This window comes from Streptomyces scopuliridis, assembly GCF_042790125.1.
In the GTDB taxonomy this organism is placed as follows: domain Bacteria; phylum Actinomycetota; class Actinomycetes; order Streptomycetales; family Streptomycetaceae; genus Streptomyces; species Streptomyces scopuliridis_A.
This window is the reverse complement of record NZ_JBHTZS010000041.1, coordinates 1-54,846: the sequence shown is the minus strand read 5'-3', so window position 1 is coordinate 54,846 and position 54,846 is coordinate 1. Positions and strand designations below refer to the sequence as shown.

The following is a 54,846-nucleotide window of genomic DNA, read 5'->3' as shown; positions in this document are numbered from 1 at the left end:
CAGGTCCGGGTTCCGTCCGACCACGGTGCGTACGACCAGGGCGGCCAGGTCGTCCGGGCGTGTTCCGGCCAGCGCGCCACCGTACCGGCCGAACGGCGTGCGCACCGCGTCGTACAGGAACACCTCACTCATCACCGGCCTCCAGCGCGTCGAGGACCTGCTGGGTGATCGCGTACGCGCGGTTGGCGGCGGGCACACCGCAGTAGATGGCGCTGTGCATGATCACCTCGCCGATCTCGGCCTCGGTGAGGCCGTTGGTACGGGCGGCGCGCACGTGCATCGCGAACTCCTCCCAGTGCCCGAGCGCGAGCAGCGCGGTGAGCGTGGCGACGCTGCGGGCGCGGTGGTCCAGGCCGGGGCGGGTCCAGACGCTGCCCCAGGCGTAGCGGGTGATCAGCGCCTGGAAGTCCGCGGTGAGCGCGGTCTTGCCCGCTTCGGCTCGGTCGACGTGCGCGTTGCCGAGCACCTGGCGACGCACCCGCATTCCGGTGTCGTAGGGGTTGGTCATGGGAGCTCCCAGGTGTCGGAGGTGAGCAACGCGGCCACGGCGGCCGGGCGTTCGGCGGGCGGCAGGTGTCCGCAGCCGTCGAGGACGCGCAGCGCCGCGCCCGGCGCGATCGCGGCGGTACGGGCTGCCGGTGAGGGTGGGACCACGACGTCGTGTTCGCCGGGCGCGACGAGCAACGGGACCACGCTCCGGTGCAGTTGGCCGCGCAGGTCGAATGCGGCGAGGGCTTCGCAGGCCAGGGCGTAGGACTCGCGGTCGGTCTCAATGAGCGAGCGCACCAGGCGCTCGGCCGTGTCCGGGTCGCGTTCGGTGAAGCCGGGGGCGAACCAGCGCCGCCTGGAACCGGGGACCAGCGCGCTCGTCCCGTCGCGGCGAACCAGATCAGCGCGTTCGTGCCACGCCGCCGTGTCGCCGATCCGGGCCGCGGCGGCGATGCACACCACCCGGTCGAACACTCCGGGCGTGAGCGCCAGCTCCAGGGCGACCGCGCCGCCCAGCGACACACCGGCGTACCAGGCGCGACGGTCGCCGTCCCACAGCCCGGCGGTCCCCCGCCGCACCGCCGCCGCGAGCCCGCCGACGGTGAACGGCGCCGTGGCCGGCGCGCTGCGTCCATGGCCCGGGAGATCCCACCCGATGACGTCGAAGTGGCCGGACAGCAGCGTGGCGGTGGTGCCCCACAGCGCGGCGACCGAGGTGCCGAGGGAGGGGCCGACAACCAGCGGGGCTCCCCTGCCGGGGCTGCCTGCCAGGCGCGTGAAGGTCAGGCGGGGGGCCTCAGTCATGGTCCGCCCCTGCCGTCCGGAACCGGGCCAGAACGGTGTCGACGAACGCACCCGAGGCACCCAGATAGCCGGCCGGATCACCCGGTGTGCCGCGTTCGGCGAGCAGCAGGCCGGAGGCGGCGCGGGCGCGGGCGGTCATCGTCCTGGCGTCCACCTCCAGGCCCGCGGTGAGCTCGGCGGTCTGCGACGCGGCGGTGACCGTCAGTTCAAGCAGCCGGCGCAGCGCGGGCCACTCGCTGTGCCAGGCGCCGTCGGGCCGCTCGTCCAGCGTCAGTCCCGCGGCGAGCCTGAGCTGGGCCTCCAGCTGCGGGGCCTGGAGCGCGGCGCCGCGCACCAGCACGGCCAGCACCGGGTTGCGTTTGTGCGGCATGGTCGAGGAGCCGCCCCGGCCCGCGACGGCGCCCTCGCGGACCTCGGCGATCTCGGGCCGGGACAGGACGGCGACATCCGAGGCGATCACCCCCGTCGTCGCGCAGACGCCCGCGAGGGCCGCGCCGATCCGGGTGACCGGGGTACGGGTGGTGTGCCAGGGGAGGCCGGGCCAGACCAGGCCGAGCCGGTCGGCGAACGCGCGAGCCGCCGCGACCGGGTCGGCGCCGGTCTCGGCCACCAGGGCCAGGGTGCCCGCGGCACCGCCGCACTGGACCGGCAGCCCGCGCAGCGCGTGCTCGACGTCGTCGTGGGCATCGAGTACCCCGGACAGCCACTGCGCGGCCTTGAGCCCGAAGGTGACCGGCACGGCGTACTGGGTGAGCGTGCGGCCCGCCATCACGGTGCCGCGGTGCCGCCCGGCCAGCGCGGCCAAGGCGCGGGCGGTGTGGCCCAGATCGTCCCGGACACGGTTCAAGGTGTTCCGGGCGATCAGTACCAGCGCGGTGTCGAGCACATCCTGGCTGGTCAGTCCGCGGTGGATCATGCGGGCCAGCCGGTCGTCGGGGACGGCGTCGCGCAGCGCGCCGACCAGCGGTACCACGGGGTTCCCCGCGTCCTCGGCGCCTGTGCGCAGTCGGTCGAGATCGACCGGCCAGCCGCGGACGGCCCGGTCGAGCGCGGCGGCGTCCGCGGCGTCCAGAGCCCCGGCGGCTGCCAGCGCGTGCGGCCACGCGGCCTCGACGGCGAGCATCGCGGCCACCAGCGCCGCGTCGTCGGCCAGCCCGGCGGCCCGGTGCGCGCCCGGGGACAGCAGGCTCATCGCGGGCCGTGCCCGGGGAAGTGCAGGAAGACCGTCTCGCGGTCGCCCTGGAGGCGGATGTCGAAGCGGAGGGATCCATCGTCCTCGCGTGCGGCCAGCAGGGTCGTGCGCCGGGCGGGCTCCACCGAGTCCAGGAACGGGTCCGCGGCGGTGCCGGGCAGGTAGGCGCGGGTGAACAGCCGGTTGAGCAGGCCGCGGGCGAACACCACGACGGAGAAGAACGGCGCGCTCCCCGGTCCTGCCGGTCCCGGTTCGCAGGTGGTGAACGAGTAGCGGCCGACGCTGTCGGTGGCCGCGCGTCCCCAGCCGGTGAACGCCGTCCCGTCGCGGCGGAGCGAGCCCTCCGCACGCGGCACCCGGCCCCCGCCGTCGGCCTGGCGGATCTCCACCAGCGCTTCCGGGACCGGCGTGCCGGCGCCGTCGTACACCGTGCCGTGCAGCCGGATCGCTCCCGGGGTCGCGGGCGGCACGAGTTCGTTGCCGCGCGGGTAGGGCAGCGCGTAGTGGAAGAACGGGCCGACGGTCTGGCCGGGCGTGGGCGGCAGTGGCTCAGCCATGGTCGCGCTCCATCGGAGTGGCGTGGCTGCCGGTGAGCACGATGTCCCAGCGGTAGCCGGTGGCCCACTCGTGCTGGGTCAGGTCGTGGTCGTAGGCGGCGACGAGGCGCTCGCGCGCGGCCTCGTCGGTGATCGACTGGTAGATCGGGTCGAACGCGAACAACGGATCGCCCGCGAAGTACATCTGGGTGACCATCCGTTGGGTGAACTCGGTGCCGAACACCGAGAAGTGGATGTGCGCCGGGCGCCACGCGTTGTGGTGGTTGCGCCACGGGTACGGGCCGGGCTTGATCGTCGTGAAGCGGTACCACCCCTCGTCGTCGGTGAGGCACCGGCCCAGCCCGGTGAAGTGCGGGTCGAGCGGCGCGGGGTGCCGGTCGCGTTTGTGCACATAGCGGCCTGCCGCGTTGGACTGCCAGATCTCCACCAACTGGTGCCGCACCGGCTTGCCCCAGCCGTCGAGGACCCGCCCGGTGACGATGAGCCGTTCGCCGATCGGCTCGCCGCCGTCCTGGATCGTCAGGTCGGCCTCCAGCGGATCGACGTCGCTGTGACCGAAGGCGGGGGCCACCAGCTCGGCGCCCTCGGGGTCGGCGAGCCACAACGCTCTGGTCGGGTGCCTTAGCACCGAACTGCGGTACGGCGCGAAGTCCAGCCGCGGCTGCGTCTGCGCCGGCGTCGTCGCACGGTGCAGCCGTGCGATCTGATCGCTCACGGTGGTCTGCGTCTCCTGTGACGCCTCGCTCGTGCTCATGGCCCACATCGTGGGCCTTCCGGGTGAGGGCGAGCGAGCCTATGCTTCCGCTGAGCGGAAGGAGCCTGATGGCTGGGAACACGTCGAGCCCCGGAGTCTCGGTGGTGTCGCGGGCATTGTCGCTGCTGTACGCCTTCGATGACCGCCACCGCAGGCTCACCCTGGCCGATCTGGCCCGGCGCGCGGACCTGCCCCTGACGACAGCGCACCGGCTGGCCGGCGAACTCGTCATGGGCGGGGCGCTGCTGCGCAGGGCGTCCGGGGAGTACGTCGTGGGCCGTCGGATCTGGGACGTCGGCCTGCTCGCGCCCGTACAGACCGAGCTGCGGCAGGTCGCCTCGCCGTTCCTGAACGACATCCACGCGGCCACGCTGGCGACCGTGCACCTGGCCGTCCGGGACAGGACGTACGTCCTCTATGTCGAACGGCTCTCCGGCCGGGCATCGGTCCCGGTGGTCAGCACGGTCGGCACCCGGCTGCCGATGCACGCGACCGGTGTCGGCAAGGTGCTGCTGGCCCACGCGCCGGAACAGGTGCGCGACCGGGTGCTGGCGAACCTGACCCGGATCACGCCGTACACGATCACCCAACCCGCCCGGCTGCGTGAGCAGTTGGCGCGGGTGGCGCGGGACGGCTACGCGCGTACCGTCGAGGAGATGTCGCTCGGCGCCTGCTCCCTGGCCGTGCCGGTCGTCGCGCCGGCCCTGTCCGGCGACGCCGCGGTAGTGGCCGCGCTCGGAGTCGTCGTGCCGAACTTCCGCCGCGACAAGGCGCGCCTGGTCGCGGCCCTCCAGGTGGCCGCCCAGGGCATCGGGCGGAGCCTCGGTTCCCACGCGCCCGACTGACCTTCCGCTCAGCGGAAGAGAACCGTTGGGGTCGCCTGTGACAGCTGTCACGCTCACGGACACCCGAACGGAGGCCCCCATGCCAACAGCGAAATCGACCCCGCGCACCGGGCAACAGCGACCAGGCAACCGCTGGCCGGTCCTGCTGTGCTGGATCGCCGTCGCCCTCGACGGCTTCGACCTCGTCGTGCTCGGCGCGGTCATCCCCACGATCGCCAAGTCCCAAGCCCTCGGCTTCACTTCCGCCTCACTGACCACCGCCGCGACCATCGGCCTGGTCGGCGTCGGCATCGGCGCCATCGCGATCGGCCCCCTCACCGACCGCTACGGACGCAGGCGCTGCCTGATCGGCTGCATCGCCGCGTTCTCCCTGTTCACGCTGGCCATCGCCGTCGCACCGAACGTGGCGACCTTCGTGCTGCTGCGCTTCCTCGCCGGGCTCGGTCTCGGCGCCTGTCTGCCGACCGCTCTGGCCTTCATGTCCGAGCACGCGGGCGCCGGCCGCGGCGGCACGGCGGTCACCCGCATGATGACCGGCTATCACGTCGGTGCCGTGCTCACCGCGCTGGCGGCCCTGTGGGTGATCCCGAACCTGGGCTGGCAGTGGATGTTCGCGCTCGGCGGGATCCTCGGTCTGGTCAGCCTGCCGCTGATGTGGGCGAAGCTGCCCGAGTCCGAGACGTACCTGCGCGTCGCACAAGGGCAGGCCGAACCGGCACGGAGTAGCGACGTGGTGCGGGGCGACTACCGCCGGATCAGTCTCGGCATCTGGGCCGCCTCGTTCATGGGCCTGCTGCTGGTCTACGGTCTCAACACCTGGCTGCCCACGATCATGGGCCAGGCGGGCTACTCCCTGACCAGCGGACTCACCCTGCTGCTTGTGCTCAACGTGGGCGCGGTCATCGGCTTGCTCGTCGCCGGATCGATCGCCGACCTGCGCGGCACCAAAGCGACCGTGCTCGCCTGGTTCGGGCTCGCCGGGATCTTCCTCGCGCTCCTCAGCATCAGGACCGGCAGCTCGCTCCTGGTGCACGCCGCCGTACTCGCCGCGGGTGTCTTCGTCTTCAGCGCGCAGGTTCTCGTCTACGCCTTCGTCGGACACCTCTACCCGCCCGCGATCCGCGGCACCGCGCTGGGCATGTCCGCCGGTGTCGGCCGGGCGGGCGCGATCGTCGGGCCCTACCTCGGTGGGCAATTGGTCGCGATGGGCGTGGCCTACCCGTGGGGGTTCTACGTCTTCGCCCTGGCCGCCGCGATCGCCGTACTCGCCCTGGCGACGGTGCCGCCGACGCCCGCCCGGGACCACTCGGGAGTGCTGGGCTCAACACCGTGAGCGAGCGCGAGCCCCGCAAGTCCGGTCTGTGCAAGTCCGGTCTGTGCAAGTCCGGTCTGCGCAAGTCGGGTCTGTCCGACGGGCAGTGAGGGCTGATCGAGCCGTTGACCGCGGTGTGCACGTCCTCGCTGCTCGATGGATGGGCCTGCCTACGGCGCCGCACCGCGAACGACGCACGAACCGCCGCCCTGGGAGTCGCTGTGTGAGGGTTCCCAGACCGAGCAGTCGTGAGCGAAGAGCACACGTCGTGGGTCGAATTCGGCAAGCCGCTCCAACCAGTGCTCATAGGCAGGAAGCGGCTGTTCAACGCCGTGCAGTGCGGCCTGGCGGGCCAGCTGGCCCGACCCGAACTGGGAGGCGAAGTCGTGTGCCTGGCCGGCGAGGATCACGGTGCCGTCGTCCTGCCGAAGGACCAGCGACTGATGCCCTTGGGTGTGCCCGGGTGTCGGGATGATCCAGACGCCCGGCCAGATCTCGGTCTCACCAGCGAGTTCCTCGTAGGCCGCGCCGGGGAAGTCGACAAGCTCGTCGATGGTGTAGCCGCCCCGGCGGGCGGTGGCCAGCTCGGCTTCCTGGACCAGGATCGGTTTGCCGGCCAGGAGAGGATTCCCGCCGCAGTGGTCGAAGTGGAGGTGGCAGTTCACGACCAGAGAGATGTCGCCGAGGGTGACTCCAGCCGCCGACAGCGCCTCTTGCAGCGCACGGCGTCGGGGTCGGTAGTGCGCTTCGGTCTCGGGATCGGCGCTGCCGATGCCGGTGTCGAAGAGGATCAGTCCCTGGTCGCGTTGCACCAGATAGGCGAGCACGGGTTCAACTCGCGGTTCCGGGCCGCCTGTTTCCGAAGCCGGCCGGATGAAGTACCCGAGGTCGAGTCGACGCACCGCAGTGTTCTTCCCCATGCGGCCATCCTGACAGGCCACGGTGTGAGTCGGTACCCGTCCTCACCGAACCGGCCGCCGCCGTCGGCCGAATGCCGCCGCCCGGCCACCCGACCGCGGCGACGGCCCCCTCGGCGGGCGGGGGCGTGTTGTGCCGGCCGCCCGGCTCAGTGCAGGGCGCTCTTCTGCCGCCACTCGGTCCAGGACAGATTCCACTCGCCGAATCCGTTGGGCAGCGCGACCGTTCCCTTGGTGTCCCGGCCCTTGATCTCGAACGGGTCGCCCGGCCGTACCTGCCCGTAGAGCCAGGCGGCGTTCGCGTCGCTCATGCCTATGCAGCCGGAACTGCGGTTGGCCTTGCCGAGGTACTGGGCGTTCCAGGGTGCGGCGTGCGCGTACGTCCCCGACCAGGTCAGCCGCATCGAGTAGTCGACCATCTTGTTGTAGGCGTCGCCGAGGCCGACAGTCTCGGAGTTCATGTTGATCGTGCCTTCCTTGGCCATCAGCACCGTGGTACCGCGCCAGGAGCGCTTGTCGCCGCCGGGTGTGCCGCCGGACACCGGGATACGCCGGACGGCCTTGCCGTCGCGTGTCAGTGTGAGCCGGTGGTTGTCGAGGTCGACCTCGACGACCTGCCGTGTGCCGACGGTGAAGTTGGTGGTGTAGTCGCGTACGAACCAGCCGCCGTCCGCGCCCGAGTCGGTGCCGTTCAGCTCGGCGTTCAAGGTGACGCGCGTGCCGGGCTTCCAGCACGACCTGGGCCGCCAGTCCACCCGGTCCTTCCCCGACCAGTCACGCATCCACCCCCAGGAGCCCTCGGTGCCGTTCGAGGTGCTGACCTTGAGGCGCTTCTCGACCGCGGCCCGGTTCTTGACGGGGTTGTCGAAGACGAAGGAGATCGGCTGGGCGACGCCGACCGTGGTGCCGGCTCCCGGCCGCCAGTCGACCTTGTTGACCTTGTCCGCCTCGGCGGTGGCGAAGGAGGCGCGGGCCGTGCCGGCGGTGCCGCCCCTGGTCCGGGTCGCCGCCGTGACCTTGTACGCGGTGCCCGGCGCGGCATTGCGGTCGGAGGTCCAGGCCGCGCCGTCCGCCGATATCCTGCCGCGCAGTGCGCGGCCTTCGGCATCCGTGACCTTTACCGAGGTGAGGCTCCCGCCGGACGCGGTGACCGAGACCGGCCGGCCCGCGGGGGCCCGCTGTCCCTTCGGTGTGACGGAGACGGTGACGGGCCCTTCGTCGGACGCCTTGGCGTCCCCGGACGCGGGCGGGGACGAGGGCGCGGAGCAGGCGGCGAGTGGCGCGAGCAGAGCGGCGGCGACAGCGGCCCGCAGCCGGGTGCGGGCACCGATGTATACGCGGGACAACAGAACCTCCATAGCTGGGCAAGGAGCCGGAACAGAGCGGCTGTCGCGACTCTAGAGCCGGAAAATCCCTGGTGAGCGCGGTGTGCGCAGTGTGACGGCGACTGATGAGGAACGGTCATGGTCCGGTCACATTCGCCGCGCGGGACGGTCATGGGCGGCTGTGAGCATCCTCGGCGTCCCCGCGACAGCGCGGGGAGGAAGAGAGGCCCACACTGTGTCAGCGCTGCTCGTGCCGCCCGGCCGCGGTCGGGAACAACAGAACCGGCCCCTTCGCCTGGCGCCCGTCACTGCCGAGACCTACCGCGCCTTCCTCGCCTCCGCCACCGGTGCGGCCCTCGGAGCCGGGTTCCTGCAGTGTCCGTCCTGGGCGGACGTCAAGGAGGGCTGGCGCGCCCGGCTGCTCGGCTGGGGACCCGCCCCGGAGGCCGGTGAGCTGACCGGGGTCGCCCTCGTCCTGCTCCGGCAGTTCCCCGGTACCCGCAAGTACTTCGCCTACCTTCCCGAAGGGCCCGTCGCCGACTGGGCGGCCTCCGGCATCGATGGCTGGCTCACTCCCGTGCTGGAACACCTGCGCGCCGCGGGTGCCTTCGCCGTACGCATCGGCCCTTCACCCGCGTACCGACGCTGGGACGCCGCCCTCCTCAAGTCGGTCACCGGCTCCGGCGTACGGCTGGCCGACATCCTCGCCGGCGAGGTCGACCCGCTCGGCACCGCGGTCGCCGAGCGGCTGCGCGCCCGCGGCTGGCACCGCTGCGGCGGCGACGGGGACGGGGACGCCCAGCCCCGTCATGTCTTTCAGGTGCCGCTCGCCGGGCGTACCGGCGACGGCCTGTGGTCGGGGCTCAATCAGGAGTGGCGGCGCAATGTCCGCCGCGCCCAGAAGGAGGGGGTGGAGGTGGTGGTGGGCAGCGCCGCCGAGCTGCCCGAGTTCTACCGGCTGCTGCGGATCACCGAGGAGCGCGACGGCTTCCGGCTCGGGCGCTCGCTCGCCTACTACGAGCGTCAGTACGCGGCGCTCAACGCCGAGGAGCCGGGCCGGATGAAGCTGTACCTCGCCTGTTACGACGGGGAGATCCTCGCGGCCCACACCATGATCACAGTGGGACGCCGGGTCTGGTACCAGACCGGCGCCTCGGCCGACCACCGGCGCGAGGTGCGGCCCTCCAACGCCCTTCCGTGGCGCATGCTGCTCGACGCCCACGCACTCGGCGCCGATGTGTACGACATGCGCGGGGTACCCTCCACACTCGACCCCGACGAACGCGCGTACGGACTGCTGCGCTGGAAGCTCGGCACCGGCGGGCAGGTAGTCGAGACGCTGGGGGAATGGGAGAAACCCTTGGACGGCACCGCCAACCACACGCTGTACCGCGCCTTCCAGGCGTATCTGGCCCGCCGATGACGGCGTCGGCGCGGCCGGGCGCGGAGCGCGGTGGGTCCGGTCCCACCGACGCGGCGGCAGAGGACGGGGATGCCTTCGGCCACCCGGCAGTGGTGGTTCCCGGTTCTCCCATGGGCGGGCATCCCATGGTGCCGCGGCAGGTTCCGTACGACGGACAACCGGCGGGCACCGGGCCTGGGGCCGCGGAACTCGGCGTGCGCGACCCGGGTGCGGGCGGCGACAGTGGCCCAGGGGTGGGCGGCGACAGCCGACCGCACACCGAGCACGGCGCGCACGCATCGGCCGCGGCCCCTGAGCGGACCGCCCACGGCAGCCCGGAGCAGCACGCCGCCGCACCCGGCGACGAGACCGGGCCCCGTCCGACCGCCGAGCGGGAGCCCAGCGCCGGCCGCCGGTCGTCCTCCGTGCTGCGCGGCAGTGCCGTCATGGCCGCCGGGTCCCTCGTGTCCCGTGCCACCGGATTCGCCCGGTCCGCCGTGGTCGCCGCGGCCATCGGCGTCGGGCTGACCGCCGACGGCTACGCGGTCGGCAACTCCCTCCCCACGATCGTCTACGTGCTGCTCCTCGGCGGTGCGCTGAACGCGGTCTTCGTACCCGAGCTGGTCAAGGCGGCCAAGGAGCACGCGGACGGTGGCGCCGCCTACACCGAGCGGCTCCTCACCGCCTGCGTCGTCGCCCTGCTGGCGATCACCGCGGCCGCCGTGTGGGCGGCGCCCGCGATCGTCGACGCGTACACCGACTACTCGGGCGACCAGGCCGCCATGACGATCGCGTTCGCCCGCTACTGCCTGCCGCAGATCTTCTTCCTCGGAGTCTTCACCCTGCTGGGGCAGGTACTCAACGCACGTGGCCGGTTCGGCGCGATGATGTGGACCCCCGTCCTCAACAACGTCGTCGTCATCGCCGTCTTCGGGCTCTATCTGGCCGTGGGCACGGGCGCGGGCGACGCGGGCACCCTCAGCGCGGCCGAGACCGCGCTGCTCGGCTGGGGTACGACCGCCGGGATCGCCGTCCAGGCGCTCGCCCTGGTCCCCGCGCTGCGTGCCGCCGGGTTCCGCTGGCGGCCCCGCTTCGACTGGCGCGGCAGCGGGCTGACCCGCCCGCTGCGCTCGGCCGGGTGGCTGGTGCTGCTGGTGCTCGCCAACCAGGCCGCCTACTGGGTCACGACCCGGCTGGCCACGACCGCCGGTCTCGCGGGCGGCCCCGGCTTCAGCGCGTACAACAACGCCTACGTCCTGTGGGTCGTACCGCACGGAATCATCACGGTCTCCCTGGTCACCGCCGTGATGCCGAGGATGAGCGGGGCCGCCGCCGACGCGGACACCGCGGCCGTACGGCGTGACGTCTCCCACGCCCTGCGCGCCAGCGCCGCCGCCATCGTCCCCGCCGCCTGCATGCTGTTCGCCCTCGCCCAGCCGGTGATGGCGCTCGTCTTCGGGTACGGCAGGACCGACGCGGGCGACACCGCCGCCATGGCGGGCATCTTGATGGCCTTCGCCCCCGGGCTCGTCGCCATGTCCGGCCAGTACGTCCTGTCCCGCACCTTCTACGCCTTCTCCGACACCCGCACACCCTTCCTGCTCAACCTGGTGATCGTGGGTCTCAACGCGGGCCTGTCGACGGCCGCGTACCTGCTGCTTCCGGCCGACTGGGCCGTGACGGGAATGGCCGCGGCCTACTCGCTGGCGCTGTGCGTGGGCTGGGCGGTGACGGGTCGGGTGCTGAGCCGCCGGCTCGCCGTCGCCCGGCCGTTGCGGTCGTCCGTCGTCGGCGCCCATGTCCGGCTGCTACTGGCGGCGGTACCCGCCGCGCTGCTCGGCCGCCTGGCCGCCGACGGCGCCGCACCGGCCGGAGCACTCGCCGCCACGGCCGCCGGCGCGGTCGTCATCGTCCTCACCTTCGCCCTGCTCGCCCGCCCCTTGCGGCTCACCGAACTGACCACGCTGCTCGCCGGTGCACGCCGGCGGATAGCCCGACGCTGACCACCGACCAGGGAGATACCGATGCCCCGCGTGCTCCTCATCGAGGACGACCCGTCCGTACGCGAAGGGGTCGAACTCGGTCTGCGCCGCCGCGGCCACGACGTCCGGTCCACCGCCACGGGCGAGGCCGGCCTCGCCGCGCTGAGCGAGTTCCGCCCCGATCTGCTGCTACTGGATCTGATGCTGCCCGGAATGAACGGCGTCCAGGTGTGCAGGCGCGTGCGCGAGAACAGTCAGCTGCCGATCATCATGCTCACCGCACGCGGCGACGACTTCGACGTGATCGTGGGCCTGGAGGCCGGGGCCGACGACTACATCATCAAACCCGCGCGCACCGAAGTCATCGAGGCCCGGATCCTGGCCGTGCTGCGCCGTATCGACGACTCCGGCCAGGGCCGACCGGCCACGGAGGTCCACGGTGAACTCACCATCGACCGGGCGGGACTGACCGTCACCAAGTCCGGGCAGCGCCTCGCGCTCGCACCCTCCGAACTCAGACTGCTGCTCCATCTGTCCGCCGCGCCGGAGCAGGTGTTCAGCAGACAGCAACTGCTGGAACACGTCTGGGAGCACAGCTACCACGCCGACGCGCGCCTGGTCGACGCCTGTGTCAGACGGCTGCGCGGCAAGATCGAAGACGGGGCGGGCTCCCCCCGCTACATCCAGACCCTGCGGGGCTTCGGCTACCGCTTCGGACCGCTATGAGCAACGGATCACGTCTTCGCCGCGTGCACGACGCCGAGGAAGAAAACACCACGCGGCGGGGACGCCCGATGCGGATGGTGGCGTTCGGACTGCGTACCCGGCTCATACTCGCGTTCCTGCTGATCGCCGCCGTCAGCGCCGGCACCACCGCGGCACTGACCTACCGCGAGGCCCGCAGCGCACTGCTGGAAACCACCCAGAACACCGCGGTCTCGTCGTTCCGCGACCAGATCGAGCAGACCAGTTTCCAACTGCCTGTGCGGCCCGACGAACTCAGAACGGTCCTGCACGGCATCGCCAGGAAGAGCAATCCCCGCCCCTGGGTGGTCTTCGCCGAGTACGGCTCGGTCCGCCTCTCCTCCGGCACGAACCCCGTTTCCACCGTGATCACCCCCGAACTGCGCCGCGCCGCCCGCGCCGGCTCGCAGGGCACCTTCGAGCGGGTCGTCAAGGACGGCGAGCCCTATCTGGCCATCGCCATGCCCACCGTCGTCGAGGTCGGCCCCGACGGGGCGCTGCCCACCGGGCTCATCCTGTACGCGGTCATGCGGATGACGGACGAGAAGACCAACGTCGACGCGCTCCTCACGGCGGCCCGCGACGGCGCCCTGCCCGGACTCGCCGCGGCTCTCGTGCCCGCCCTGCTCACCGCGCGCAGCGTGCTGCGCCCGGTGCGCGAACTACGACGGGCCGCCCGGAGCATCGGCAGAGGCCGGCTCGACACCCGGATCCAGGTCCGGGGCAGCGACGAACTGGCCGAACTGGCCGATACGTTCAACGACTCCGCGCGCGAACTCGAACGCACCGTGCACAAACTGCGGGAGGCGGAGGCGCGCTCCCGCCGCTTCGCCTCCGACGTCTCGCACGAACTGCGCACACCGCTCGCCGGAATGCTCGCCGTCACCGAAGTCCTCGACGAGGACGCGGAGCAGCTGGACCCCGACACGGCCCAGGCGGTCCGGCTCGTCAGCGCCGAAACCGGGAAACTCGCCGTGCTCGTCGAGGACCTCATGGAGATCTCCCGCTTCGACGCCCGTGCCGCCGAGCTGCACACCGACGAGGTCGATCCCGCCGAGGCCATCCGCAAGACCCTGCAGAACCGGCACTGGACCGATGGCCGGGTGGTCACCGCGTTGCCCGACGGCCTCCGCGCCCGGCTCGACCCCCGCCGTTTCGACGTCGTCATCGCCAATCTGGTCGGCAACGCGCTGCGTCACGGTGGCGCCCCCGTCACCGTACGGCTGCGGACCGAGGAACGTTCGGACGGCGGCCCCCTGCTGATCACCGAGGTCCTCGACAGCGGGCCGGGCATCAGCCCCGAGGCGCTTCCGCATATCTTCGACCGCTTCTACAAGGCCGACGCGGCCCGAACCCGCTCGCCGGGAAGCGGGTTGGGACTGGCGATCACACTGGAGAACGTACGGCTGCACGCGGGGACGGTCCGCGCGGGGAACCTGCCGGGCGGCGGAGCCGTCTTCACCGTCGAGATACCGCTCCGCACCGAGGAGGCCGACGCATGAGGCGCACGCGGGGCGGGTATCGACGTGCTGCCGCCGTACTGCCGGCCGTACTGCTGCTCGGTGGCTGCGGAATCCAGCCGACCGATGTCATCGGCGCGGGCCGCCCCGCCATCGTCCCCGCTGCCCTGGACCAGACCAGCGAGATGCTGCTCTTCTTCCACTCCCCGGACGGCGAGCTGATGCCGGTGTCCCGGCCGATCGCCCCGTACGACGGCGCGGTTGGCACCGCCGCTCCGCCCTCAGCGGCCGAGAGAGCGGTCCTCGTGCTTCTCGCCGGCCCGGACAAGGATGAGGAGGCGGCCGGCCTCCGCACCTCACTGCCGCCGGCCACGCCCCGCGAGGGCGTGTGGCAGGAAGACACCTCACGGAACGGCGTCAGGACCAGCGTGCCCGTCGCGCTGAAGGGCCTCGACGAAACCGCGCTCCAACAGCTGATCTGCACGATCACCTACGCGACGGGCGCCGACGGCCGTACGACGGTCCGGATGCGGGGAGAGGACAGCTCCCCCGCATCCGGCACGTGCGACCTCGGCACCACGCCCGTGCGCTCCGAGACCGGGACCGAGCCGCCCGGCAGCACCGGGTAAACGCCCCGGTGTGCCGCCGGTGCGTACACCTCCGGGCGGGCCGGACGCACCGTGTCGTGGCCGACCACCGCGGCCCCCACCACCGTCACGAGTGGTCACCAGGCAACTATCCGGCCTTTCTCGGGCCGGCAGCGATCCTCGGTTGGTACCCGCGCCTATGCAACCAACGCCTGTGGATCACGGTCTTCTCCATCACCGACCCAACCAGTCACTGTGATACGAGAAGAGTCAGGCGCCATGGCACATCTCCGGTTCTCGCTGCTCGGCCCGTTACGGATACTCCGGGACGGCGTCCCCCTGGGCGTGGGGTATCCGCAGCAGCAGGCGATGCTCGCCGCGCTGCTGCTCAGGCCGGGGCGTGTCGCCGGGGCGGCCGATCTGTCCGATGCGCTGTGGGGCACGGCCCCGCCCGCGAAGGCCGTGTCGACCCTGCGGACCTACGCCTGGCGCTGGCGGCGGACGCTCGCGGCCGGGCAGCCGGATCTGGACATCCTCGTGACCTCGGGCGACGGCTACCGGCTCCATGTCCCCGAGCAGGCGATCGACACCTTCCGGGTCGCCGAGCTCACGGCCCAGGCCGACCGGGCCGGTGCGCGGGGACGGCCCAAGCAGGTGAGGGAACTGCTGTCGCAGGCCCTGGAGTTGTGGGAGGGCGAGCCCCTCGCCGGCATGCCCGGCCCGTTCGCGGAGCGTCAGCGCCAGCGGTTCGGCGAGCTGCGCCTGAATCTTCTCGAAGAGCGTCTCGCGTACGACCTGACACTGGGCCACGCGGCGCGCTGCGTGCCGGAACTCACCGAGTTGACCACGGAACACCCGTTGCGCGAGCGGCCCTACGGCCTGCTGATGACGGCCCTGTATCAGGCGGGGCGGTCGGCCGACGCGCTCGCCGTCTTCCGCGGCGCCCGACAGCTCCTCGTCGACGAGCTGGGGGTGGAGCCGGGACCCGCGCTGGAGGAACTGCACCAGCGCATCCTTGAGCGCGACCCCGCCTTGGCACCCCTGGTCCCCGAGGTGGTCGGCCTCGTCGGCGGCGGCGCGGAGTCGGATGAGGCGAGGGAGCGGGCCAAGGAGCGGCCGGAGCCGTCGCCGAACCCCCGGCCGCTGCCCATTCCGGCTCATCTCCCTCCCCAGGAGCCCGACTTCATCGGGCGCGAGGATCTCGTCGACGCGCTCGACCGGTGCCTGCGGGAACCTGGGCGCAGCACACCGGCGGTGGCGGTCCTCGTCGGCATGGGAGGCGTCGGCAAGACCTCGCTGGCGCTCCATGTGGCGCACCGGGTGCGGGGCGCCTTTCCCGACGGCCAGTTGTACGCGGATCTGCACGGCGGCGACGCGGAGCCGAGCAGACCCGAGGTCGTACTGGCGAACTTCCTCTCCGCGATGGGCATCGCCGCCGACGCGCTGCCGGACGGTGCCGAGGCCAGAACCGCGCTGTTCCGGTCCATGGTCGACGGCCGCCGGATGCTGATCGTCCTCGACAACGCGCGGGACGCCTGTCAGTTGCGCTCGCTGCTGCCCGCCGCCGAGGGCTGTGCCGTGGTGGTGACGAGCCGGAGCCGGATGGCCGGTCTGCCGGTGACCTCGCAGGTCACCGTGGACGTCTTCCACCGCGCGGAGGCCGCCGAGCTGCTGCGCCGGGCGATCGGTGACGCGCGGGTGGCGGCCGAGCCGGAGGCGGCGCTCGGGCTCGTCGAGGCGTGCGGGTTCCTGCCGCTCGCTGTGCGGATCGTGGCCGCGCGGCTGGCCTCCCGCCCCATGTGGTCCATCGCCAGCCTGCGGGAGCGGCTTGCCGTGGAGTCGCGCCGCCTGGACGAACTGCGCGCCGGTGAGCTGGCCGTCGAGGCGGTGTTCGAACTCAGCTACCGTCAGCTGACGGGCGAACAGGCGTCGGCGTTCCGGCGGCTCTCCGCGGTGGACTGCGGGGAGATCGGCGTCGCCGCGGCCGCGGCGATGCTCGCGACGGACCCGGCCGACGCCGAGGACACCCTTGAGTCGCTGGTCGACGTCTGCCTGCTGGAGTCGCGGGTGCTGGGCCGCTACCACTACCACGACCTGCTGCGTTCCTTCGCTCGCCGCAAGTCGCGCGCCGAACGGGCCGACGAGCCGGCGGCGATCCAGGACCGGCTGCTCGGCTTTCTGCTGTCGACGGCCTGCGAGGCGTTCCGGCACGCCGTCCCCGCCGACCCGGTCGCCGGCGCCTTCGCCCCGCCCGGGGTGCCCGGTCTGTCCTTCGCCGGCCTGAGTGCCGCACGGCAGTGGGTGCTGGTCGAGGCGGAGGAGGCCCGTTCTCTGGCGGCCCAGATCGCCTCGGCGACGGCCCGTATGCCCGGCGAGGGGGGCGCGGCGACGGACGGCGCGCGCGCCGAGGACGAGGTGCGCCGACTGCGCCGCGCCGTCGATCTGCTCATCGCGCTCAGCCCGTTCGGCATGGGCGACCGCTATGCCGAGCTGGTGCCCACGGCGGATGCCCTGGTGCGCGCCGCCGTGCGGCTCGGCGACCGCCGGGCCGAGGGGCGGGCCCGCTTCCTGCGGTGCACGATCGCCCTGACCGCCGCGCGGTTCGCGGACGCCGAGACCGAGGCGAGAGCGGCGCTCGCGGCGTGCCGCGAGGTGGGTGACGACGTCGTGCTCCAGCAGGTCCTCAACGACCTCGGCCTCATCGCCCAGTACATGTCGCGGCACGACGAGGCGGTCGCGTGCTTCACCGAATCGCTCTCCCTGGCCCGGAAGCTGGGGCACCGCTCGGGTGAGACGGCGATCATGGTGAACGCCGCGCTCGCGCAGGTGCGCGCCGGGAACCCCGCCGAGGCGGTGGTGGTCTGCCGTCAGGTCCTGGACAGCGGGGCTTACCCGCAGGACAGCTCGGGACGGGCGTACGCCATGTACGTCCTCGGCTTCGCGCTCCAGCGCCTGGGCGAGCACAGCGCGGCCGTGTCGTGGTTCGAAGCGTGCCTGGAGCTGTGTGCGAGCGCCGGTCTGCACGCCCGCAGTGTGCACGCGCGCTATCGCCTCGCCGAGAGCCTGCGCCTGCTCGGCGACCTCGAACAGGCCCTGCCGCACGCCGAACAGGCGCTGGCGCAGTGTGAGGACATCGCTTTCGAACGGGACCGGGGACACGCCCTGATGGTCCTCGGGCATGTCCTCGCCGACCTCGGGCGCCCGGCCGAGGCGCAGGTGCTGTGGGAGCGCGCGCGGGCGCTGTTCACGCGTCTCGGCCTGCCCGAGGCGGCCGGCTGCCGCCCGGCCCGGCCCGCGAGTTGACCGGGGCCCCGGACAAACCTGGACTTCGGGTAAACCGGGACTTCGGGTGACTGAGGATTCCAGGTGATCGGGGGCCGCATCGTCGGAGCCGGGCTCGGCTCCGACGCTACGGCGTTGTCCGTCCGCGCCGTCTACATCGGCGCCCTCCAGTCGGATCCCGTATTGTTCCACGTCACGGAACCGAACTCATGGTGCGATATCGAGTGCGTCGAATCCTCCGCCGAATCCACCACCGCCGAAACCGCTGTCGTGGACATTCCCGTGAGCGCGCAGAGGAGGACGACTCCGGTCGCCAGCTCCTTTACCCGATGGTGCTTCAGCCTGCTTCGGCGGGACATTGAATTACCCCTTCAATTTCGTGCGAACGCATTGCGGTCACGGTGTTCGGATCGTATCGGCGCGGTCTCGCGCCACATGTGGGTGCCGAGGGCGGCGCCCAGCTGGAAGCGGTTGTCGACACCGAGCCGATTCATCAGGGCGCGCAGCATATTGGTCACGGTACGGGGGCTGACCCCGAGCCGATGCGCGGCACTGACGTCCGTGTGGCCTGCCAACAGGAGTGCGATGAGCCTGAGTTGGCGCTCATCGAGGACGAGGTGCGGTGGCGCCGGTCGGGGCACCGCAGGGGGTAACCGGCCCGGTCGATCGTTCATGGCTGTCACATCACCTCTCCCCGGTGCGGCTGCTGGCCCGACAACACTCTCAGAACGCGATCACCGGATGATCACTGCGCGAGCGGGCCTCGATCTATGCCCCTGGACACGCGGCAAGGACCGCGCTCCGGGCATTCCGTAATCAGCACCCATCGCGACCCCCTTCAATTCCATGTGCGGAATACAGAAAGCGCTCTTGCTGCCGCTGTCGGGCAGTGCCTAACGTTGCGGTCGTCCCGATCAGTTCGATCAAGGAGGAAAATCATGGCAAAGCACGCTGCGTTCCTGCGTCCGCGTCTCGACAAGGTCAAGCCGAAGGACCGCTGAACAGCGGTGCATTGATGTATGCCGCCACCTTCGGGTGGCGGCATACCCGCTTGACGAAAGCGAATTACCGAATGGAGGACCGCTGTGCGTCAGTTCACCGCGGTGGACGGCCCCGTACCCGTCGTCGGCATGATCGACGAGCGGCTGAGTACGACCACCATCTGCCTGGCGTCGAAGTACGGTTCGCGACTCGACCCCGAGGGGCAGTGCGGGCTCGCCCATGTGCTGGAGCACGTGCTGATGTCGGCACCCGTCGGGGCCGTCCCGTCGCTGAGCGAGTACGTCGAGCGGCTCGGCGGACACGCCAACGCGGAGACCGGCCTCGACCGCATGCTCTTCTACGCGCAGACGGACCCCGACGACGCCGACGAAGTCGCCGGTCTGCTCTATCAGGCGGTCCTGCAACCGCGCTGGAGCGAGGACGTCCTCGAACGGGAGAAGCAGGCCGTCTTCCAGGAACTGGCCGCCGCCGCGGCAGACCACAGCGACGTCGCGCAGGACGCGTTCCTCGCGCGGTTCTTCCCCGGGCATCCGATGGGGCGTCCGGTCGCCGGTACGAAGGCCGATGTCGAGCGGTGCGACACGGAGTCGGTGGCCGCCGCCCACGGGGAGCGGCTGCTGACCGCTCCGCTGTCGGTGATCGTGGTGGGCCCCAGGCTGCCGAAGTCGGTCGACCCCGTGGTGGCCGGCATCGAGCCGCGCGTCCTCGCGGCGATCGGCACGGCCCCGGCGGCCGTGCCGCCCTCGCCGGCCCCGCTGCCGTCACAACCGGTGTGCTGGTCGGCGGAGTTCACGTGGCTCTGCGCGGGAGCGCGCTCGGTACCGGAAGACGATCCGCGCAGGCACCACTTCAACGTCCTCGCCCAGCTGCTCGGTTCGAGCCCGTCCTCGCTTCTGTACCGGCGGCTGCGCGCCGAGGCGGGACTCGCCTACACCTTCTACGCCTGGAACCGCGGTTACGCCGACACCGGTGTGTGGCGCGTCCTGGCCGGTGTGGAGCCGGGCAACGGCGACGCGGCGCTCGATGTGATCCGCGCCGCGCTCGACGAGGTCGCGACGAAGGGCCCCGCACCCGACGATCTGGCCTCCGCACGCCGCCAGGCACGGATGCGGGTCCTCACCTCCATGGACACCCCGCTGGACTGCGCCCGCTTCCTCGCCCTGCGCGGCGGCGGACTCGGCTCCTGGACGCCCGCCGAGGAGGTCGCGTACATCGACGCGGTGACCGCGGACGATCTGCGCCGTGCCGCCGCCCACGTCCGGGACGGCCTGCGGGCCGTGGCCAGTCCGGTGGCGCCGTGAACACGACGGACGACTACCTGGAGCGGGCCCGGCGGGCCGGTCTGATGGACGAGGTCCGCGGGCACCGGTACGTGGCCGACCAGTACGACGACCCGTTCACCGCGCGCCCGCAGGTCCTGGTCGAGTACTGCGACCCGGAACTGCCCGGGGACGCCGAGGCGCTCGGCGAGCTCTGTGACCGCGTACGGAAGCGCCACACGGCCGCCGAGGCGGTTCTGCTGCGTGTGCCGGGCGGCGTTCCGCTGCCGGAGCCGTGGCGGCCCCGTCTCACCTATATCCGCCACGACCGCCGCACGGACGCCACCGCGCCACGCCCCGGTTCGCCCGGCCCGGCGGTGGGCGTACGTCCCGCCACCCCCGACGACGACGCGCGCGTCCACGCCTGGCTGGTGCGGGCGTACCGCAACGCCTACCCCGGCCAGGAGGTGGACGCTCAGCACGACGGCGTCAAGGCCGTGTTGGCGGATCCGGGCCGCCGCTCGTTCATCGCCCATATCGCGGGCGCACCCATCGGGCACGGAACGGTCCTGACCGACGAGCGGGACGAGGTCACCGGTGAGGCGTTCGCCGAGCTGGTGGACATCCTCGTCGACGACGCGGAGCACCGGCGGGAGGCGACCTCGGCGCTGGTCGCCGCCGCCGTGCGGGCCACCGCCGGACGCCGCCTGTGCGGGCATGTGGTGCACCCCCACGAGCCGGAGCCCGCCCGCCACGCGGACATGGTGCTCCAGACGCTGCTGCGCTCCGGCTGGTCGGTCGACCACGCCTTCTGGGAGCGCACGTGGTGACCCACGAAGGGATACGTATGACCGACTCGCCTCCCGACTCGCCTCCGGCCGCCCCGTCCCCGCTCACGGTGGACCTCTTCTACGGCGCCCTGGGTGTGGATCCGCAGGAGCCGCTGCGGGATCTCGTCCGCGCCGCCCGCTCGCTGCGCGGCCACCTGGCTCCCCTGGTCCTTTCCGTCGCCGCCGGTCAGGGCGCTGTCCTCGGCAGCGGCGCCCGGGACGAACTGCGCCGCATGCGGGTCCGCGTCGACGACTACCGCGAGCTCGCGGCGCTCCTGGCGGCCGACGTGCCCGGGGTCCGCGTCCTCAAGGGCCCGTCGCTGGCGGCGCGTTACCCGAGCGGGGTGCTGCGCCCCAGCGGTGACCTGGACGCGTACGTACCGGACGAGGCCGCGCTGTGGCGGGCCGTGGCAACGGTGCTGCGCACCCGCCCGGTGAGCGACGTCGGTGTGACGGTGCTGGGCAGCGGGGCGCACGTGCACTGGGTCGTGGTGCTGCGCTGGCCATCGCAGGACCCGGTCCTCGATCCCGATCACCGCGTCGAGTTGGTGACCTTCGCCTATCCCGGTGAGCCGGACGTGGTGCCGGTGCGCGCCGAACCGCCGCGGGACCAGGTCACCAGCGACCTTCTGGCCATCGCGGAGGAGGCGTTCCAGCGGCCGTTCAGCGTCAAGGACGCCCTCGACCTGGCACTCACTCTGAACAGCCCCGGCTGCCCGCCCCCGAAGGTGCTCGCCGAGGCCGCCGAGCGCTACCGGCTCGCGCCGGAGCTGCTGCGGCTGAGCGAGGCGCTGCACCGCGCCCGCGCGCTGTCGAGCGCGGCCAACGACCGTCTCCTGGCCCTGCTGCGAGACCCCGCCGCGCGTGAGATGGCGGAACGGCACGCCCGCGAGGCCACCCCCGGCGAAGCCGAGCGCGCCTGGACCCGGGAACCCTGTCTGAACGGTGGCCGTGCGCTGCACGGCCTGCGACTGCCGGCCGGGCCGACGCCCGGCCCGGACACCGGGGTGCGCTTCCACGCGTTCGCCGACGGCGTCCTGCTGCTGTGCCCGGTGGGCGACTTCCTGATGGTCGGGACGGAGCTCGTGGACCCCGCCTCCTACGAGGCGGCGCTGGTCGAACTCCGGCGGCTGCGCGCCCTGGACGGGGCGCGGCCATGAGCACCGTCGACGTCCGGGACCTCACCCGCCGGTTCCGCGGCCGCAAGGGCGCCGAGGTCACCGCGCTGGACGGGGTCAGCCTGCGCGCGGAGGAAGGCGAGGTCGTGGGGCTCCTCGGGCCCAACGGCGCGGGCAAGACCACGCTGTCGCGGATCCTCACGACGCTGCTGCTGCCCACGAGCGGCTCGGCTCGTGTGGACGGCCTCGACGTGGTGCGCGACGCGCCCAGGGTGCGGGAGCGTATCGGCCTCGTACTCGGCGGTGAACGCGGGCTCTACGGACGCCTGACGGCCCGTCAGAACCTCCGTTACTGGGGCGCCATGCAGGGCCTCACCGGCAGCCGTTGCCGCGAGCGGGCCGACGAGCTGCTGGAGCGCCTCGGTCTCACCGAACGTGCCGACGGCAGGGTGGAGACGTACTCGCGCGGCATGGTGCAGCGGGTCCATCTGGCCCGCGCGCTGCTCCGCGACCCGCGCGTGCTCATCATGGACGAGCCGACCAGCGGCATGGACCCCCATGCCGCGCAGGGCTTCCGCGGGCTTGTCGAGGAGCTGCGCGACGGCGGCTCCACCGTGCTCCTCGCCACCCACGACATGCAGGAGGCGCAGGCGCTGTGCTCGCGGGTCGCCCTGATCGACCACGGCCGCGTCCTGCGGGAGGGCGCGCCGAAGGACCTGCTCACCGGCCTTGACACGCCGCGGACCGTGACCGCGGGCGGGGTGCCGGCGGGCGCCGCCGAGACCGTCGCGCGCGTCCCGGGCGTCACCGTGGACGGGCCGACGCCGGAGGGGTTCGTGACGCTCCGGATCACGGAGGACGGCGCGCTGTCCGAGGTGCTCCGGGTACTGACCGCCGCGGGCGTGCGTGAGCTGTCGGTGGCCGCGCCCACCCTGGCCGAGGTGTACCGGTCCATCATCGAGGACCGGGAGTTCGCCCTCTGATGGCCGCCTTCGTGCACCTGCAGTGGCTGCTTCTGACGCGTTCCCCGCGCCTGCTGGCCACGCTGTTCATCGTCCCGCTGTTCGCGGTCGTCTTCTTCACCACTGTGCGCTCGTACGGGGCGCCGGAGCTGGCCACCACCGTGGCGCTGACCGCGTTCTCGATGAGCATGTGGTCACAGGCGATGTTCGTGGCGGCGGAAGTCGTCGACAACGACCGCTGGGACGGCACCCTGGAGCCGTCGCTGCTCACCCCGGACGCCTATGTGCGCTCCCTGGTGACGCGGGTCTGCACCATCACCGCGCTGAGCGTGCCCGTCCTGGTGGAGGTCATCGCGATCGGCCGGATCGGCTTCGGCTTCCCGCTGCCCGTGCACGAGCCCCTCACCGCGCTCGCGGCCACGCTGCTGCTCGTCGTCGGCACCGCGGGATCGGCTCTCCTGGTCTGCGCGCTCATGATCCTCGTACCCCTGGGGCGCCTCCTGCAGAACGCTCTGACCTACCCCTTCTACATTCTCGGCGGCCTCATCCTCCCCGTCACCGCCCTGCCGGCTCCCTTCGAATGGATCGCGCGGCTGTTCTTCCTCTCCCACGGGGCCCAGCTGCTCCGTGACGCGATGAGCGGGTCCGGACACGGCCGCTGGTCCCACTTCTCGGCCCTGATCGTCCTGTCGGCCCTCCAACTGACCGTGGGTGTGTTCCTGCTGCGGCGCGCGCTGTCACGGGCCCGGCGAGGGGAGGCCAGGCTCTATGCGTGACGTCACGGCGCTGCTCCACCAGATCGGTTACGGACTGCTGAGCGGCTACCAGGACTACCGCGCCCTCTACACCTGGCGCTCGTGGCTGTTCGGCTGGATGGCACGGCTGCTGTGCCAGGTCCTGTTCTTCTCGATGGTGGGCCAGGCGATCGGCTCGGACGGCGCGCAGCGCTACATGGCACTGGGCAACGCGGTGATCCTGGGACCGCTCGGCGCGCTCGGCGTCGTGTCCTCCAGTGTGGGTGAACGCCGGGGCGGAACGCTCCAGTTCCTGCTGCTCAGCCGCAACGGCCCGTTCCCCGTGCTGATGTCGCGGGGGCTGTACTGGGCCGCCGACGCCATCGTCGCCTCGTGCTTCGCCCTCGTCGTGCTGCGCTGGCTGGTGGGGGTCGAGATCGGCCCGCTGGTCCTGCCCGTCTGCTTCCTGCTCCAGGCGCTGATCACGCTCAGCGGCTACAGCCTGGCCCTCGCCCTCGCGGGGGTGAGCCTGCGGTGGCCGGAGTGCCGCATGTATCTGACGGCCGGGACGACGATCCTGCTGATGACGCTCGCCGGGGTCAACACGGAGCCCCCGCAAGGGAGTTTCGGCGCCGTCGCCTCGGTGCTCCCGGCCACGCACGGTCTGCGGGCGATGCGTTCGGCCGTGGCCGGTGACGGCGTTCCGCTCACCGCTGTCCTCGCGGAGTGCGGGGTGCTGCTCCTGTGGGGCGCGATCGGCTGGCTGACGCTCACCGGGTCACTCCGCCATCAGGTCCGCGCCGGCACCCTCACCCTCCGCTGAGGTCCGCTCCCCCTCCGCCGACGCCCGTTCCCGTCCCGACTCCCCACCGCTCCCGTCCCGACTCCCCACCGCTCCCGTCCCGACTCCCCACCGCTTCCGTCCCGACTCCCCACCGCTTCCAGCAGAGAGATGCCGCCCATGAGCACTGCGATCGCCTACAGCCTGGTCGGCCCGCCCGGGTCGGGGAAGACCACGCAGGCCGCGCGCCTCGGCGCGGCCTTGGGCGAGGTCTGGGGCGCCCCGGTCCTGTGCGCGTCGGTGCCCGCGCTGCTGCGCGGCGACCGCGCCGTCGACGCCCGCCTCACACCGCGGGAGCGGACGCGCGTGGCCCGGGTGCGCGAGGCCGCGCACGCGCGGGCCGACCGGGGCGAGCTGATGCCCGCGGAACTCGACCGTGTGCTCATGGAACTGGCCGACAGGGTCGCCGGGAGCGAACCGATCGTGCTCGACAGCGTGCCGCGCGGACGCGAGCAGGCCCGCCTCCTGCTTACGAGCGGCCTGCCCGTCGAGAAGCTGACGGTGTTTCACCTCCGTCCTCCGGGCGACGACCCGCTGGGCTTCTCGCTGCGCCGCCAGCTCTCCCGGGCGGCGCCCACGGGCGCGGGCCGGCCGACCCCGCGCGACCTCACCCGGATGAAGCGGAAGGCGGACGTCTACGTCGAGCAGACCCTCCCCGCCCTGGCCGAGATCGCGCGCGCAGGGGCGCCCGTGGCCGACTTCGACGCGAGCGCCCCCATCGAGTGGGTCGCCCAGGAGATCCGTGACCACCTGGCGCGCGACGGAGCCCTGCGACCGCTCCGCGCGGTGGCCGCCACCGGCGTCGGTCCGACACGGCAAGGAGGCGAGCCGTGCGTCTGATCCTGGTCAGGCACGGACGTACGCGGGCCAACGCGCAGGCGCGCTTCCCGCTCTCCTCCGCCGTACCGCTGGACGCGACCGGCCGCGAGCAGGTCACGCTCACCGCACGGCGCATCGCCGCCTCGGGCTTCCGCCCCGAGGTCATCCACAGCAGCGACGCCCAGCGCGCCCACCAGACCGCGGCCCTGCTCAGGGACTTGATCGCCCCGGACCTGCGTGTCACACCGCGACCGGAGCTGCGCGAACTCGACTGGGGCGAGCTGCGCGGACGGTCCACCTCCACGGGCCCCGCGGGCGAGGCCGCGTACAGCCGCTGGCAGCGGGACCCGATGCGCCCGCTGCCCGGCGGGGAGGGGCTCGCCGACGTCGCCGTCCGGGTGGCCCGGGTACTGCGGCTGATCACCGACGACGGACGACCGGCGATCGTCGTGTCCCACGCGGTCACGCTCACCGTCCTGACGGCACAGGCCAATGGCTGGGACCTCGCCGAGACCTGGCGTTCGCACCGCGCGCACCTGTCCCCCGGCCAGTTCCACCTCCTCGACCTGCCCGCACCACAGGGTCCGGTCCGTCCTCTTCCCCACTCCCCCCGTACCACGTGAAAGGTGCACCGCCATGGCCTACGCATCACTGACCCCGCTGATCGAGGAAGGCGTACTCGACGAGGTCCTGGAGGGACTCGGCTTCCTCCACGCGAACGACCGCTGCCGCCGCAACTGCACACACTGCCCCGCCTTCGGCGACACACGTCCCGTGGAGATGACCCCCTTCGCGACCCTGACGCGGCTCGCACGCGACGTCGGCGAGGCGTTCCAGGACCGCGGCATCACCCCGCGGCGCAGCATCGCCTCCTGGCGGATCAGTGATCCGCTCGACTACCACGTCAGGGACGGCGGGACCACCCGGACCACGTTCGACGTCGCCCGCGTCTGGCGCGAACACCTGGGTCAGGGACTGTACTTGGTGACCAACGGCAGCGAGAACAAGCGGTTCGCGCGGACCGCGCTGCGCGAGGTCGCCGCGGCGCCCGAGGTCGTCTCGCAGGTCAAGCTGACCGTCACGCCCTGTGACGCGGGCTGGGGCAGCGAGCGCTATCTGCACAGCGTCGCCGAGGACATCGCGACGCTCGCGCCGCTGTGGGACCTGGGCTCCACCCGCATGGAGGACCCCACGGGGCTGCGGTTCCGCATCAACCTCAAATCGACGGCGGACCGGCACGAAGAAGCGCTCCAGTTCATGGCCCGTGCACTGGAGCTGGCCGGGCTGCGCCCCGGCGAGTCGGAGAAGGCCCTGGCCGATCCGCGGCGCGTGTCGGCGAAGGACATCTACGACCTGGGCTCGTACGTCGGGGACAGCCCGGTCGTGAACGCGCTCAGCATCAAGGGCCGGGACGGCAAGCGGTTCAAGCCGACCTCGGAGGCCCGCACGCACCACCAGTACGGCATCTATCCCGACGGCAGCGTCCGGGTCATCGACATGTACGAGTTCAAGGTCTACGAGGCGACCGGCGAGTCCGGCGCGCCGCTCCGCGTCGATCTGCGGAGCGCCGGCTGACGTCCGGCACAGGCCGGGGCGGAGGACACAAGAAGACAGGAGTCAAGGTGAAGCAGGACAGAGTCGTACCGCTGTATCGAGCCGACGAGTTCCCGGCGCCGCTGACCGGCGCGAAGGCAGGGGCCCTGGCCCGTCTGCACGGGGCCGGCCTCTCGGTGCCGGACGGCGTCTGCGTGACCTCGCGCTGGTTCGCCGAGGTGGCGTCGCGCACGGACATCGGCCGGTTGGTCGAGCACCATCTGCGCGACCTCGGCGCGAACCCGACCGGCACGGGCCGCTCCCTGGAACTCATCCGCCGCGCCCTGACGCGCACACCGTGGCCCGGCGACCTGGTCGCGGAGGTGAGCGAGGCGGCGCGGCGGCTGCTCACGGCGGGCCCGGTGATGGTGCGCTCGTCGGTTCCGGTGGAGGACGGCGCCGGGCTGTCCTATGCCGGGGTCTTCGAGTCCGAGGGCCCACTGGAGTCCGTGCCGGACGTGCTCGCGGCGCTCGGCCGCTGCTGGGCGGCGCTGTACTCGGCCCGTGTCGTGGCGTACGCACGCGGTCAACTGCCCGGTGAGTACGCCGCTTTCCTCCAGTCCTGGGTACGGCCCGACGCGCACGGCGTGCTGTTCACCCGGGATCCAGTCACCCACGCCGACGGGCCGATCACCGATGTCGCCTGGGGCAACGCGACCGACACCACGTCGGGGCGCGCGAACGGCGGACGCGTCGCTCTCACCGCCGGTGACGACGAATCCGGTGTCACACTGCCGCGCGCCCTCCGGGAATCGCTCAACTCCCTTGCCGAGCGAGGCGAACAGCTCTTCGGCCGGCCGCTCGACATCGAGTGGGTATGGAGCGACGGCCATCTGCACACGCTCCAGGCCCGGCCGATCACGCACACCACCACCGCCACTCGCGCTCCGGCGGCCGCCTGGTGGCCCGACTCCGACGTCGGCGCGCTGCACGACGTCGGCCTCGGCCTGTGCCGACGGCGCTTCGAAGGCGCCCTGATGAAGCACATCTGGCTGCGGCGGCAGTGCGCGGCTCTCGACGTGCCCACGTACCGCGAAGCGTATGTCGTCTACCGCCCGGAGGACACGCGGCGCCTGGCGGACGAACTCGCCGGTCATCTGCGCACCGAGTACGTCCAGATCAACTGGGCCGCGCGCGGCACCGGCACCGTCGCGCCGCTGGCGGAGCTCGCACTCCACCTCAAGCGCGGGCACGAGCGCAACCCACTGGACGACCCCGCCTACTGCGCGGCGCACATCGGCGAGATCGTGCCGGCCGAGGCGTCCGGCTTCTCCGCCGTGCTCAGTGACGGGACCGTTGTCATCGAGGCGTTCCCCGCCGGACTCCCGGGCATCAAGGAGGGCGGGCTCGTCCCGTCGGTGTTCACCGTCTCGCCCGCCGGGAAGGTGGCCCGCGAGCACATCGCCACATTCGCGCGCCGGTGCCGCATCGAGCCGGGCGAGGGCTGGTGGTGGCATCCGGAGGACACACCCCCGTACGTCTTCGACCGGTCCAACACCGAGGTCCTGGACATCGCCCGCGTCACCCGCGCCCTGTGCGAGTCCCTGGGGGAGGCGCGTGTCGAGTGGTACACCGATGACGGCCGCGCCATGATCCGCGACGTCAGCCTCGAAGGCGGCCGTCTCGACGCGCCCTCGGCCCCCGGCGGGCAGCTGATCTCCGGCGGAGTCGCCTCGGGTACGGTCCTCCACCTGCCGGACCTCGGGGACCTCGACGAGGCGGCCCGCGCGCTGGAAGTCAGCGTCGTCGGCTCCGGCACGGACAACGCCGCGGTCATGGCGGACGCCCGGATCACCGCCGCCGTCGACGCGGTCAGCCGCGCCACGGACGTCATCGTGGTGGCCGAGTACCCGTCGGCGGGGCTCATCCCGCTGGTGGATCTCGCGGCGGGCTTCGTCTTCCGGCGCGGCAACCTCCTGTGCCACACCGCTATCGTGCTGCGCGAACGCGGAGTCCCGGCGATCGTGTCGGCCGGTGCCGCGGGACTGCGCGACGGAATGACGGTGGAGATCTCACCCGCCGGGGTGACGGTCCTCAGCGACCGGGAGCAGACGTGCTAGCACCCCAACTCGCGTCGCTTGCCGGGCCATTGAACGCGCTCGATCTGAGCGACGCACACCTGGTGGAACGGCTGCTGTGCGACGACTCCCGGGGCAGTGGGGCGTGGCGGCGGCTGCTGTCACGTACGGACTTCGTGCCCGACGGCTTCACGGCGGCCGAGCGGATGAACGGCGAGGTCCTGCTGGGCCCTTCGGAGAGCGAGTTCGGCCCGTGGCTCTCCGGGGTGATCGCGGGGAAGCTGCGACGGGTGGCGTCGCCCGCCGACGGCGGGGACGCGGATCCCGCCGTCGTCGCCTTCTGCCACGCACAGACCATGCGGCTGCTCGAACACTCCGTCGCGGGGGCACCGGTAGCGCGGACGCTGGCCAACCAGGAGGTGCCATCGGTGGTGGACCGCGTCATCGCGCACTGCGTATTTGGCGACGTAGGGGCACCGGTCGTCACGCACCGGACGTACGCGCACCGCTCCGTCCAGGTCGCCCTGGAACTGGCCTCGTTGGTCGCCGGCAGATGTGGACAGGACCTGGCCGCCCTGCTGCGCTACAGCCTCGCCGCCGGACTCGTCGGCGCCGGGCAGAAGCTGCGCACGCCCGGCCCCGGGACCGCCCTGCCCGTGGGCTCCTCGGGTGACCCCGCCGTGGTGGCACGGGAGTTGTGGCCGAAGTACCGGGAGCTGGCCGAACGCCCGCCGCAGGTGGACCACTGGGAGGCATTCCGTACCGAAGTACTCGACCGACCATGCCGGTTGGTGTGGTTCTTCGACGACTGCGCCGAGACGGTGATCGACCTCCTGCTGCTCGACCGCCTCGTGGCCGCCAACCCCCGGCTCCAGCTCACCCTGGTGCCCAAATCCCTGCCCTGCTACACGGACGCCGACGCCACGCTGGTGCTGCGCCTGCTCGACTCGCCGCGCCTGCGGGCGCTCGGCGTCAACCGGTTGCGGGCCGCGGACGTCTGCACCACCGGCCCGAGCATGGCGACGGCCAATCTGCGCAAGGTGTCCCCGGAGCTGGCGCGGGCCCTGGACGAGGCACACTGCGTGTTCGTGAAGGGCACCAACGTCCATGAGATGTTCCAGGGCGGCATCAACAAGGTGATGTACACCGGATTCGTGCTGGTCAGCGAGTTCAACGAGAGCGCGATGGGGGTGGACGCGACCACGGCGCCGCTGTTCCTGGTCCGCTCCGGGCCGGGCGAGTACACGAACTGGGGCTTCGAGGGGCGCCGCCACCGCACGGTACGGTACGCCGACGGCCGTGAGGTCCGGTTGTGCTGGAGCACCTTGATGGACCGGGAGCGCCGCGAGCAGTGCGATGAACCGGCCCTGCTCCGCGACGAGTTGTACCGGCTCGACTCGCTCGCCGGACGGGTCGCGCCCAGGACGCGTGCCGCGCTGAACAGCGAAAGGGAACGGCTGAGCCGGAGGCTGCACCGGCTCACGGGAGCGGCCGGGGCGACGGGGTGACGGGGTGACGGGGTGACAGCCGGGCCACTCCCCTCCCCTACTCTCTCCTCATACCTACCGCCGCCCTCCTCCCTCGATCATCCTTGGAGCCCACGTGCCGAAGCCTGAAGCCGACTGGCTGGACGAAGTGGAACGCATCGCCGCCGGGGCGATCGAGCGCTTCCCCCGCCACAACGACATCTTCCACCTCGTCTCCCGCCTGGCCGAGGAGACAGGCGAAGTCGCCCAGCAGATCAACCACTTGGAGGGCATGGGCGTCAAGCGCGAGCGCCACGGCGAACCGGACGTCGGCGACCTCACCAAGGAGATTCTCGACGTGGTGCGCTGCGCTGTGACCATCGCCATGCACTACGGCTGCGTCGACGATCTCCGGACGCTCACCTCGGAGAAGCTGGCCTCGTACCGGCAGGAGGGATGGGTGAGCTGACGCCGCCCTCATCCGATGCCCTGGCCGACGCGCTCTTCACCGGGCCGGCTGTCGCCCATGGGCCGAGGGCGAATCCATCGCTCTCCCGTCGGACTTCCAGGGCACCCGTACCACCGAAGTGCGCGGGGACGAGCAACTCCCGTTCATCAGCCGCCCGCCCGAGAATCCGACGGCGGCTGGCCACCGCCTGCTCCGGGGCCAGGCAGGCGTTGCTGTTGCAGCAGGGGTCGAGGATCTGCACCGGGCTGTGCAGCAGGTCTCCGACGAAGACTGCCCGGTCGCTCCCGGACACGAGTCGCAGCACCGACGAGCCGGGAGTGTGACCGGGCGCGGACTCCAGGGTGAGATGTTCGTCGATACGGTGGAGGCCGTCCCACAGCACCGCCTGTCCGGCCCGGTGGACGGGCGCGATGCTGTCCTCGTAGATCAGGCGGTCGACCTCCCGCACGCCGTTGCCGTACGCGTTGTCCGGACCGTAGTGGAAATCGTCCGCGGCGGGGATGAGATATGCGGCGTGGGGAAACGTCGGCGCGCAATGCCCGTCCATGTCAACGGTGTTCCAGCCGACGTGATCGACGTGGAGATGGGTGTTGACGACGATGTCGACATCCCGCGGGCGGACACCGGCGCTCGCCAGGAGGCCGAGGAAGTCACCCTGGGAGTGGTGGAACGGGCCCATGCCCGGTCGCTCGCGCCCGTTGCCCGCTCCGGTATCGACCAGGACGGTCCGCCCACCGCTGCGCAGCACCCAGCTCTGCAACGCGAGCACCACCATGTCGCTCTCCGGCTCCCAGTGGTCCGGTGCCAGCCAGTCCTCGTTGGCCTTCCAGACACCGGCGCCGGCTCCCGGGAACATGCCGGAGGCGGGCAGGAACGGTTTGTGCCACTCAACGACTCGGATGACCTCGACATCCCCCAGCACCATGCTCTGCACGCCCATGTTCTCGTTCGTCATGCGTTCGACCCTAAGAACGCCGAACGATCCTCTCAATGCTCACCCAGCTCAATGAAATACGAATCCGTCTCACGCCTCATAGGGGAGATACCCTGCGTGGATGGATGTGGTGAGCGACGCGATCTCCGCCGTACACCTCGGGCACCCCCGGTCCCATCGACTGCGCGTGAGCGGGAGCTGGTGCACGCGGCAGAATCCTTATGACGGCGCGGGCTTCTACGTCGTCCTGAAGGGCCACGGCTGGCTGCTGGCCGACGGCGGCGCGCCGGTGTCCCTCGGTGTGGGCGACGCGGTGCTGCTCCCTCATGGCACAGGACATGTGATCGCCGATTCCCCGGTCGACGCGGCGATCGCGGCGGAGACGGCGGTGCCGTTCGAGGAGTGGCTTGCGGAGACGGGGCAGCGGGACCGGTCCGATCGCGCCGAGACCGAGATGCTCTGTGGCACGTACTGGCTCGACTGCAGCCGCATGCACCCGCTCATGGCAGAGCTGCCCGAGGTCGTCCACCTTCCCCACCGAGTGGGCAGCCATGTCGAACTCCGCGCCGCGATCGACCTGCTCGCGGGCGAGCTGGACGAGAGACAGCCCGGCTCCTGCATCGCGCTCCCGAACCTGCTCGATCTCCTCCTCGTCTATATGATCCGCTCCTGGATGACCGAGAGCGGCAGCGGAGCGTGGCCCGGCGCACTGGGCGACCCGGTGACGGCCTCCGCCCTGCGGGCGATGCACTCGAACCCGGGCGCGCCGTGGAGCATCGACCGCCTGGCGGCGGAGGCGGGCGTCTCCCGTCCCACTCTGGCGCGCCGGTTCACCGCCCTGGTCGGCCGCCCTCCGATGACGTACCTCACGTGGTGGCGCGTGATCCTCGCCGCCACCCTGCTCCGCGGCACCCCGGACACCTTGGCCACCATCGCCGGCCGGGTCGGCTACGGCAGCCCGTACGCGCTCTCACACGCCTTCGAGAGGGAGTTCGGCACCACACCGGGTCGGTATCGCGCGCAGGCCGCGGATCGATCCGCTTCGGTCGCCGTCCGGGACAGCGTCCGAGCGCCCCGGTGATCACATCCAGCTGCCCCAGCCGAAGGTCAGGAGGTACGCGCGCCTGGCCGCGGTCCACCGGCGGCGCCCGCGGAGGACGACGACCATGAGGACCAGGGCGAACCAGGCCACAACCGCCCCACCGACGATCAGTGCCCACCGAGCGCCGCCAAAGGCAGCGAACAATGCCACCGTGACAACGGCAACGACGAGCCCGAGATGGGCGCCACCGGTACTCGTACGCAGCATCTCGCGCATGACACGACGGTCTTCCGCGAGGACCCGCTCGTACGCGTTCAGCTCTCGCCCCTCACCGTCCTGCTTCCCCAGCCCCACACGTCCCCCTCGCACGGGCCCGGCCCAAGCCGAGACCCCCTACCCACAGACGCTCAGGCTCGCCGGGCCGTTGCCTATCATCGATTTGCACAACACGGCTTGGACGAGTGAGTCCGAAGTAACGTCGTCCGCCCCTGGGGCGGGCCCGCTTCTACTCGGGGCGGCCGTCGGCGAGCCACTGGGCGAGGCCGCGCAGCCCGACCGCCCACCGCCCGAGGTCGGTGACCTCGGCGTGCCCGGTGACGACGGTCAGCAACTCGGCCACCGCCTCGTCCGACCGCTGGGCGTCGTTGAGGGTCAGGGCGCGGAAGACGCGTACGGAGTCGGAGTCGGGGAACTCCCTGTGGGCGCGGTCGAGCACCGCCAGCGACTCGTCCAGCTCGCCCAGCCACCGCAGGGTGCTGGCGTACTGGCACAGACACCGGCGCAGGACGTCACCGTCGAGGCCGAGAGCGAGCGCCCGCTCGTAGTAGTCGCGGGCGGTCTCCTCCTGGCCCGCGGTGTCGTAGGCACCACCCACCTCGTATACGAGGACTGGGTGGTCAGGGTGTTCGGCGAGCAGCGCCTGGAAGTAGGCGATCGTCGGCGCCATGTTCGCCCGGTCGCGCCGGTCGTAGCCACGCTGGATCGCCTCGGCCAGTTCGGGCGTCAGATCGGTCGCCACTGCTGCGCCCCCATGCATACGAGTCGCCTCTGAAGATCAACTCACCCTATCGCACCCGCGTTCGCATTTGACTGGTTGCATCCATCCCACCAAGCGGAGACAGACGACAGCCTCCGCATCGAAGTGAACGCCGGTGCCTACCTCCAGGCGTGGGAACAACGCCGATGTCTACGTGTTCGCCGTCCAGACCGCATGTGAACACACCAACTACGACCCGCTGGACACGGACAGCCTCAGCCTGGCATCCGTACGCACGGCCACAGGCAAACCGGCCCTCTTCGCCGACCTCGGTGACCGCATCCGGGCCGCAGACCCTCGCCTTACCGCCGACCCGCACACGGCAACCTGGACGACCTGAACCATTCCTGAACCCGCTGTAAGCACCCGCACCCGCACCCGCACCCACCGATGTCACGTTTCACCAGACCGCCGCACCGTCGCGCAGATACACCGGCCGTCCCTCGTCCAGTGCGCGCACAGCGGCATCGAGCCGGTGTCGCATTCGGGCTCCCACCAGTTCCCGTGCCTTGTGCAGAGTCACGAAACGGGCTTCGGACAGTTCCTCGTCGTGCGGGCGCAGTTCCTCAGCGGCGTCGAGGGTTCCGCCATCGAAGATGAACGCGATCTGGTCATCCCACGGGCCGTGCGGTGCGACCCAGTCCACGACCAGCAGTCCGCGTACGTCGATGTCCCTGCCCAGTTCCTCTCGCAGTTCCCGCCTGACCGTCTCCTCCGGGGGCTCATTCGCCTCGGCCATGCCGCCCGGCAGATCCCAGCCCGGCTTGTAAGTCGGGTTCACGAGCAGCACGCGTCCAGATGGATCGCGAAGGAGCACATCCGCCGCGACGCGCTTACGGGCCTGCTTGGCGTTGCCCTCGGCGAGGTACGCGTTCCAGGCGTCGGGGTCGGCGGGTGTGGGCCTCATGCAGGGATCCCTCCCCTGGGCGTGATGATGTCGGCGAGCAGCAGCATTCTCGCGCGCCGCGCGTCGTCGAACCGCGTCAGGTACTCCCGTACCGGCCGGTACCCCGTGTGAGGCTCCAGAAGTCGGCGAAGGTCGTCGAGTTGGTGTGCGACACGGATCGATCCCAGGGTGGGGCTTGTGCTGAGCAGATCGTGACCGACGCTCACTGCGGCGTCGAGGTCCCTCCGGAGCACGTGGATGCCGGCGAGGGTGATGCGGCTCAGGGCCAGAGAACGAGCCCGGCCCTCCTCCCGGAGCCGAACCGCGTCCTCAGCTTGTGTCAGCGCCTCTTCATACTGCTCCAGGTCGCGCAGTATCAGCGCCGATTCGCTGGCCAGCGCAGCCGCGTCGAAAGGGCTCAGCCACGGGTGCTCGTAGTCCGCGGGGGCATCCAGCGCGCCGAGGGCCTGTTCGAGGGAACGGGCGGGCGGCTGGCACGTACTGAGATACGGCGGCCAGGGCACGAGCGCGCATGGTGTGCAGCCGGGCCGTCAGGGCCGGGATTCTCGGTCCTTGGCCGACGAAGTCGAGACCGGCCTGTGCCCAGTGGGCCGCTCGGGGTGCGTCTCCGGTCTGTAGCGCCAGGTGGCTGCTGCTGGCGGCTACATGGGCGGCAAGCGGCAGGTCACCGGACGTACGAGCGAGGGGAAGCGCTCGGGCGAAGTGGCGTGCGGCGAGGTCGTCCTGGCCCGAGTCGTGGGCCATCCAGCCGGCCATCTCGGTCAGGGCCGCCGCTGCCGCGAAGATCTGCGGCCCGCTGCCGGCGTCGACCAGGCGCGCGGCGACCCGGTCGCCGAGGTGCCGCACGACCGCCCCGTACAGGCGTCCTCCGCCGGTCTGACGGTCGGCGGTACGGAAGGCGTCCATCGCGGCAAGGTCGTCCGCGTCCGGCGGTAGATCCACGTCCTGGCGCTGCGCCTCGACAGTCGGCGGCTCCCAGGCTCGTCGGGCCAGTCCTAGCAGGTGCCCAGGGATGTGGAAGGCGTCCGCGATCTGCTCGAACAGCGTCAGCTTCTCCACCCGGCTCTTGCCGTTCATGTAGTCGTAGAGCCGCCCCTGGGTGATCTCGACGGCGGACGCGAGACGCCGGGTGCTGACACCTCGGTGATTGAGGAGGCGGAACAGGGCGCCCATGTCACGTTCCGCACACGCCGCGAGCAAGCGAGCGTCATCAAGCATCCCCGCGACAATTTCGCGCGGGTCCGTTGTCTGGCGGTCCATCGGCCGTCCCCCTACTGCGCGTTGGCTCGATGCTACGTGCAGCAGCCGCTGGGTGACTCCATCTCGAGGTCACCTCTCGGAGTCTCCTGCGGTTCCGTCAACGTCGTTGACTGGTTATCAGCCGTCGGGCCGGGCCAAAGATTTCCCGCGCTCAGCGGCATGGAGAGAGCCCGGCCCTGAGTCCCCGACAGGGCCGGGGCCCCACCCCAAGGAGATGGCTCCGTGACGATGACCGCCGCCGAACCGAACGCGACCGGCCTGCCCGGGTACAGCGAGACTATGCAGTGCGAGGCCGAGTCCGTCGGCCGTGCTCGGCAGCTTGTCGCGGCGGCGCTCAGCATATGGGGGCTCGGCGACCTCGCAGACAGGAGCACGCTGATCGTCTCCGAGCTGGTTGCCAACGTCATCAAGCACACCCGGTGCCGCCTGGTCCACGTCGCGGTATGGCGCCTCACGGACGACTCGGTTCGGGTCGCGGTCGTCGACGGGTCTCGCGATATCCCGAGGATGGCTTGCTCCAGTGACGACTCCGAGGACGGCCGCGGTCTGGTACTTGTCGATGTCCTGAGCGATCGCTGGAACTACGAGTGCCAGCGTTCCAGCAAGATCGTCTGGGCGGAGCTGGGTCTCAAGGCCGAGGAACCCAAGCAATGAGGTGGCCAACGGGTGCTCCTCGCATCGCCCTGCGGCTTCTTCCCGAAGGCGAGCTGACCCGGAATACGCATCCGGAGGCATGCGTCGAAGTCTCCTTCGGCCCCTTACGGCCGTCCGACGAACCGGACATGGTGATGGTCCCCGCGCCTCTGCGTATCACTCCCGCTGACCTTGTTCGGCTCCGCGTGGAGGCGGAACTGGTGTTGGGGGAGATCCGCGTCGAGGTCATGAGAGCGGAGATCGCCTGGGAGAAGGCGCTCGGCGGGTGGTACGAGGAGGGGCGCGCCGCGGTCGAGTCCCGACAACCCGACACGGCACTCCTGGTCCGGGTCCTGGAGGGCCTTCACAAGAAGGATCTTGTGCCCACGTAGTTCCCACACGCTCTGCCCAGCCAGGGGAAACGGCATACGGTCGGCCGGAATTGTCCGGTGTCCTTTCCCCGAGGACCGTCACGCACCGCTGAGATCACACGCCATCACGCTGACAAGGAGACGCATGCTCAGTTCCGGGCCAGCCCCCATGCCGCTGCGAATAGGAACCTAGGGGTGGACGGGGGCCGACGCCTGGATGCGACCGCCGCGATGCCCGGGCCGGCGCGGTCATGCGCGCCGCGTCGGTCCGGTTGACCGCACGGTCACCTCCCCGGTGCCCCGGCAGGGTGAGGTGACTACGACTGACATCGGACAGGGAATTCAGGAACAACTCTGTGCCTCAGAGACGCGCTCCGCGGCTCCGAGGGTCACCGCGAGCGGGCGGCCAACGGGTCTCTGCTCTTCATTTTCCACTGGCAGCCGGGCACGGTGCTGTGCCTGGCGGAGGAGTGTGCCGTGATCAAAGAGGGATTACACGAGTTCGTCGAAGGCCGTGACGTGGTGGTGCCGTACCGGGGCAAGTACGCGGTCAAGACGCCGGACGTCTTCGCCCGGGTGCGTGAGGGATGGGCCCGGGTCGGGCTCGACCCGGCGTCGGCATATCTACCGATGCGGGTGGAGATGGAACTCACCACCAAGTGCAACGACTCCTGCGCGCACTGTGGAATGGGTGCCCTTCCGTTGGCTGAAGGGCGGACGCTCACCAACGCGCAGATCCGCTTCTTGCTGGATCAGTTCACTTCTATCGGTCTTCCGTCCTTGGCGATCACTGGCGGAGAGCCGTTCACGGCGTGGCGGGCCCTGCTGATGATGCTGGAGGGAGCCCGGGAGCGCCGGATCGACATCTCGAAGCTGACGACGAACGGGTGGTGGGGCACACGGGCGCGGTGCGGGCCGGTGTTCGACCGCTTGGAACATGCGGGGTTCCTGGAATCGCGGCTGTTCGTACCCCTGCTGATGCTGTCGGTGGGCGAGCAGACCACACCACTGAACAACGTCGCGCGCATCCTGCACCACGCGGTCGGCCGCTACAGCGACCGGGAGTTGAACGTAGCGGTGTCCTCGCTCGCCGATCCGACCACCCGCGACCATCGGATCGATGAGCTGATCGCCGTGTACGAGAAGGCGTACGGGACCTTCCCGCACGACCGCGTGCATTCCACGATGCGGGTGTACCTGAACAACAAGCGCCTGGACTCGCAGGGAGAGATCAACCGGCCCGGCCACACTCCGGTCGCGCGGTGGATGGACCGCTGTTTCGACTGCTTCGCGCCCACCGTCGGCGCGTACATCCTGCCGACCTCTCTGCTCAAGCAGAATGGGGACTGGTACACCTGCGCGGCATTCAATGTGCCGGAGAAGCTGACGTTCGGGAACCTCTTGCGTGAGCGCGCGACGGACGTCATCGGCCACGCCAACCGGTCCGCCTACGTGGCCCGAGTGCGGGCCGGCCACGGGCTGAAGGCGCTGCACGATGTCGTACCGCGCTCGGTCACGGAGCAGACCCCCTGTACCAGCTTCTGCGACTCCTGCACGCTGCTCATCGACCGCTTCGACAAGGAGACCGGGCAGGTGACCGGGCGCAGCAGCCCGGTCCCACTGATCCCCATCGCCGCGCTGCTCTCCCGTGGGGACGCCACGGCGGGAGCAGGAGGCGGAGCGTGAGTGACCGGACCGCGATGTTCGTCGTAGAGGCCCTCGCCTCGATCACCGGCCGCCCGCAGGAGGCATGCAGGCAGCCCGACGCCGTACTCGAACACGATCTCGGCGTGGACAGTCTCGCGCTGCTCGAAGTGGTGGAGACCCTCCAAGAGCGACTGCGCATTACTGTCCCGGACGAGGTGACCGCCCGTGTCCGAACGGTCGCAGACTTGCAGGATGCGGTGCGACCTCTGGACACCGCATCCGCGTCTACGACCCCGAAGGACACAGCCTCATGAGCGAACGCGTCATCATGCCCCGAAACCGCGGCTTCCTTTTCATTGACTCCCACCCCGCGGGCTGCGAGCGAGTGGTGAAGGACATGTGGCAGGCCGCCGCCCCACCGGTCCCCGTTCCGGACAGCGCGCCCGTCGCGCTCATCATCGGATCGTCCGCTGGGTACGGGCTGGCCGCCACCATCGCCGGTCTGGCACGGGTCGGCATCCGGGGCATCGGTGTCAGCTTCGAGAAGGCGCCCGAGCGGCGCACCGGGACCGCCGGCTGGTATCGCACCACCGCCACCGCGGAACTCGCCCGTCAGCACGGCCGCGACATGGTGTTCCTCAACGGTGACGCGTTCTCGGACGCGATGAAGGACCAAGTCGCCGAACTCATCGAGCAGCGCTTCAGCGGACGGCTCAACTATCTCATCTACTCGGTGGCCGCCCCACGCCGTACCGATCCCGACACCGGTGTCACCTATGCCTCCGTGCTCAAGCCGATCGGTGAGGCGTACCGGACGAAGACCCTCGTCTTCGACGGCGGCGGAGAACCGGAGGTGAAGGACGTCGAAACGCAGCCGGCCGCAGGCGACGACATCGACCAGACGATGGCCGTGATGGGCGGGGCCGACTGGGAGCGGTGGATCAACCACCTCGCCGATCGGCGCCTGCTCGCAGACGGCTTCACCACGGCCGCACTCTCGTACATCGGCTCCACACTGACCGGCGCGATCTATCGGCAGGGCACCATCGGCGCCGCCAAGACCCACCTCGAACAGACCGCGCGCACGCTGGACGAGCGCCTGGGCAAGCTCGTCGGCGGCCGGGCGGTGACCTCTGTCAACGCGGCGGCCGTCACCCAGTCCAGCACCGCCATCCCCGGAATCGCCCTCTACGTGGGGCTGCTGCACGGCGTCCTCGGCGACGCGATGGTGCCGCCCATCACCCAGCTCGCCGAACTGTGGGACCAGCTCACCGGATCCCGCCCACTCGACCTGGACGACGAAGGCCGCGTACGCCTCGACACCTGGGAACTCGACCCCGGCGTCCAGGCCGCCGTCGCCGAACGGTGGAACACCGCCACCACCGAGAACATCACCGAGCTCGCGGACATCCGATGGTTCCACGCCGAGGTCGAACGGCTCTACGGCTTCGCCGTGCCCGGCATCGACTACACCCAGCCGGTCGAGACCGATGTCCCCTGGCCCGACCACACCCCCTGACACCCCCTGAGGAACGCCATGCACGAACCGTCCCACGGCACACTCATCTCCTGGCAGCAGGTGCTGGAAGCGAAGCTCCTCCGCCTCGCCGCTGACACGCAGTTCACCGCCCGGATCAGTGAGCCGCACGTGCACCAAGCGGCCGTCGCCTACGTGACCCGCCCGAGCAAGAGGCTGCTCGGCATGGCGTTCCTCCACGCCGCACACATGCTCAGCGCCGACCAGTACCGCTTCCGCGACCTCGTCGCCGTCGCGGCCGCGCTGGAAATCCGGCACGGCGCGATCCTCCTCCACGACGACATCGTGGACGGGGACACCCAGCGCGGCGGTCACCCCACCGCTCACCACGCCCTCCGGAACTCGTTCGGCACAGAGGCAGCGAGCGCCGCCCTCCTCGCCGGCGACATCCTGGCCGGCATGGCGCCCCTGCCCATCCTGCGCTCCGGTCTGCCGGGCTCCGTACAGTCCCGTCTGTGCGAACTGTTCCAGGCGAACACGGCCCTGGTCGCCGCGGGACAGATCGAACAGCTCCACCTGGACGTGCGCCGCGAACCCAACACGGTCAGCGAGGACGAGATTCTCCGTATCCACGCCGGGCAGTTCGCGCCGTACCTGATGTGCTCGATCCACCTGGCCAGTGCGCTGGCCGGCCTCGGCGACACCACGCTCGCGCGGATCACCGAGGCCGGAGTCCCTCTGTGCCAGGCGTTCCAGGTACAGAACGACCTCGCCGGATACACCGAACTCGCGCGGGTCCTCACCAGCGATCCGGAAACCGAGTCGGCCCTGACCCTCGCGAACACATCCGATCTGGCGCGGCGGCGCCGGACCGTACTGGTCCGAGCCGCCCTCAACCGGCTCCCCAGGGCGGGTCATTTGCAGCTCACCGCCTACCTGGACGGCGCCGACACCGATCTCCTCACGGTCATCAGACTGATCGAGGCGTCCGGCGCCGCCGAGCACTGCACGGCGCTCATCACCAACCTGCAAACCCAGAGCCGGAAGAACATCAGCAACGATCCGGAACTCCCGTCAGAGACGCGGGCCGCACTCACGACGACCTGGGACTACATGAACGCGCTGTACGACCCGGCCTCGCCCACCAGCCGGCTCTACCTCGAAGCGCGGACAGACCTGATCCCCACGGCCTAAAGGATGACGCCCGGAGCGATGTAGCCATACCTCGATGCCGAGGTGGTCCATGCGTGTGTCCTCGCCTGGTTCGCCTTCGACGAGTACGAGTTTGAGCGGCGGCTCGGCGATGGCGAAGTTGGCGTAGCCGTCGCGGAGTTTGGCGGGTTCGGTACCGAAGAGGTCGGTGGAGAAGGCGATGGAGGCAGCGAGATCGGGGACGCGGAGGGCGAGCTGTACGCGGGACATGACGATCCCCCTTCTGGGGTGTGAGGGGGTCAGCCGCCGCTCGACGGGGCCGGGGCGCCGATCTGGAGTGTGGCGGGGGTGGCGCAGCAGCCTCCGCCGTTGCCGTCCGTTGCGGACGTGGCGGGTTCGTCGAAGAGGCCCGCACCGCCGCAGACGCCGCTCTCCGGCAGGGTCAACTCGACGCGTTCGGCCGCCTCGTGGTCCCCGGCGAGTGCGGCGGCGATGGAGCGGACCTGCTCGTAGCCGGTCATGGCGAGGAAGGTGGGGGCGCGGCCGTAGCTCTTCATGCCGACCACGTAGACGTCCTGCTCCGGGTGTGACAGTTCCTTGGCGCCGTGCGGGTAGACGGTGCCGCAGGAGTGGACGTTCGGGTCGATCAGCGGTGCGAGTTCGACCGGTGCCTGGAGCCGTTCGTCCAGGCCGAGGCGCAGCTCTTCGAGGAAGGTCAGGTCGGGGCGGAAGCCGGTCAGGGCGATGACCTCGTCGACCGGGTCGAGACGGCGGCCGTCCTCGGCGGTCAGGACCAGCTGTTCGCCGTTGTCCGAGATCTCCGCTGTACGGAACCCGGTGACCGCGTCGGCGTATCCGTCGTCCACGGCCGCCTTGGCGGCGAGGCCCAGCGCGCCGCGGGCGGGCAGTTCGTCGGCCTCGCCGCCGCCGAAGGTGGAGCCGCTGATGCCGCGTCGCAGGATCCATACCGCGTGTGTGCCGGGGGCCTCTTTGGCGAGGTCGGCGAGGTGGGCCAGGGCGGTGAAGGCGGAGGCGCCGGAGCCGATGACGGCTGTGCGCTTGCCCGCGTACCGGGCCCGTACGGCTGAGGACTTGAGGTCGGGGACGCGGTAGGAGATCCGGTCGGCCGCCGTGCGCTCGCCGAGTGCGGGGAGTCCGTCGCCGCCGATGGGGCCAGGGGTGGACCAGGTGCCGGAGGCGTCGATGACGGCGCGCGCGGTGATCCGTGCCTCGGTGCCGTCCGGGTGGATGAAGTGGACGGTGAAGGGCTGCTGCTCGCGGTCGGCGTCCACGACGCGGTCGCGGCCGAGGCGGGATACGCCGGTGACGCGGGCGCCGAAGCGGACCCTGGTGCCGAGGGCATCGGCGAGCGGCTGGAGGTAGAGCGCGGCCCAGTCGCCGCCGGTGGGGTAGCCGGCGCCGTCGGGAGCGGTCCAGCCGGTGGGGGCGAGGAACTTCTCGGCGGCCGGATCGACCACCTCGGCCCAAGTGGAGAAGAGCCGTACGTGACTCCATTCCCGTACGGCGCTGCCGGCGCTGTCCCCGGCCTCCAGGACCAGCGGCACGATGCCGCGTTCGACCAGGTGGGCGGCGGCGGCCAAACCGACCGGGCCTGCTCCGATCACCACGATGGGCAGGTCGCCGGCGGGCGCCTCGGTCATCGGCACGGTCACGGTGACTCCTCTTGTTTCGACATCTGTCGATGGCTTGCGCTGCCAGGCTTGCACCTGATTCGACAAGTGTCAACATAGGCATTTATCGAATCAGGAAGACTCGCCGTGGAACGTATCGACGTCACGGTTATCGGCAGCGGGCGGTCCGGGCTTGCCGTCGCGAACGCCCCGCGCCTGCATGGACCGGAACCGGTGGCGCTCTGACGGCAGCGGTGCGAGACGGACCCTGTGAGGCTGGTTCGACGTGTGTCAACATAGACGTATGTCGAATACCAAGGTGCTGCCGATGGCCGAGCCGGAGGTGGCGCCGTGCTGCCCGCCGCTGTCCGAGCGGGCGCTCACGGCCGAGGAAGCGGTGCGCACGGCCGCGATGTTCAAGGCCCTCGGCGACCCCGTAAGGCTGCGGCTGTTCTCGCTGGTCGCCTCGCACGAGGGCGGCGAGGCGTGCGTCTGCGACATCTCCGACGTCGGGGTCTCCCAGCCCACCGTCTCCCATCACCTGAAGAAGCTGCGCGAAGCGGGCCTGCTCACCTCCGAGCGGCGCGGAACCTGGGTGTACTACCGCGTCGCCCCGTCCGTCCTGGCGGCCATGGGCCAGCTGCTGAAACAGCCCGCGGCGTGAACACCGGCGTCGATGTTCATCCGTGTTCATCCGTGACCCTTGACGGCGTTCACCTGTGACCCTTGACGGCCGCACACGCCGACCAGGTGCCGGCGATCTGTCGAGCGGGCATCGAGCGCCTCGGCCCCGTCATCGTCCGACCGGCCGGTTGAGCAGTTCGGCGATTTCGCGGGCCGCGTCGCGCGCGGGGCGGCCGACGCCGATGAGGGTGGCGGAAGCCGGGCCGGTCCAGTCTCCATAGCCGAGCAGGTGCAGGCGCGGCTCGTTCGTGGCGCGGGTGCCCACCGTTTCGATGCGGCCGCGTGGTCCGCGGAGTCCGAGCGGCGCGAGGTGGGAGAGCGCCGGCCGGAAGCCGGTGCACCAGATGACGGCGTCAGCTTCTGCCGTCGTACCGTCGGCCCACTGGACTCCGTCGGTGGTGAGGCGGGTGAACATGGGCTGCGCCTTGAGGAGTCCGGCGTCGCGTGCTTCGCGTACGGGCGGTACGGCGACGATGTCGCCGAGGGAGGCGACGCCGCCGGTGTCGGCGGAGCCTTCGTCGAGTGCGCGGCGGCGGGCGGTCGCCGTGTCGAAGAGGGCGCGTCCGTCGATGTCGTCGGCGAGGAAGCGGGGCGGTCGCTGGGTGACCCAGGTCAGATCGGTGTGCGGGGCGAGGTCGGCGGCGATCTGGGCGCCGGAGTTGCCGCCGCCCACCACGACGACGCGCCGCCCGGCGAACTCGTCCGGGCTGCGGTACTCGACCGTGTGCAACTGCCGTCCCCGGTAGTCGCTTTGGCCGGGTACGGCGGGCAGGAAGGGCCTCCACCACGTGCCCGTCGCGCTGATCACGCAACGGGCAGCCCAGATACCCGAGTCGGTCTCCACACGTAGGCGCTCGCCGTCGCGGTGCACACCCCGCACCCGCACGGGGCGTCGCACCGGCAGTTCGTAGCGTCGTTCGTAGTCCGTGAGGTAGCCGACGACATGGGCCGCGTCCGGGTAGGTCCCGCCGGTCTGTACGGGCATGAGCCGGCCCGGAAGCGAGGAGTAGGCGGCAGGGGAGAACAGGTGCAGGGAGTCCCAGGCGTGCCGCCAGGCGCCGCCCGCCCGGGGCTGGGCGTCGAGGATGACGAAGTCCAGCCCCAGGCGGCGCAGGTGGTAGCCGGCGGCGAGTCCTGCCTGGCCGCCGCCGATCACCACCACGTCGGATGTCGAGGTCACCGGGTCGGGCCGCAGCGGTCAGCGCCCCGGCCTCGGCGCGGACCGTGCATCAGCACTCCCTCGCCGGGGTGGTGAGAGCCGCGGCGGCGAACTTCTTGCGCCAGGCCAGGGACACGTACACGAGCCCGATCAGGACCGGCACTTCGATGAGCGGCCCCACGACCCCGGACAGCGCCTGCCCCGACGTGACGCCGAAGGTGGCGATGGCGACCGCGATGGCCAGCTCGAAGTTGTTGCCCGCCGCGGTGAACGCCAGCGTGGCCGTGCGGTCGTAGGCGAACCCGAGCGTCTTGCCGAGCAGGAAGGATCCCGCCCACATGACGGCGAAGTAGACCAGCAGCGGGAGTGCGATGCGGGCGACGTCGAGCGGCTGGGAGGTGATCGTCTTCCCCTGGAGCGCGAAGAGGATGACGATGGTGAAGAGCAGGCCGTAGAGGGCCCAGGGGCCGATCTTCGGCAGGAACGTAGCCTCGTAGCCTTCGCGGCCCATCTTCTTCTCGCCGAAGCGGCGGGTGAGGAATCCGGCCAGCAGGGGGACGCCGAGGAAGACGACCACGTTCAGAGCGATCTTCCACATCGAGATGTCCAGGCTCTGACCGTCACCGAGGCCCAGCCAGTTGGGCAGCAGGTCAAGGTAGAGCCAGCCCAGCAGGCCGAACGCGATCACCTGGAATACGGAGTTGAGGGCCACGAGGACGGCGGCGGCTTCGCGGTCGCCGCAGGCGAGGTCGTTCCAGATGATGACCATGGCGATGCAGCGGGCGAGGCCGACGATGATCAGGCCGGTGCGGTACTCCGGCAGGTCGGGGAGGAAGATCCAGGCCAGCGCGAACATCACGGCCGGGCCGACGATCCAGTTGATGACCAGTGAGGACGCCAGCAGCTTGCGGTCGCCGGTGACCGAGTCGAGCTTGTCGTAGCGGACCTTGGCCAGGACCGGATACATCATGATCAGCAGGCCGACGGCGATCGGCAGGGAGACACCGCCGATCTCCACCGCGGCCAAGGCGTCGTTGAGTCCGGGGATCAGCCGGCCGAGGCCGAGGCCGAGCGCCATGGCGAGGAGGATCCACACGGCCAGGAAGCGGTCGAGGGTCGAGAGCTTCGCGACGACCGAGTCGTCTCCCGGCTCGGCGGGGGCTGTGGTGGTCGGTTCGGTGCTGGTCACGGACAGGCCCTCTTCGTGTCGGCCGCCTGGCTGGCACGGGCGGCCTTGGCCAGATCGGCGAAGGAACCTGCCACGGCTTCGATGACGTCCGGTCGGAGCTTGTAGTACGTGAAGCGTCCGCACGGTTCCGTCTCCACCACCCCGGCCTCGCGCAGCACGCGCAAGTGGTTGGAGAGGTTGGTCTGCTTGGCGCCGGTCTCCTCGACCAGGTGCGTGGTGCAGAGGGTCTCGTGGGCGAGCAGGGTCACGATCCGCAGCCTGAGCGGGTCGGCCAGCACCCGGATCAGTTCAGTGTCGACTGACGTCATCATGGACTGATACTCTCACATCAGTGGCGGCTGACGCCACCTGGTGCTGATGTCATGTGCGCCTGACTTCCGTCGTGAGACTCGCGAGACAAGAGAGACCGTCTGATGTCCGACAAGCCCTCTGTGCTGTTCGTCTGTGTCCACAACGCCGGCCGTTCCCAGATGGCCGCCGCCTGGCTGACCCACCTGGCCGGGGACCGCGTTGAGGTCCGCTCGGCGGGATCCAATCCGGGCGACGCGGTCAACCCGGCCGCGGTCGAGGCCATGGCGGAAGTCGGTATCGACATCTCCGCCGAGGTTCCGAAGATCCTCACCGTGGACGCCGTCAAGGAGTCCGACGTCTGCATCACGATGGGCTGCGGCGACACCTGCCCCGTCTTCCCGGGGAAGCGTTACCTGGACTGGACGCTGGACGATCCGGCGGGTCAGGGCGTCGAGGCCGTACGCCCGATCCGCGACGAGATCAAGCAGCGGGTGGAGGGTCTGATCGCCGAGATCGCGCCGGAGACGGCGGCATGAGCGCGATCCGGGACGTCATCGTCATCGGCTCGGGTCCTTCCGGCTACACGGCCGCGCTGTACACGGCCCGTGCCGATCTCAAGCCGCTCGTCTTCTGCGGCTCGGTCTCCGTCGGCGGCGCGCTGATGACGACGACCGAGGTGGAGAACTTCCCCGGTTTCCCCGACGGCGTCCAGGGCCCCGACCTCATGGAGGGCATGCGGGCTCAGGCCGAACGCTTCGGCGCCGAGCTGGTCGACGACGACATCGTCTCCGTCGACCTCACCGGGGACATCAAGAAGGTCACCGACAGCGCGGGGACGGTGCACCGGGCGAGGGCCGTGATCGTCGCGACCGGCTCCGGCTACCGCAAGCTCGGACTGCCCAGGGAGGAAGAGCTCTCCGGCCGGGGCGTGTCCTGGTGCGCCACCTGTGACGGATTCTTCTTCCGTGACCGGGACATCGTCGTGGTCGGGGGCGGCGACACGGCGATGGAGGAAGCCACGTTCCTCACCCGCTTCGCCCGGTCCGTCACCGTCGTCCACCGGCGCAGCACGCTGCGGGCCTCCCAGGCCATGCAGAACCGCGCCTTCGCCGACGACAAGATCACCTTCGCCTTCGACACCGAGATCGCGGAGATCAAGGAGGAGGGCGGCATGCTCGCCGGGCTGGTGCTGCGCGACACCCTCACCGGTGAGACGCGGCGCCTCGACGCCACGGGCCTGTTCGTCGCCATCGGTCACGACCCGCGTACCGAACTGTTCACCGGGCAGCTCGACTTGGACGGCGAAGGCTATCTCAAGGTCGAAGCGCCCTCCACTCGTACGAACCTTCCCGGCGTCTTCGCGGCGGGCGACGTCGTCGACCACACCTACCGCCAGGCCATCACCGCCGCCGGCACCGGCTGCGCCGCCGCCCTGGACGCCGAACGGTACCTGGCCGCCCTCTCCGACGGTGGGCCGGCCGAGCCGGAGAAGGCGGCGGCCGCGGTCACCGTCTGATTCCCACCCGCATCCGCAGGAGGGGGCAAAGCGATCGCCGCCGAGCACGGCGGCAGGATCGAGATCGTCAAGCTCAACATCGACGAGAACCCGGCCACCGCGGCCAAGTTCGACGTCATGACCGCCACCGTACCGGCCCTCACCGCAGCCGGGACGCGGCCGGGGGGGCCGACGGGCCCGGTCACCACGGTGTCGGTCTTGAACTCGATCTGCTCGAACGGAACGGCCAGGCGCAGGCCGGGGATCCGCCGCAGCAGTGTTTCGAGCACGATCTTCGGCTCCAGTCGCGCCAGTTGCCGGCCGACGCTCGTCGCCAGGCACCACGGTGCGCGCCGGTCCCCGCCAGTGTGGCGCCCACAAAAGCCCGTCGTGACATAGGCGTTGACGTCATGACCGCACGCTGTCAGCGCAAGTGCGCCCGAGCATCGAGGTTGCCCCCGGATCGATCACCCGACAGTAAGGTGAGACGGTGACCCCTATACCGGAAAACTCGCCGCCGCCGATCGGCGATGACGACCGCGATACGGCCGTGCAGCGCCTGCAGGACGCTTACACCGAAGGGCTCATCTCGCACGAGGAGTTGGACGAACGCCTGCACCATGTGCTGACCGCCACGGCGCGGAGCGAGCTGGTGTCGGCTCTGGCCACACTCCCGGAGGAGCGTCCGGGCACCACGTCAACGATCGCCGCCGCGGGCGGACGGATCCTGCGGCGCGGCGTGTGGCGGGTACCCCGGATCCTCAAGGTGGAGTCCGCGTTCGGAAGGGTGCGCCTGGATCTGTCCCGGGCGGTCATCGAGCATCCGACAGTCGACATCGAGTTGCAGCTCGGCACCGGCAGGGCCAAGATCACGGTGCCTCGCGACGCGGTCGTCGACGTCGAGGGTCTGCACACTGGGTGGAAGGACCTGCGTTACAAGGCCCGGCGTTCCCGGCCCGGCGGGCCGAAGATCCGCATCTCCGGGACCATGGGATTCGGACGTTTGACGATCCGCCACGCCCGGCGTTGACGCTTCATCCGAGGTGCCCTTCCGGGACGGGTCATGCCGGCGTCCTGTGCCCACGGGCGTGAGATCGCGCCATGGCTGTGCTGCATCCGGCCCAAGTAACCGCAGGTCAAGTCCTGGGACGCGCGTGCGGTGGCGTGGCGGACGCGGTCGGCTGGTACATGGCGTGGCGAACGGGTGGTCTATCGGGTGCGGACCGGTGTTGTGATGTGCCCGTGATGCCTGGTGGAGCATTGTCTGCTTCGCGGGGTTCTTCCTTGCGTTCACGTGCAGGCCACAACGATTCGTGTGAGGCGGATACAGATGCCGGACTCTCTCCCGGGTGCTCGTTGGCACGGTGCCCGCGATCGTACGCCCCAACGGCCGGGGCTGCGACGCCTGATCGGCGGTTCGATCCTCGCGGGGCTGATGGTCATCAGCTCTGCGGTCGGCCTGCCCGCGAACGCCTCGTCCGCCGGCCCGGCGGCCGGCGCGTTCCACGAGCGGGCCGTCGTGTTCGTGGCCGACACCTACCACAACCGGGTGGTGGCGGTCCGGGGGCACGGCGACGGTGCCCATGAGACGGTGAGCGATCGTCTCGACCTCCCGAACGGCGTCGCCGTCGACGAGCACGGGACCGTGTACGTGGCGGACACCAGGAACAACCGCGTCGTCAAGGTCACGCCCGACGGAAAGCAGACTCTCGCCGTCACCGGGCTCTCCTCGCCGTACGGCGTCGCCTTGGACCGGCAAGGCGACCTCTACGTCGCCGACACCGGCAACCACCGCGTGCTGAAGGTGGACCGCGACGGCCGGAAGACCGTTTTTGCCTCCGGGTTCGACAGCCCGACCGGGGCCGTGGTGGACCGTAACGGCGACGTCTACATCGCCGACCCGTACAACTACCGAGTGGTCCGTGTGCCGTCGGACGGTTCACCCCAGCGCGTCATTCCCGTTCCCGGTCTCGCCGATCCGACGAGCCTGGCCCTGGACGGCAGAGGACACCTGATCGTCGCGGATCCGTACAACAGCCAGGTCCTCAAAGTTCCGGTGCGGGGCGGGACAGCGGTGACAGTCGGCAAGGGCCTCGCCTTCCCGACGGGCGTCGCGGCGGACACCGAAGGCAACGTGTACATCGCCGATTTCAACAGGAACGAAGTCATCAGGGTTCCTGCCGACGGAGGGCCGCAACACACGATTCCCGGTGACTGGTTCGCCCCGTACGGGCTGGCGGTTTCACCGAGCCCGCTGTACGGCTCCGGGCGGGAGCACTGAGCCCGACCCAGCGCCGTTCATCATCGCCATGGCACGGGACGTGCCGTCAACTCCGCAACGAAGGTAGAGCATGCACTTCACCGGTCGGCACCGCAGCAGCGGTGCGGCAGCCCTGATCTCGGCGGCGGCGCTTCCGCTGCTGCTCCCCCACGCCGCACACGCCGGACCTGGCACGTCGGGTCAGGAGCAGACAGTGGTCTGCACCTCTCCGACGAACCAGCCCCTGGCCACGCGCCTCGCCCGCGAACTGGTCAAGGACCAGGAAGGCGGCCTGGAGACGCTGTCGTTCGCGGTGTGGGACCGGCGGACCGCTCTCGTCTGTACCCAACGCCCCGACCGGCACTACGACTCCGCGAGTGTGGTGAAGGTGACGGTGATGGGCGCGGTGCTGCGACGCGCCCAGGACGAAGACCGTGCCCTCACCCCGGAGGAAGCGGAAGACCTCCGGCTCATGATCACCGTCTCGGACAACGATGCCACCACCCGGCTGTGGAACAGCCTGGGGCGCGAGCGCCTTCAGCGCTTCCTCAACCTCTCGGGAATGACGAACACGGTCCTGGGCACCAGTTGGGGCCTGACGCAGGTGACCGCCGCCGACGAAATGCGCCAACTGAACGTCTTCACCGTCGACCCGGACGTCCTCACACCGGCGAACAAGCGGTACGGCCGGACGCTGATGAGCCAGGTCGTACCGAGCCAGCGTTGGGGAGCCCCGTACGGCGCACCGAGCGATGTGCACGTGGAAGTGAAGAACGGCTGGCTCCAACGGGCCACGCACGGCTGGCGCGTGAACAGCCTCGGGATCTTCTCCTCCCCGGACGACCTCTACCAGATGACGTTCCTCAGCGAGGACAACCCCACCATGTCGTACGGCATCAACGCGATCCAGAAACTGGCCTGGCGGATCCACCGGACGCTGAACACCACGCCGGGCCACGAGAACGGCACCACGCATCCCTTCGAGGGCGGCTACCAAGGCAGCGAGGTCGGCGACGGATCCGAGGTCGACGGCAAACGGCCCCCTGGTGGGGCGGCGCCCGCGCGTCCATGACGTAGCGCGGAGGCTCGCGGATCCCGATCTGTCCCGGGCCGGCGTGTACCGCACCGCCGGCCCGGGACGGCGGCCTCGCCAGCCCGGGCCGCCTGCTCACTCCGCGCGAACAGCACGCGCCGACATGCTGCGCATGGCGTAATGAGCCGCTCCCGCGGCCTCCCGGGTTCACGTTGTGCGGAGACGGTGACCGGCATGAGTGGCAGTGAGGAGGTGGCGAGGCGGGTCATGGACGAGAAGAGGGTGGATCGGTCGGAGGGTTTCGGTGAGCGGCTGCTCGGGCTGCTGCTGGATCGGGCGCGGCTCATGCCGCCGCAGCTGATCGCCCCGTTGATCGCGGAGGAGGTGGCCCGGATCGGTGGCCGGGACGTCTCCATCCTGCTGCAGGACTACGCGCAGGAGGTGCTGGTGCCGCTTACGGGCAGGAAGTTGCACGTCGGCCAGCCCGAGCCGATGGCCGGATCCCCCGCCGGCCGGGCCTTCCTGAGCGCGGACGTCGTCGAGGTGCCACAGGCGCACGGCGGCGTCCGGATGTATCTGCCGCTGATGGACGGTAGCGACCAGGTGGGGGTGATGGCTCTGACCCTGGACATCGTCGGTGACGACGACCGGCGTCTGCTGCGCAGGCTCGCCGGTCTGGTCGCCGACATGCTGGTCACCAAGAACGCCTACACCGACCTGTTCTTCCTGGCCCGGCGCCGGGAGCCGATGAGCGTGTCCGCGGAGATCCAGTGGAGCCTGCTGCCGCCGCTGACGATGACCGTGCCGCAGATCGCGGTGGCCGGCATCCTGGAGCCCGCCTACCGGGTCGCCGGCGACAGCTTCGACTACGCCCTCAACGACAACATCCTGCACCTGGCCGTGATCGATGCGATGGGCCACGGCCTGGACGCCGCCGCGATGGCGACCATCGCCATCGGCGCCTACCGGCATGCCCGGCGTGTGTTCGTCAGCCTGGCCGAGAAGTACGCCTTCATGGACGACGCCATCTCCCGTCAGTTCGGTCCCGACCACTTCGTCACCGCCCAGCTGATGCACGTCAACATCGCCACCGGTGAACTGGAGCTGGTCAACGCGGGCCATCCCGCGCCGCTGCTGATCCGCGACGGCCGGGTCGTGCGGCAGTTGGAGAGTGCGACGACGCTGCCCGTCGGCTTCGGCGGCGAGGAGCCCCGGATCCGGGAACACCTACTCCAGCCGGGCGACCGGGTGCTGTGCTACAGCGACGGCATCATCGATGAACACGTCACCGGCGGCGCGCCGTTCGGCGAGGAACGCCTCATCCGCTGCGTCAACCGCCTGGGAGAGGAGCCGTCACAGGGGGTGCGGGCGGATCTGCGCCAGCTCTCCCACACCCTGAAGAGGGAACGGGGCGGACGCACCAGCGACGACGCCACCCTCTTCATGATCGAGTGGCACGGCGGCGCCGCCGACCACCTCGCGGTCCTTGACTGAGTGACCTCGACGTCAACCGCATCCGGTCTCCCGGGGGTCACACGTGCTCGGAATTCGTGCGTGTGGCCGCGAAACCGCTCACTACACGATTCCAGTTGCAGGGCGAAGGGGCACGGTGCCTCCGGTCCCCTTGAGCGAGCGGGAGTGGTCGAGCGTCTGCCGGGCGGCACCGACCCGTTGTTTGAGACGGACCCGACATTTGGCCGCGACGTGGTGAGCCGGTCCGAGGGGAGGCCGGAGTTACCCCTTACGAGCCTGCGGAGTCGACGTTCCCGGCTCGTGTGGCGGCAGCCGCCTCCAGGAGGGGCCAGCCGTCGACCTCCACCGCCCGCCGCTCCCCCGGCTGCCACCCGCGGGCCGTCACCGCATCGAGCAGCGCCCGGACGGCTCCCGGTTCATGCAGGTTGAGCGAGCCGCCCCGGACGTACCCCACGTCCCCGGAGCCCAAGGGGAAGCCGCCCGGGACGTATCGGCCCGGCCCCTGCACGAACACAATGCGCAGCGGGCCGCCGGTGCCGGCCGGCTGCGGGTACAGCGTGAGCGTCTCGCGGCAGTCCGCGGATGCGCCGCTGTCCAGCACGCGGTGGCTGTGGCGAAGCGTCCACAGATACTCCCGCCCGTCGGCGACCAGTCGGCGGGGCTTCTTCGGATGGCGGGGCATGGAACCGAGGGTACGTGGCCTGCGCCGAGCCACCGCACGGAGGCGTCAATCCTGATCTCGCTGGTGCTGTCGCTGTTGGTCCCGTGCTCCTGAGCCGGACCAGACAGCGAGGTCACCGCCAGGCAGCGAAACGAGCCGCCATCCTTGTGGCCCCGTGATCTGCCACGCTTCGAACGATGGGTCGCCCGGACAGGTCAGATGCGTACCGTCGTCGAACACCATCCGCAGGCCACCGGACTTGAAGGCGACCAGGGACAACACTGTCGCCCCGAACAGCGGGAGGGCCGCACCCACATCCTGAGACTCCGGGGCGAGAAGCACGTCGAGATCGGCATGGACCGACCCGGACGAGAGTCGCGTCGGCCCTTCCAGTACGACTTCCCAGCCTGAGTCGAGGGTCAGCGTCAGCTGGAAGTCGACGCTGATCCTGGTGACGGTCAGGTCGCGGAGACTCAGGACCCAACGGTCCTCGTGCTCGCTCATTGCTTCCACGGTGTTCATACGAAGGCTCGCCCGGTCCCGCGCTGACAAGATGGGGCAGCTTGAGGAACGTGGATCACTGAAGTTCACGGACGCCGTGCCAGGAAGACGAACTCCCTTCCTGGGCGGTCGGGCGCATCGCGAACCCCCTCCACCACGTATCCGTACGCGATCAGGTCCTGCTCAACTTCCTCTCGCTCCCGGAAACGCAACGTCGAATCCGATGTGAGCACCTGTCCGTCCGCTGCGAACCGGTAGGTCCAGCGGAATGTCACGAGGGGCAAGCTCACCTCGACCAGTTGGACCCAGCTCTCGACGGAGCCGACGCCTGGGATCTCCGTCACGCGGTAGGAGTTCTCACGGGTCCACTCTTCCCAGGCGCGTTGGTCGGGGTCGCGGGTCTCGAAGATCAGATGCCCGCCGGGTCGTAGTGCTTCGTAGGCTCCCCGCAGCGTCTTCTGCCACGTATGCGGGTCGGCGATGGCCTGGGCGACGTTCGCTGTCATTGTCGCGAGGTCAACCTGGAGCGGGGGGAGATCTGTTGCCTCGCCGCAGATCCAGCGCACGCGCTCACTGCCCGGTTTGGCCCGAGCGACGTCGATGGACGCCAGGGCGGGATCGACGGCGACGACCTTGACCCCACGGTCCGCCAGGAGAAGGGCGAACACCCCTGTGCCGCAGCCGATGTCCAGCACCCGGTGTGCCCCGAACTCTTCTGTGATCCGCAGGTAGGTATCGAGATCGCTGCGATCGGGGGCGAGCGGATCGTAGATCGCGGCGAGCCGGGGATGCGCGAAGCAGTCATCAGCCATGCGGCCGAACGTATCAACCCGGCGTCGTTCGGATCGCGCTCAAGTACCGGATCGGCCGGGCTCGTTCGACGGCTGGTCCCTCGACTGGGCCCGCGGGCCCTGTGTTTGGGTCTGCGGACCCTGCGTTTGGGTCCGGGCCCATCCTTAGGCTGCTGTCCCTTGGGGGAACGGGCGGTGATGTTGGCGAGGAGAACAGATGAAGGGCTCCGGCAGGTTCCAGCTATGGCATGGGCATGATGAGAGGCGGAGCGGTCGGCGGCTTGGTGGGCTTGGAGACACAGGGCAGAGCGGGACCGAGTACGCCGCGATGGTCGGCGTGGTGTCCCTGGTCGTGGCGGCGATCGTCGGTCTGAGCGTGCCTGCCGACGAGGCGACCGGGCTGAAGAGCGCGGTGTGCCGAATACTTCACCCGCTCAGCGGGGCCGAGGCATGCTC

The 54,846-nt window shown here is 70.7% G+C and carries 57 protein-coding genes and 2 pseudogenes (1 of these 59 only partly in view); 37 read left to right on the top strand and 22 right to left on the bottom strand.

Annotated features, from left to right (window positions below; translation table 11 throughout):
• The 6 genes in view from ACFRKB_RS35555 to pcaH are tightly spaced (each overlapping or abutting the next) and all read right to left on the bottom strand, a layout consistent with a single transcriptional unit that may run on beyond the window.
• Positions 1 to 132, bottom strand: the 5' end (the start) of a protein-coding gene (locus ACFRKB_RS35555; protein WP_383110748.1) for a thiolase family protein. The gene continues 1,068 nt to the left of window position 1, outside the view; the window shows 132 of its 1,200 coding nt (coding positions 1-132); its start codon is at positions 130 to 132; its stop codon lies off the left edge, out of view.
• Positions 125 to 508: a 4-carboxymuconolactone decarboxylase gene (gene pcaC / locus ACFRKB_RS35550; protein WP_383110747.1), complete on the bottom strand. Its 384-nt coding sequence runs from the start codon at positions 506 to 508 to the stop codon at positions 125 to 127. The genes ACFRKB_RS35555 and pcaC overlap by 8 nt, the downstream gene beginning before the upstream one ends.
• Positions 505 to 1,293, bottom strand: a complete 789-nt coding sequence (locus ACFRKB_RS35545) for an alpha/beta fold hydrolase (protein ID WP_383110746.1) — start codon at positions 1,291 to 1,293, stop codon at positions 505 to 507. Before ACFRKB_RS35545 ends, pcaC begins: the two co-directional genes overlap by 4 nt.
• Positions 1,286 to 2,485 (bottom strand): lyase family protein, encoded by a 1,200-nt coding sequence (locus tag ACFRKB_RS35540; protein WP_383110745.1) that lies wholly within the window; start codon positions 2,483 to 2,485, stop codon positions 1,286 to 1,288. Before ACFRKB_RS35540 ends, ACFRKB_RS35545 begins: the two co-directional genes overlap by 8 nt.
• Positions 2,482 to 3,042, bottom strand: coding sequence for a protocatechuate 3,4-dioxygenase subunit alpha (pcaG, locus tag ACFRKB_RS35535; protein ID WP_383110744.1), 561 nt, complete (start codon positions 3,040 to 3,042; stop codon positions 2,482 to 2,484). The genes ACFRKB_RS35540 and pcaG overlap by 4 nt, the downstream gene beginning before the upstream one ends.
• Positions 3,035 to 3,796: a protocatechuate 3,4-dioxygenase subunit beta gene (pcaH, locus tag ACFRKB_RS35530; RefSeq protein ID WP_383110743.1), complete on the bottom strand. Its 762-nt coding sequence runs from the start codon at positions 3,794 to 3,796 to the stop codon at positions 3,035 to 3,037. Before pcaH ends, pcaG begins: the two co-directional genes overlap by 8 nt.
• A 68-nt stretch (positions 3,797 to 3,864) precedes the next feature.
• Here pcaH and ACFRKB_RS35525 point away from each other — a divergent pair, with 68 nt between their 5' ends.
• Positions 3,865 to 4,641, top strand: coding sequence for an IclR family transcriptional regulator (locus ACFRKB_RS35525; RefSeq protein ID WP_383110742.1), 777 nt, complete (start codon positions 3,865 to 3,867; stop codon positions 4,639 to 4,641).
• Positions 4,642 to 4,720: 79 nt separating this feature from the next.
• Positions 4,721 to 5,974: an MFS transporter gene (locus ACFRKB_RS35520; RefSeq protein WP_383110741.1), complete on the top strand. Its 1,254-nt coding sequence runs from the start codon at positions 4,721 to 4,723 to the stop codon at positions 5,972 to 5,974.
• Positions 5,975 to 6,123: 149 nt separating this feature from the next.
• Here ACFRKB_RS35520 and ACFRKB_RS35515 read toward each other — a convergent pair whose 3' ends face one another.
• Both ACFRKB_RS35515 and ACFRKB_RS35510 read right to left on the bottom strand, forming a co-directional pair.
• Positions 6,124 to 6,873, bottom strand: a complete 750-nt coding sequence (locus ACFRKB_RS35515) for an N-acyl homoserine lactonase family protein (RefSeq protein WP_383110762.1) — start codon at positions 6,871 to 6,873, stop codon at positions 6,124 to 6,126.
• 146 nt (positions 6,874 to 7,019) lie between these two features.
• The gene (locus tag ACFRKB_RS35510) at positions 7,020 to 8,228 is read right to left on the bottom strand and encodes a L,D-transpeptidase (RefSeq protein WP_383110740.1); all 1,209 of its coding nucleotides are present in this window, start codon (positions 8,226 to 8,228) and stop codon (positions 7,020 to 7,022) included.
• Between the two features lie 202 nt (positions 8,229 to 8,430).
• Here ACFRKB_RS35510 and ACFRKB_RS35505 point away from each other — a divergent pair, with 202 nt between their 5' ends.
• The 6 genes from ACFRKB_RS35505 to ACFRKB_RS35480 all read left to right on the top strand — a co-directional run bounded on the left by ACFRKB_RS35505 (position 8,431) and on the right by ACFRKB_RS35480 (position 17,673).
• A complete protein-coding gene (locus ACFRKB_RS35505) occupies positions 8,431 to 9,618 on the top strand; it encodes a lipid II:glycine glycyltransferase FemX (protein ID WP_383110739.1) in 1,188 nt (395 codons plus the stop codon).
• A 425-nt stretch (positions 9,619 to 10,043) separates the two neighbouring features.
• Positions 10,044 to 11,600 carry a murein biosynthesis integral membrane protein MurJ gene (gene murJ / locus ACFRKB_RS35500; protein WP_383110761.1) on the top strand — a complete coding sequence of 519 codons (1,557 nt, stop codon included), beginning with the start codon at positions 10,044 to 10,046 and terminating at the stop codon, positions 11,598 to 11,600.
• Positions 11,601 to 11,621: 21 nt separating this feature from the next.
• The gene (locus ACFRKB_RS35495; RefSeq protein ID WP_383110738.1) at positions 11,622 to 12,305 is read left to right on the top strand and encodes a response regulator; all 684 of its coding nucleotides are present in this window, start codon (positions 11,622 to 11,624) and stop codon (positions 12,303 to 12,305) included.
• A gap of 68 nt (positions 12,306 to 12,373) precedes the next feature.
• On the top strand, positions 12,374 to 13,825 hold the full coding sequence (locus ACFRKB_RS35490) for a sensor histidine kinase (RefSeq protein ID WP_383110737.1): 1,452 nt from the start codon (positions 12,374 to 12,376) through the stop codon (positions 13,823 to 13,825).
• Positions 13,822 to 14,412 carry a hypothetical protein gene (locus tag ACFRKB_RS35485; protein WP_383110736.1) on the top strand — a complete coding sequence of 197 codons (591 nt, stop codon included), beginning with the start codon at positions 13,822 to 13,824 and terminating at the stop codon, positions 14,410 to 14,412. The genes ACFRKB_RS35490 and ACFRKB_RS35485 overlap by 4 nt, the downstream gene beginning before the upstream one ends.
• A 237-nt stretch (positions 14,413 to 14,649) precedes the next feature.
• On the top strand, positions 14,650 to 17,673 hold the full coding sequence (locus ACFRKB_RS35480) for an AfsR/SARP family transcriptional regulator (RefSeq protein ID WP_383110735.1): 3,024 nt from the start codon (positions 14,650 to 14,652) through the stop codon (positions 17,671 to 17,673).
• 350 nt (positions 17,674 to 18,023) lie between these two features.
• Here ACFRKB_RS35480 and ACFRKB_RS35475 read toward each other — a convergent pair whose 3' ends face one another.
• Positions 18,024 to 18,326: a LuxR C-terminal-related transcriptional regulator gene (locus ACFRKB_RS35475; protein WP_383110734.1), complete on the bottom strand. Its 303-nt coding sequence runs from the start codon at positions 18,324 to 18,326 to the stop codon at positions 18,024 to 18,026.
• A gap of 411 nt (positions 18,327 to 18,737) precedes the next feature.
• On the opposite strand from ACFRKB_RS35475, the gene ACFRKB_RS35470 reads away from it, so the two are divergent.
• The 12 genes from ACFRKB_RS35470 to ACFRKB_RS35415 all read left to right on the top strand — a co-directional run bounded on the left by ACFRKB_RS35470 (position 18,738) and on the right by ACFRKB_RS35415 (position 30,763).
• Complete coding sequence (locus ACFRKB_RS35470) at positions 18,738 to 19,955, top strand: M16 family metallopeptidase (RefSeq protein ID WP_383110733.1); 1,218 nt, start codon at positions 18,738 to 18,740, stop codon at positions 19,953 to 19,955.
• Positions 19,952 to 20,743 carry a hypothetical protein gene (locus ACFRKB_RS35465; protein ID WP_383110732.1) on the top strand — a complete coding sequence of 264 codons (792 nt, stop codon included), beginning with the start codon at positions 19,952 to 19,954 and terminating at the stop codon, positions 20,741 to 20,743. Before ACFRKB_RS35470 ends, ACFRKB_RS35465 begins: the two co-directional genes overlap by 4 nt.
• 17 nt (positions 20,744 to 20,760) lie before the next feature.
• Positions 20,761 to 21,903, top strand: coding sequence for a nucleotidyltransferase family protein (locus ACFRKB_RS35460; protein ID WP_383110731.1), 1,143 nt, complete (start codon positions 20,761 to 20,763; stop codon positions 21,901 to 21,903).
• Complete coding sequence (locus ACFRKB_RS35455) at positions 21,900 to 22,844, top strand: ABC transporter ATP-binding protein (RefSeq protein ID WP_383110730.1); 945 nt, start codon at positions 21,900 to 21,902, stop codon at positions 22,842 to 22,844. The genes ACFRKB_RS35460 and ACFRKB_RS35455 overlap by 4 nt, the downstream gene beginning before the upstream one ends.
• Entirely contained in the window at positions 22,844 to 23,599 is a 756-nt protein-coding gene (locus ACFRKB_RS35450) for an ABC transporter permease (RefSeq protein WP_383110729.1), read from the top strand. Before ACFRKB_RS35455 ends, ACFRKB_RS35450 begins: the two co-directional genes overlap by 1 nt.
• Positions 23,592 to 24,380: a hypothetical protein gene (locus tag ACFRKB_RS35445; protein ID WP_383110728.1), complete on the top strand. Its 789-nt coding sequence runs from the start codon at positions 23,592 to 23,594 to the stop codon at positions 24,378 to 24,380. The genes ACFRKB_RS35450 and ACFRKB_RS35445 overlap by 8 nt, the downstream gene beginning before the upstream one ends.
• A 138-nt stretch (positions 24,381 to 24,518) precedes the next feature.
• Positions 24,519 to 25,238 carry a nucleoside/nucleotide kinase family protein gene (locus ACFRKB_RS35440; protein ID WP_383110727.1) on the top strand — a complete coding sequence of 240 codons (720 nt, stop codon included), beginning with the start codon at positions 24,519 to 24,521 and terminating at the stop codon, positions 25,236 to 25,238.
• Positions 25,229 to 25,840, top strand: coding sequence for a histidine phosphatase family protein (locus ACFRKB_RS35435; RefSeq protein WP_383110726.1), 612 nt, complete (start codon positions 25,229 to 25,231; stop codon positions 25,838 to 25,840). The genes ACFRKB_RS35440 and ACFRKB_RS35435 overlap by 10 nt, the downstream gene beginning before the upstream one ends.
• A gap of 13 nt (positions 25,841 to 25,853) precedes the next feature.
• Positions 25,854 to 26,792, top strand: a complete 939-nt coding sequence (locus tag ACFRKB_RS35430; protein WP_383110725.1) for a hypothetical protein — start codon at positions 25,854 to 25,856, stop codon at positions 26,790 to 26,792.
• Between the two features lie 47 nt (positions 26,793 to 26,839).
• Complete coding sequence (locus ACFRKB_RS35425) at positions 26,840 to 28,870, top strand: PEP/pyruvate-binding domain-containing protein (RefSeq protein ID WP_383110724.1); 2,031 nt, start codon at positions 26,840 to 26,842, stop codon at positions 28,868 to 28,870.
• Complete coding sequence (locus ACFRKB_RS35420) at positions 28,864 to 30,336, top strand: ARMT1-like domain-containing protein (RefSeq protein WP_383110723.1); 1,473 nt, start codon at positions 28,864 to 28,866, stop codon at positions 30,334 to 30,336. The genes ACFRKB_RS35425 and ACFRKB_RS35420 overlap by 7 nt, the downstream gene beginning before the upstream one ends.
• 94 nt (positions 30,337 to 30,430) lie before the next feature.
• Positions 30,431 to 30,763: a nucleoside triphosphate pyrophosphohydrolase family protein gene (locus ACFRKB_RS35415; protein ID WP_383110722.1), complete on the top strand. Its 333-nt coding sequence runs from the start codon at positions 30,431 to 30,433 to the stop codon at positions 30,761 to 30,763.
• Here ACFRKB_RS35415 and ACFRKB_RS35410 read toward each other — a convergent pair.
• Positions 30,714 to 31,718: an MBL fold metallo-hydrolase gene (locus ACFRKB_RS35410; RefSeq protein ID WP_383110721.1), complete on the bottom strand. Its 1,005-nt coding sequence runs from the start codon at positions 31,716 to 31,718 to the stop codon at positions 30,714 to 30,716. The two genes, ACFRKB_RS35415 and ACFRKB_RS35410, sit on opposite strands and share 50 nt — an antisense overlap.
• 100 nt (positions 31,719 to 31,818) lie before the next feature.
• Here ACFRKB_RS35410 and ACFRKB_RS35405 point away from each other — a divergent pair, with 100 nt between their 5' ends.
• Complete coding sequence (locus ACFRKB_RS35405) at positions 31,819 to 32,778, top strand: AraC family transcriptional regulator (protein WP_383110720.1); 960 nt, start codon at positions 31,819 to 31,821, stop codon at positions 32,776 to 32,778.
• Here the strand turns inward: ACFRKB_RS35405 and ACFRKB_RS35400 are convergent, their stop codons facing one another.
• A complete protein-coding gene (locus ACFRKB_RS35400; protein WP_383110719.1) occupies positions 32,779 to 33,093 on the bottom strand; it encodes a hypothetical protein in 315 nt (104 codons plus the stop codon).
• Between the two features lie 151 nt (positions 33,094 to 33,244).
• Positions 33,245 to 33,757, bottom strand: coding sequence for a tetratricopeptide repeat protein (locus ACFRKB_RS35395; RefSeq protein ID WP_383110718.1), 513 nt, complete (start codon positions 33,755 to 33,757; stop codon positions 33,245 to 33,247).
• A gap of 133 nt (positions 33,758 to 33,890) precedes the next feature.
• Between ACFRKB_RS35395 and ACFRKB_RS35390 the strand changes: the two genes are divergently transcribed.
• Positions 33,891 to 34,115, top strand: a complete 225-nt coding sequence (locus ACFRKB_RS35390; RefSeq protein ID WP_383110717.1) for a hypothetical protein — start codon at positions 33,891 to 33,893, stop codon at positions 34,113 to 34,115.
• A 60-nt stretch (positions 34,116 to 34,175) separates the two neighbouring features.
• On the opposite strand, the gene ACFRKB_RS35385 is transcribed toward ACFRKB_RS35390, so the two are convergent.
• Both ACFRKB_RS35385 and ACFRKB_RS35380 read right to left on the bottom strand, forming a co-directional pair.
• Entirely contained in the window at positions 34,176 to 34,682 is a 507-nt protein-coding gene (locus ACFRKB_RS35385; protein WP_383110716.1) for an NUDIX domain-containing protein, read from the bottom strand.
• On the bottom strand, positions 34,679 to 35,185 hold the full coding sequence (locus tag ACFRKB_RS35380) for a hypothetical protein (protein ID WP_383110715.1): 507 nt from the start codon (positions 35,183 to 35,185) through the stop codon (positions 34,679 to 34,681). The genes ACFRKB_RS35385 and ACFRKB_RS35380 overlap by 4 nt, the downstream gene beginning before the upstream one ends.
• A gap of 121 nt (positions 35,186 to 35,306) precedes the next feature.
• Between ACFRKB_RS35380 and ACFRKB_RS35375 the strand changes: the two genes are divergently transcribed.
• From ACFRKB_RS35375 to ACFRKB_RS35345, 7 genes are all read left to right on the top strand, one after another.
• Positions 35,307 to 35,618: a hypothetical protein gene (locus ACFRKB_RS35375; protein ID WP_383110714.1), complete on the top strand. Its 312-nt coding sequence runs from the start codon at positions 35,307 to 35,309 to the stop codon at positions 35,616 to 35,618.
• A gap of 552 nt (positions 35,619 to 36,170) precedes the next feature.
• A complete protein-coding gene (locus tag ACFRKB_RS35370) occupies positions 36,171 to 36,596 on the top strand; it encodes an ATP-binding protein (RefSeq protein WP_383110760.1) in 426 nt (141 codons plus the stop codon).
• The gene (locus ACFRKB_RS35365) at positions 36,593 to 36,967 is read left to right on the top strand and encodes a hypothetical protein (RefSeq protein WP_383110713.1); all 375 of its coding nucleotides are present in this window, start codon (positions 36,593 to 36,595) and stop codon (positions 36,965 to 36,967) included. Before ACFRKB_RS35370 ends, ACFRKB_RS35365 begins: the two co-directional genes overlap by 4 nt.
• 456 nt (positions 36,968 to 37,423) lie before the next feature.
• A complete protein-coding gene (locus ACFRKB_RS35360; protein ID WP_383110712.1) occupies positions 37,424 to 38,632 on the top strand; it encodes a radical SAM/SPASM domain-containing protein in 1,209 nt (402 codons plus the stop codon).
• On the top strand, positions 38,629 to 38,907 hold the full coding sequence (locus ACFRKB_RS35355) for an acyl carrier protein (protein ID WP_383110711.1): 279 nt from the start codon (positions 38,629 to 38,631) through the stop codon (positions 38,905 to 38,907). Before ACFRKB_RS35360 ends, ACFRKB_RS35355 begins: the two co-directional genes overlap by 4 nt.
• Positions 38,904 to 40,112: an enoyl-[acyl-carrier-protein] reductase FabV gene (fabV, locus tag ACFRKB_RS35350; protein ID WP_383110710.1), complete on the top strand. Its 1,209-nt coding sequence runs from the start codon at positions 38,904 to 38,906 to the stop codon at positions 40,110 to 40,112. The genes ACFRKB_RS35355 and fabV overlap by 4 nt, the downstream gene beginning before the upstream one ends.
• 18 nt (positions 40,113 to 40,130) lie before the next feature.
• Positions 40,131 to 41,264 carry a polyprenyl synthetase family protein gene (locus tag ACFRKB_RS35345; protein ID WP_383110709.1) on the top strand — a complete coding sequence of 378 codons (1,134 nt, stop codon included), beginning with the start codon at positions 40,131 to 40,133 and terminating at the stop codon, positions 41,262 to 41,264.
• Positions 41,265 to 41,291: 27 nt separating this feature from the next.
• Here the strand turns inward: ACFRKB_RS35345 and ACFRKB_RS35340 are convergent.
• Together ACFRKB_RS35340 and ACFRKB_RS35335 are read right to left on the bottom strand one after the other, a co-directional pair.
• Positions 41,292 to 41,492: pseudogene (locus ACFRKB_RS35340) on the bottom strand (VOC family protein); the annotation flags it as partial.
• A gap of 29 nt (positions 41,493 to 41,521) precedes the next feature.
• On the bottom strand, positions 41,522 to 42,883 hold the full coding sequence (locus tag ACFRKB_RS35335) for an NAD(P)-binding domain-containing protein (RefSeq protein WP_383110759.1): 1,362 nt from the start codon (positions 42,881 to 42,883) through the stop codon (positions 41,522 to 41,524).
• A gap of 274 nt (positions 42,884 to 43,157) precedes the next feature.
• On the opposite strand from ACFRKB_RS35335, the gene ACFRKB_RS35330 reads away from it, so the two are divergent.
• Positions 43,158 to 43,517 carry an ArsR/SmtB family transcription factor gene (locus ACFRKB_RS35330; protein ID WP_383110708.1) on the top strand — a complete coding sequence of 120 codons (360 nt, stop codon included), beginning with the start codon at positions 43,158 to 43,160 and terminating at the stop codon, positions 43,515 to 43,517.
• Positions 43,518 to 43,646: 129 nt separating this feature from the next.
• Here the strand turns inward: ACFRKB_RS35330 and ACFRKB_RS35325 are convergent, their stop codons facing one another.
• Genes ACFRKB_RS35325 through ACFRKB_RS35315 form a run of 3 tightly spaced genes read right to left on the bottom strand, consistent with a single transcriptional unit; the run spans position 43,647 to position 46,196 of the window.
• Positions 43,647 to 44,717 carry an ArsO family NAD(P)H-dependent flavin-containing monooxygenase gene (locus tag ACFRKB_RS35325; RefSeq protein WP_383110707.1) on the bottom strand — a complete coding sequence of 357 codons (1,071 nt, stop codon included), beginning with the start codon at positions 44,715 to 44,717 and terminating at the stop codon, positions 43,647 to 43,649.
• 49 nt (positions 44,718 to 44,766) lie between these two features.
• Complete coding sequence (gene arsB / locus ACFRKB_RS35320) at positions 44,767 to 45,885, bottom strand: ACR3 family arsenite efflux transporter (protein ID WP_383110706.1); 1,119 nt, start codon at positions 45,883 to 45,885, stop codon at positions 44,767 to 44,769.
• Positions 45,882 to 46,196 (bottom strand): ArsR/SmtB family transcription factor, encoded by a 315-nt coding sequence (locus ACFRKB_RS35315; RefSeq protein ID WP_383110705.1) that lies wholly within the window; start codon positions 46,194 to 46,196, stop codon positions 45,882 to 45,884. The genes arsB and ACFRKB_RS35315 overlap by 4 nt, the downstream gene beginning before the upstream one ends.
• Positions 46,197 to 46,298: 102 nt before the next feature.
• Between ACFRKB_RS35315 and ACFRKB_RS35310 the strand changes: the two genes are divergently transcribed.
• The 7 genes and pseudogenes from ACFRKB_RS35310 (at position 46,299) to ACFRKB_RS35280 (ending at position 52,458) form a co-directional block, all read left to right on the top strand.
• A complete protein-coding gene (locus ACFRKB_RS35310) occupies positions 46,299 to 46,712 on the top strand; it encodes an arsenate reductase ArsC (RefSeq protein ID WP_383110704.1) in 414 nt (137 codons plus the stop codon).
• Positions 46,709 to 47,692: a thioredoxin-disulfide reductase gene (gene trxB, locus ACFRKB_RS35305; protein WP_383110703.1), complete on the top strand. Its 984-nt coding sequence runs from the start codon at positions 46,709 to 46,711 to the stop codon at positions 47,690 to 47,692. Before ACFRKB_RS35310 ends, trxB begins: the two co-directional genes overlap by 4 nt.
• Positions 47,693 to 47,719: 27 nt before the next feature.
• Positions 47,720 to 47,833, top strand: a pseudogene (locus ACFRKB_RS35300) (thioredoxin family protein); the annotation flags it as partial.
• 328 nt (positions 47,834 to 48,161) lie between these two features.
• On the top strand, positions 48,162 to 48,701 hold the full coding sequence (locus tag ACFRKB_RS35295; protein ID WP_383110702.1) for a DUF1707 SHOCT-like domain-containing protein: 540 nt from the start codon (positions 48,162 to 48,164) through the stop codon (positions 48,699 to 48,701).
• A gap of 300 nt (positions 48,702 to 49,001) precedes the next feature.
• Complete coding sequence (locus ACFRKB_RS35290; protein WP_383110701.1) at positions 49,002 to 49,952, top strand: NHL repeat-containing protein; 951 nt, start codon at positions 49,002 to 49,004, stop codon at positions 49,950 to 49,952.
• Positions 49,953 to 50,022: 70 nt separating this feature from the next.
• A complete protein-coding gene (locus ACFRKB_RS35285; RefSeq protein ID WP_383110700.1) occupies positions 50,023 to 51,003 on the top strand; it encodes a serine hydrolase in 981 nt (326 codons plus the stop codon).
• A 195-nt stretch (positions 51,004 to 51,198) separates the two neighbouring features.
• The gene (locus ACFRKB_RS35280) at positions 51,199 to 52,458 is read left to right on the top strand and encodes a PP2C family protein-serine/threonine phosphatase (protein ID WP_383110699.1); all 1,260 of its coding nucleotides are present in this window, start codon (positions 51,199 to 51,201) and stop codon (positions 52,456 to 52,458) included.
• Between the two features lie 247 nt (positions 52,459 to 52,705).
• On the opposite strand, the gene ACFRKB_RS35275 is transcribed toward ACFRKB_RS35280, so the two are convergent.
• From ACFRKB_RS35275 to ACFRKB_RS35265, 3 genes are all read right to left on the bottom strand, one after another.
• A complete protein-coding gene (locus ACFRKB_RS35275; protein WP_383110698.1) occupies positions 52,706 to 53,119 on the bottom strand; it encodes a hypothetical protein in 414 nt (137 codons plus the stop codon).
• 45 nt (positions 53,120 to 53,164) lie between these two features.
• A complete protein-coding gene (locus tag ACFRKB_RS35270) occupies positions 53,165 to 53,602 on the bottom strand; it encodes a DUF6188 family protein (protein ID WP_383110697.1) in 438 nt (145 codons plus the stop codon).
• An 83-nt stretch (positions 53,603 to 53,685) separates the two neighbouring features.
• The gene (locus ACFRKB_RS35265; RefSeq protein ID WP_383110696.1) at positions 53,686 to 54,411 is read right to left on the bottom strand and encodes a class I SAM-dependent methyltransferase; all 726 of its coding nucleotides are present in this window, start codon (positions 54,409 to 54,411) and stop codon (positions 53,686 to 53,688) included.
• Positions 54,412 to 54,846: the final 435 nt, after the last annotated feature.

Bases quoted from the DNA above. Each gene is read 5' to 3' on its own strand.
- ACFRKB_RS35460 (WP_383110731.1), top strand. From the start codon at position 20,761: ATGACCGACTCGCCTCCCGACTCGCCTCCGGCCGCCCCGTCCCCGCTC.
- ACFRKB_RS35495 (WP_383110738.1), top strand. From the start codon at position 11,622: ATGCCCCGCGTGCTCCTCATCGAGGACGACCCGTCCGTACGCGAAGGG.
- ACFRKB_RS35270 (WP_383110697.1), bottom strand. From the start codon at position 53,602: ATGAGCGAGCACGAGGACCGTTGGGTCCTGAGTCTCCGCGACCTGACC.
- ACFRKB_RS35475 (WP_383110734.1), bottom strand. From the start codon at position 18,326: ATGAACGATCGACCGGGCCGGTTACCCCCTGCGGTGCCCCGACCGGCG.
- ACFRKB_RS35310 (WP_383110704.1), top strand. From the start codon at position 46,299: ATGTCCGACAAGCCCTCTGTGCTGTTCGTCTGTGTCCACAACGCCGGC.
- ACFRKB_RS35445 (WP_383110728.1), top strand. From the start codon at position 23,592: ATGCGTGACGTCACGGCGCTGCTCCACCAGATCGGTTACGGACTGCTG.
- ACFRKB_RS35285 (WP_383110700.1), top strand. From the start codon at position 50,023: ATGCACTTCACCGGTCGGCACCGCAGCAGCGGTGCGGCAGCCCTGATC.
- ACFRKB_RS35455 (WP_383110730.1), top strand. From the start codon at position 21,900: ATGAGCACCGTCGACGTCCGGGACCTCACCCGCCGGTTCCGCGGCCGC.
- ACFRKB_RS35525 (WP_383110742.1), top strand. From the start codon at position 3,865: ATGGCTGGGAACACGTCGAGCCCCGGAGTCTCGGTGGTGTCGCGGGCA.
- ACFRKB_RS35405 (WP_383110720.1), top strand. From the start codon at position 31,819: ATGGATGTGGTGAGCGACGCGATCTCCGCCGTACACCTCGGGCACCCC.
- ACFRKB_RS35510 (WP_383110740.1), bottom strand. From the start codon at position 8,228: ATGGAGGTTCTGTTGTCCCGCGTATACATCGGTGCCCGCACCCGGCTG.
- murJ (WP_383110761.1), top strand. From the start codon at position 10,044: ATGGCCGCCGGGTCCCTCGTGTCCCGTGCCACCGGATTCGCCCGGTCC.
- ACFRKB_RS35515 (WP_383110762.1), bottom strand. From the start codon at position 6,873: ATGGGGAAGAACACTGCGGTGCGTCGACTCGACCTCGGGTACTTCATC.
- ACFRKB_RS35365 (WP_383110713.1), top strand. From the start codon at position 36,593: ATGAGGTGGCCAACGGGTGCTCCTCGCATCGCCCTGCGGCTTCTTCCC.
- ACFRKB_RS35520 (WP_383110741.1), top strand. From the start codon at position 4,721: ATGCCAACAGCGAAATCGACCCCGCGCACCGGGCAACAGCGACCAGGC.
- ACFRKB_RS35315 (WP_383110705.1), bottom strand. From the start codon at position 46,196: ATGATGACGTCAGTCGACACTGAACTGATCCGGGTGCTGGCCGACCCG.
- ACFRKB_RS35275 (WP_383110698.1), bottom strand. From the start codon at position 53,119: ATGCCCCGCCATCCGAAGAAGCCCCGCCGACTGGTCGCCGACGGGCGG.
- pcaG (WP_383110744.1), bottom strand. From the start codon at position 3,042: ATGGCTGAGCCACTGCCGCCCACGCCCGGCCAGACCGTCGGCCCGTTC.
- pcaH (WP_383110743.1), bottom strand. From the start codon at position 3,796: ATGAGCACGAGCGAGGCGTCACAGGAGACGCAGACCACCGTGAGCGAT.
- ACFRKB_RS35385 (WP_383110716.1), bottom strand. From the start codon at position 34,682: ATGAGGCCCACACCCGCCGACCCCGACGCCTGGAACGCGTACCTCGCC.
- fabV (WP_383110710.1), top strand. From the start codon at position 38,904: ATGAGCGAACGCGTCATCATGCCCCGAAACCGCGGCTTCCTTTTCATT.
- ACFRKB_RS35410 (WP_383110721.1), bottom strand. From the start codon at position 31,718: ATGACGAACGAGAACATGGGCGTGCAGAGCATGGTGCTGGGGGATGTC.
- ACFRKB_RS35430 (WP_383110725.1), top strand. From the start codon at position 25,854: ATGGCCTACGCATCACTGACCCCGCTGATCGAGGAAGGCGTACTCGAC.
- ACFRKB_RS35490 (WP_383110737.1), top strand. From the start codon at position 12,374: ATGCGGATGGTGGCGTTCGGACTGCGTACCCGGCTCATACTCGCGTTC.
- ACFRKB_RS35370 (WP_383110760.1), top strand. From the start codon at position 36,171: ATGACCGCCGCCGAACCGAACGCGACCGGCCTGCCCGGGTACAGCGAG.
- ACFRKB_RS35335 (WP_383110759.1), bottom strand. From the start codon at position 42,883: ATGACCGAGGCGCCCGCCGGCGACCTGCCCATCGTGGTGATCGGAGCA.
- ACFRKB_RS35280 (WP_383110699.1), top strand. From the start codon at position 51,199: ATGAGTGGCAGTGAGGAGGTGGCGAGGCGGGTCATGGACGAGAAGAGG.
- ACFRKB_RS35440 (WP_383110727.1), top strand. From the start codon at position 24,519: ATGAGCACTGCGATCGCCTACAGCCTGGTCGGCCCGCCCGGGTCGGGG.
- ACFRKB_RS35545 (WP_383110746.1), bottom strand. From the start codon at position 1,293: ATGACTGAGGCCCCCCGCCTGACCTTCACGCGCCTGGCAGGCAGCCCC.
- ACFRKB_RS35450 (WP_383110729.1), top strand. From the start codon at position 22,844: ATGGCCGCCTTCGTGCACCTGCAGTGGCTGCTTCTGACGCGTTCCCCG.
- ACFRKB_RS35480 (WP_383110735.1), top strand. From the start codon at position 14,650: ATGGCACATCTCCGGTTCTCGCTGCTCGGCCCGTTACGGATACTCCGG.
- ACFRKB_RS35290 (WP_383110701.1), top strand. From the start codon at position 49,002: ATGCCGGACTCTCTCCCGGGTGCTCGTTGGCACGGTGCCCGCGATCGT.
- ACFRKB_RS35265 (WP_383110696.1), bottom strand. From the start codon at position 54,411: ATGGCTGATGACTGCTTCGCGCATCCCCGGCTCGCCGCGATCTACGAT.
- ACFRKB_RS35330 (WP_383110708.1), top strand. From the start codon at position 43,158: ATGTCGAATACCAAGGTGCTGCCGATGGCCGAGCCGGAGGTGGCGCCG.
- pcaC (WP_383110747.1), bottom strand. From the start codon at position 508: ATGACCAACCCCTACGACACCGGAATGCGGGTGCGTCGCCAGGTGCTC.
- ACFRKB_RS35485 (WP_383110736.1), top strand. From the start codon at position 13,822: ATGAGGCGCACGCGGGGCGGGTATCGACGTGCTGCCGCCGTACTGCCG.
- trxB (WP_383110703.1), top strand. From the start codon at position 46,709: ATGAGCGCGATCCGGGACGTCATCGTCATCGGCTCGGGTCCTTCCGGC.
- ACFRKB_RS35345 (WP_383110709.1), top strand. From the start codon at position 40,131: ATGCACGAACCGTCCCACGGCACACTCATCTCCTGGCAGCAGGTGCTG.
- ACFRKB_RS35540 (WP_383110745.1), bottom strand. From the start codon at position 2,485: ATGAGCCTGCTGTCCCCGGGCGCGCACCGGGCCGCCGGGCTGGCCGAC.